General features: G+C 73.1%; 61 protein-coding genes (1 of these 61 running past the window's edge). 51 read left to right on the forward strand and 10 right to left on the reverse strand.

Annotation, left to right across the window (positions count from 1 at the left end; genetic code table 11):
- A partial coding sequence (locus tag ACK8OX_RS14550) for a ParB/RepB/Spo0J family partition protein (protein WP_430664880.1) occupies positions 1-1,181 on the reverse strand: 1,181 nt, incomplete at its 3' end.
- A 779-nt stretch (positions 1,182-1,960) separates the two neighbouring features.
- Here ACK8OX_RS14550 and ACK8OX_RS14555 point away from each other — a divergent pair.
- The 8 genes from ACK8OX_RS14555 to ACK8OX_RS14590 all read left to right on the forward strand — a co-directional run bounded on the left by ACK8OX_RS14555 (position 1,961) and on the right by ACK8OX_RS14590 (position 11,518).
- Entirely contained in the window at positions 1,961-2,368 is a 408-nt protein-coding gene (locus tag ACK8OX_RS14555; protein WP_430664881.1) for a hypothetical protein, read from the forward strand.
- Between the two features lie 119 nt (positions 2,369-2,487).
- Positions 2,488-3,678: a TolC family protein gene (locus ACK8OX_RS14560; RefSeq protein WP_430664882.1), complete on the forward strand. Its 1,191-nt coding sequence runs from the start codon at positions 2,488-2,490 to the stop codon at positions 3,676-3,678.
- A gap of 8 nt (positions 3,679-3,686) precedes the next feature.
- Positions 3,687-5,393 (forward strand): efflux RND transporter periplasmic adaptor subunit, encoded by a 1,707-nt coding sequence (locus ACK8OX_RS14565; RefSeq protein WP_430664883.1) that lies wholly within the window; start codon positions 3,687-3,689, stop codon positions 5,391-5,393.
- 4 nt (positions 5,394-5,397) lie between these two features.
- Positions 5,398-8,511 carry an efflux RND transporter permease subunit gene (locus ACK8OX_RS14570; protein WP_430664885.1) on the forward strand — a complete coding sequence of 1,038 codons (3,114 nt, stop codon included), beginning with the start codon at positions 5,398-5,400 and terminating at the stop codon, positions 8,509-8,511.
- 19 nt (positions 8,512-8,530) lie between these two features.
- Positions 8,531-8,923 carry a hypothetical protein gene (locus ACK8OX_RS14575; protein ID WP_430664886.1) on the forward strand — a complete coding sequence of 131 codons (393 nt, stop codon included), beginning with the start codon at positions 8,531-8,533 and terminating at the stop codon, positions 8,921-8,923.
- Positions 8,924-8,943: 20 nt separating this feature from the next.
- Complete coding sequence (locus ACK8OX_RS14580; protein ID WP_430664887.1) at positions 8,944-9,690, forward strand: response regulator transcription factor; 747 nt, start codon at positions 8,944-8,946, stop codon at positions 9,688-9,690.
- Between the two features lie 44 nt (positions 9,691-9,734).
- A complete protein-coding gene (locus ACK8OX_RS14585; RefSeq protein ID WP_430664888.1) occupies positions 9,735-11,048 on the forward strand; it encodes an ATP-binding protein in 1,314 nt (437 codons plus the stop codon).
- Positions 11,048-11,518 carry a DUF411 domain-containing protein gene (locus ACK8OX_RS14590; protein ID WP_430664889.1) on the forward strand — a complete coding sequence of 157 codons (471 nt, stop codon included), beginning with the start codon at positions 11,048-11,050 and terminating at the stop codon, positions 11,516-11,518. Before ACK8OX_RS14585 ends, ACK8OX_RS14590 begins: the two co-directional genes overlap by 1 nt.
- Here ACK8OX_RS14590 and ACK8OX_RS14595 read toward each other — a convergent pair.
- Together ACK8OX_RS14595 and ACK8OX_RS14600 are read right to left on the reverse strand one after the other, a co-directional pair.
- On the reverse strand, positions 11,515-12,555 hold the full coding sequence (locus ACK8OX_RS14595; protein ID WP_430664890.1) for a beta-propeller fold lactonase family protein: 1,041 nt from the start codon (positions 12,553-12,555) through the stop codon (positions 11,515-11,517). The two genes, ACK8OX_RS14590 and ACK8OX_RS14595, sit on opposite strands and share 4 nt — an antisense overlap.
- A 99-nt stretch (positions 12,556-12,654) precedes the next feature.
- Positions 12,655-12,861 carry a heavy-metal-associated domain-containing protein gene (locus tag ACK8OX_RS14600; RefSeq protein ID WP_430664891.1) on the reverse strand — a complete coding sequence of 69 codons (207 nt, stop codon included), beginning with the start codon at positions 12,859-12,861 and terminating at the stop codon, positions 12,655-12,657.
- A 208-nt stretch (positions 12,862-13,069) separates the two neighbouring features.
- Here ACK8OX_RS14600 and ACK8OX_RS14605 point away from each other — a divergent pair, with 208 nt between their 5' ends.
- Both ACK8OX_RS14605 and ACK8OX_RS14610 read left to right on the forward strand, forming a co-directional pair.
- Entirely contained in the window at positions 13,070-13,477 is a 408-nt protein-coding gene (locus ACK8OX_RS14605; RefSeq protein WP_430664893.1) for a four-helix bundle copper-binding protein, read from the forward strand.
- Positions 13,478-13,587: 110 nt separating this feature from the next.
- Positions 13,588-16,107: a heavy metal translocating P-type ATPase gene (locus ACK8OX_RS14610; protein WP_430664894.1), complete on the forward strand. Its 2,520-nt coding sequence runs from the start codon at positions 13,588-13,590 to the stop codon at positions 16,105-16,107.
- 15 nt (positions 16,108-16,122) lie between these two features.
- Here the strand turns inward: ACK8OX_RS14610 and ACK8OX_RS14615 are convergent, their stop codons facing one another.
- Both ACK8OX_RS14615 and ACK8OX_RS14620 read right to left on the reverse strand, forming a co-directional pair.
- Positions 16,123-17,028 carry a CopD family protein gene (locus ACK8OX_RS14615; protein ID WP_430664896.1) on the reverse strand — a complete coding sequence of 302 codons (906 nt, stop codon included), beginning with the start codon at positions 17,026-17,028 and terminating at the stop codon, positions 16,123-16,125.
- Positions 17,025-17,366 carry a copper resistance CopC family protein gene (locus tag ACK8OX_RS14620; RefSeq protein WP_430664897.1) on the reverse strand — a complete coding sequence of 114 codons (342 nt, stop codon included), beginning with the start codon at positions 17,364-17,366 and terminating at the stop codon, positions 17,025-17,027. The genes ACK8OX_RS14615 and ACK8OX_RS14620 overlap by 4 nt, the downstream gene beginning before the upstream one ends.
- 240 nt (positions 17,367-17,606) lie before the next feature.
- Between ACK8OX_RS14620 and copM the strand changes: the two genes are divergently transcribed.
- From copM to ACK8OX_RS14700, 16 genes are all read left to right on the forward strand, one after another.
- Positions 17,607-18,248, forward strand: coding sequence for a CopM family metallochaperone (gene copM, locus ACK8OX_RS14625; RefSeq protein ID WP_430664898.1), 642 nt, complete (start codon positions 17,607-17,609; stop codon positions 18,246-18,248).
- A gap of 24 nt (positions 18,249-18,272) precedes the next feature.
- Positions 18,273-18,866 (forward strand): RNA polymerase sigma factor, encoded by a 594-nt coding sequence (locus tag ACK8OX_RS14630; RefSeq protein WP_430664899.1) that lies wholly within the window; start codon positions 18,273-18,275, stop codon positions 18,864-18,866.
- A gap of 93 nt (positions 18,867-18,959) precedes the next feature.
- Positions 18,960-19,430: a hypothetical protein gene (locus ACK8OX_RS14635; protein ID WP_430664900.1), complete on the forward strand. Its 471-nt coding sequence runs from the start codon at positions 18,960-18,962 to the stop codon at positions 19,428-19,430.
- Positions 19,431-19,606: 176 nt separating this feature from the next.
- Positions 19,607-19,810 (forward strand): hypothetical protein, encoded by a 204-nt coding sequence (locus ACK8OX_RS14640; RefSeq protein WP_430664901.1) that lies wholly within the window; start codon positions 19,607-19,609, stop codon positions 19,808-19,810.
- Positions 19,811-19,982: 172 nt separating this feature from the next.
- The gene (locus ACK8OX_RS14645; protein ID WP_430664902.1) at positions 19,983-21,989 is read left to right on the forward strand and encodes a heavy metal translocating P-type ATPase; all 2,007 of its coding nucleotides are present in this window, start codon (positions 19,983-19,985) and stop codon (positions 21,987-21,989) included.
- 5 nt (positions 21,990-21,994) lie between these two features.
- The gene (locus ACK8OX_RS14650) at positions 21,995-22,276 is read left to right on the forward strand and encodes a DUF2933 domain-containing protein (protein WP_430664903.1); all 282 of its coding nucleotides are present in this window, start codon (positions 21,995-21,997) and stop codon (positions 22,274-22,276) included.
- Positions 22,276-22,941: a methyltransferase family protein gene (locus ACK8OX_RS14655; protein ID WP_430664904.1), complete on the forward strand. Its 666-nt coding sequence runs from the start codon at positions 22,276-22,278 to the stop codon at positions 22,939-22,941. Before ACK8OX_RS14650 ends, ACK8OX_RS14655 begins: the two co-directional genes overlap by 1 nt.
- Before the next feature lie 52 nt (positions 22,942-22,993).
- Positions 22,994-23,449: a hypothetical protein gene (locus ACK8OX_RS14660; protein WP_430664905.1), complete on the forward strand. Its 456-nt coding sequence runs from the start codon at positions 22,994-22,996 to the stop codon at positions 23,447-23,449.
- A complete protein-coding gene (locus ACK8OX_RS14665) occupies positions 23,446-24,819 on the forward strand; it encodes an MBL fold metallo-hydrolase RNA specificity domain-containing protein (RefSeq protein WP_430664906.1) in 1,374 nt (457 codons plus the stop codon). Before ACK8OX_RS14660 ends, ACK8OX_RS14665 begins: the two co-directional genes overlap by 4 nt.
- Positions 24,816-26,327 (forward strand): thymidine phosphorylase family protein, encoded by a 1,512-nt coding sequence (locus tag ACK8OX_RS14670; protein ID WP_430664907.1) that lies wholly within the window; start codon positions 24,816-24,818, stop codon positions 26,325-26,327. Before ACK8OX_RS14665 ends, ACK8OX_RS14670 begins: the two co-directional genes overlap by 4 nt.
- Positions 26,324-27,229 (forward strand): ribose-phosphate pyrophosphokinase, encoded by a 906-nt coding sequence (locus ACK8OX_RS14675; RefSeq protein WP_430664908.1) that lies wholly within the window; start codon positions 26,324-26,326, stop codon positions 27,227-27,229. Before ACK8OX_RS14670 ends, ACK8OX_RS14675 begins: the two co-directional genes overlap by 4 nt.
- A gap of 38 nt (positions 27,230-27,267) precedes the next feature.
- Positions 27,268-28,308, forward strand: a complete 1,041-nt coding sequence (locus tag ACK8OX_RS14680; RefSeq protein WP_430664909.1) for a type II glyceraldehyde-3-phosphate dehydrogenase — start codon at positions 27,268-27,270, stop codon at positions 28,306-28,308.
- Positions 28,309-28,318: 10 nt separating this feature from the next.
- Positions 28,319-29,251, forward strand: coding sequence for a 1-phosphofructokinase family hexose kinase (locus ACK8OX_RS14685; protein ID WP_430664910.1), 933 nt, complete (start codon positions 28,319-28,321; stop codon positions 29,249-29,251).
- Complete coding sequence (locus ACK8OX_RS14690; protein WP_430664911.1) at positions 29,248-30,264, forward strand: hydroxyacid dehydrogenase; 1,017 nt, start codon at positions 29,248-29,250, stop codon at positions 30,262-30,264. The genes ACK8OX_RS14685 and ACK8OX_RS14690 overlap by 4 nt, the downstream gene beginning before the upstream one ends.
- A gap of 102 nt (positions 30,265-30,366) precedes the next feature.
- Positions 30,367-31,623: an alpha-glucan family phosphorylase gene (glgP, locus tag ACK8OX_RS14695; RefSeq protein ID WP_430664912.1), complete on the forward strand. Its 1,257-nt coding sequence runs from the start codon at positions 30,367-30,369 to the stop codon at positions 31,621-31,623.
- Positions 31,539-32,072: a glycogen/starch/alpha-glucan phosphorylase gene (locus ACK8OX_RS14700; protein WP_430664913.1), complete on the forward strand. Its 534-nt coding sequence runs from the start codon at positions 31,539-31,541 to the stop codon at positions 32,070-32,072. The genes glgP and ACK8OX_RS14700 overlap by 85 nt, the downstream gene beginning before the upstream one ends.
- A gap of 49 nt (positions 32,073-32,121) precedes the next feature.
- Here the strand turns inward: ACK8OX_RS14700 and ACK8OX_RS14705 are convergent, their stop codons facing one another.
- Complete coding sequence (locus tag ACK8OX_RS14705; RefSeq protein ID WP_430664914.1) at positions 32,122-33,528, reverse strand: class I SAM-dependent methyltransferase; 1,407 nt, start codon at positions 33,526-33,528, stop codon at positions 32,122-32,124.
- Between the two features lie 177 nt (positions 33,529-33,705).
- Between ACK8OX_RS14705 and ACK8OX_RS14710 the strand changes: the two genes are divergently transcribed.
- Positions 33,706-35,124 (forward strand): multicopper oxidase family protein, encoded by a 1,419-nt coding sequence (locus tag ACK8OX_RS14710; RefSeq protein WP_430664915.1) that lies wholly within the window; start codon positions 33,706-33,708, stop codon positions 35,122-35,124.
- On the opposite strand, the gene ACK8OX_RS14715 is transcribed toward ACK8OX_RS14710, so the two are convergent.
- The 3 genes from ACK8OX_RS14715 to ACK8OX_RS14725 are packed head-to-tail and all read right to left on the reverse strand — an operon-like array spanning position 35,114 to position 36,264.
- Positions 35,114-35,299, reverse strand: a complete 186-nt coding sequence (locus tag ACK8OX_RS14715; RefSeq protein ID WP_430664916.1) for a hypothetical protein — start codon at positions 35,297-35,299, stop codon at positions 35,114-35,116. The two genes, ACK8OX_RS14710 and ACK8OX_RS14715, sit on opposite strands and share 11 nt — an antisense overlap.
- 1 nt (position 35,300) lies before the next feature.
- Entirely contained in the window at positions 35,301-35,750 is a 450-nt protein-coding gene (locus tag ACK8OX_RS14720) for a MerR family transcriptional regulator (protein ID WP_430664917.1), read from the reverse strand.
- 16 nt (positions 35,751-35,766) lie between these two features.
- Positions 35,767-36,264, reverse strand: a complete 498-nt coding sequence (locus tag ACK8OX_RS14725) for a DUF411 domain-containing protein (RefSeq protein WP_430664918.1) — start codon at positions 36,262-36,264, stop codon at positions 35,767-35,769.
- Between the two features lie 221 nt (positions 36,265-36,485).
- Between ACK8OX_RS14725 and ACK8OX_RS14730 the strand changes: the two genes are divergently transcribed.
- From ACK8OX_RS14730 to ACK8OX_RS14765, 8 genes are read left to right on the forward strand one after another with little or no spacing between them, the layout of a single operon-like run.
- The gene (locus tag ACK8OX_RS14730; RefSeq protein WP_430664919.1) at positions 36,486-37,130 is read left to right on the forward strand and encodes a cation transporter; all 645 of its coding nucleotides are present in this window, start codon (positions 36,486-36,488) and stop codon (positions 37,128-37,130) included.
- A 53-nt stretch (positions 37,131-37,183) separates the two neighbouring features.
- The gene (locus ACK8OX_RS14735) at positions 37,184-39,586 is read left to right on the forward strand and encodes a heavy metal translocating P-type ATPase (RefSeq protein ID WP_430664920.1); all 2,403 of its coding nucleotides are present in this window, start codon (positions 37,184-37,186) and stop codon (positions 39,584-39,586) included.
- Positions 39,583-39,891, forward strand: coding sequence for a hypothetical protein (locus ACK8OX_RS14740; protein ID WP_430664921.1), 309 nt, complete (start codon positions 39,583-39,585; stop codon positions 39,889-39,891). The genes ACK8OX_RS14735 and ACK8OX_RS14740 overlap by 4 nt, the downstream gene beginning before the upstream one ends.
- Before the next feature lie 60 nt (positions 39,892-39,951).
- Complete coding sequence (locus tag ACK8OX_RS14745) at positions 39,952-40,476, forward strand: Spy/CpxP family protein refolding chaperone (protein WP_430664922.1); 525 nt, start codon at positions 39,952-39,954, stop codon at positions 40,474-40,476.
- 40 nt (positions 40,477-40,516) lie between these two features.
- A complete protein-coding gene (locus ACK8OX_RS14750; RefSeq protein WP_430664923.1) occupies positions 40,517-41,239 on the forward strand; it encodes a cytochrome c biogenesis CcdA family protein in 723 nt (240 codons plus the stop codon).
- Entirely contained in the window at positions 41,236-41,778 is a 543-nt protein-coding gene (gene lspA / locus ACK8OX_RS14755) for a signal peptidase II (RefSeq protein WP_430664924.1), read from the forward strand. The genes ACK8OX_RS14750 and lspA overlap by 4 nt, the downstream gene beginning before the upstream one ends.
- Before the next feature lie 19 nt (positions 41,779-41,797).
- Entirely contained in the window at positions 41,798-42,271 is a 474-nt protein-coding gene (locus ACK8OX_RS14760) for a copper chaperone PCu(A)C (RefSeq protein WP_430664925.1), read from the forward strand.
- Between the two features lie 2 nt (positions 42,272-42,273).
- Positions 42,274-42,903: an SCO family protein gene (locus tag ACK8OX_RS14765; protein ID WP_430664926.1), complete on the forward strand. Its 630-nt coding sequence runs from the start codon at positions 42,274-42,276 to the stop codon at positions 42,901-42,903.
- 153 nt (positions 42,904-43,056) lie between these two features.
- Here the strand turns inward: ACK8OX_RS14765 and ACK8OX_RS14770 are convergent, their stop codons facing one another.
- Positions 43,057-43,227, reverse strand: coding sequence for a hypothetical protein (locus ACK8OX_RS14770; RefSeq protein WP_430664927.1), 171 nt, complete (start codon positions 43,225-43,227; stop codon positions 43,057-43,059).
- A 31-nt stretch (positions 43,228-43,258) separates the two neighbouring features.
- Here ACK8OX_RS14770 and ACK8OX_RS14775 point away from each other — a divergent pair, with 31 nt between their 5' ends.
- The 16 genes from ACK8OX_RS14775 to ACK8OX_RS14850 form a co-directional block, all read left to right on the forward strand.
- Positions 43,259-43,666, forward strand: coding sequence for a hypothetical protein (locus ACK8OX_RS14775; protein ID WP_430664928.1), 408 nt, complete (start codon positions 43,259-43,261; stop codon positions 43,664-43,666).
- Between the two features lie 46 nt (positions 43,667-43,712).
- Complete coding sequence (locus ACK8OX_RS14780; protein ID WP_430664929.1) at positions 43,713-44,333, forward strand: hypothetical protein; 621 nt, start codon at positions 43,713-43,715, stop codon at positions 44,331-44,333.
- Between the two features lie 284 nt (positions 44,334-44,617).
- Positions 44,618-45,004: a hypothetical protein gene (locus tag ACK8OX_RS14785; RefSeq protein ID WP_430664930.1), complete on the forward strand. Its 387-nt coding sequence runs from the start codon at positions 44,618-44,620 to the stop codon at positions 45,002-45,004.
- A 27-nt stretch (positions 45,005-45,031) separates the two neighbouring features.
- Entirely contained in the window at positions 45,032-45,607 is a 576-nt protein-coding gene (locus tag ACK8OX_RS14790; protein WP_430664931.1) for a transglycosylase SLT domain-containing protein, read from the forward strand.
- Between the two features lie 10 nt (positions 45,608-45,617).
- The gene (locus tag ACK8OX_RS14795) at positions 45,618-45,833 is read left to right on the forward strand and encodes a hypothetical protein (protein ID WP_132295443.1); all 216 of its coding nucleotides are present in this window, start codon (positions 45,618-45,620) and stop codon (positions 45,831-45,833) included.
- A 5-nt stretch (positions 45,834-45,838) separates the two neighbouring features.
- Positions 45,839-46,153, forward strand: coding sequence for a VirB3 family type IV secretion system protein (locus ACK8OX_RS14800; protein ID WP_430664932.1), 315 nt, complete (start codon positions 45,839-45,841; stop codon positions 46,151-46,153).
- Entirely contained in the window at positions 46,146-48,662 is a 2,517-nt protein-coding gene (locus ACK8OX_RS14805; RefSeq protein ID WP_430664933.1) for a hypothetical protein, read from the forward strand. Before ACK8OX_RS14800 ends, ACK8OX_RS14805 begins: the two co-directional genes overlap by 8 nt.
- A complete protein-coding gene (locus tag ACK8OX_RS14810; protein ID WP_430664934.1) occupies positions 48,659-49,405 on the forward strand; it encodes a type IV secretion system protein in 747 nt (248 codons plus the stop codon). Before ACK8OX_RS14805 ends, ACK8OX_RS14810 begins: the two co-directional genes overlap by 4 nt.
- On the forward strand, positions 49,402-49,962 hold the full coding sequence (locus ACK8OX_RS14815; protein ID WP_430664935.1) for an EexN family lipoprotein: 561 nt from the start codon (positions 49,402-49,404) through the stop codon (positions 49,960-49,962). The genes ACK8OX_RS14810 and ACK8OX_RS14815 overlap by 4 nt, the downstream gene beginning before the upstream one ends.
- The gene (locus ACK8OX_RS14820) at positions 49,959-50,999 is read left to right on the forward strand and encodes a type IV secretion system protein (protein ID WP_430664936.1); all 1,041 of its coding nucleotides are present in this window, start codon (positions 49,959-49,961) and stop codon (positions 50,997-50,999) included. The genes ACK8OX_RS14815 and ACK8OX_RS14820 overlap by 4 nt, the downstream gene beginning before the upstream one ends.
- A 13-nt stretch (positions 51,000-51,012) precedes the next feature.
- A complete protein-coding gene (locus tag ACK8OX_RS14825; protein ID WP_430664937.1) occupies positions 51,013-51,177 on the forward strand; it encodes a hypothetical protein in 165 nt (54 codons plus the stop codon).
- Positions 51,174-51,935: a type IV secretion system protein gene (locus ACK8OX_RS14830; protein ID WP_430664939.1), complete on the forward strand. Its 762-nt coding sequence runs from the start codon at positions 51,174-51,176 to the stop codon at positions 51,933-51,935. The genes ACK8OX_RS14825 and ACK8OX_RS14830 overlap by 4 nt, the downstream gene beginning before the upstream one ends.
- Positions 51,932-52,900, forward strand: coding sequence for a TrbG/VirB9 family P-type conjugative transfer protein (locus tag ACK8OX_RS14835; RefSeq protein WP_430664940.1), 969 nt, complete (start codon positions 51,932-51,934; stop codon positions 52,898-52,900). Before ACK8OX_RS14830 ends, ACK8OX_RS14835 begins: the two co-directional genes overlap by 4 nt.
- Positions 52,897-53,958, forward strand: coding sequence for a TrbI/VirB10 family protein (locus tag ACK8OX_RS14840; protein WP_430664941.1), 1,062 nt, complete (start codon positions 52,897-52,899; stop codon positions 53,956-53,958). The genes ACK8OX_RS14835 and ACK8OX_RS14840 overlap by 4 nt, the downstream gene beginning before the upstream one ends.
- Positions 53,958-54,869 (forward strand): ATPase, T2SS/T4P/T4SS family, encoded by a 912-nt coding sequence (locus tag ACK8OX_RS14845; protein ID WP_430664942.1) that lies wholly within the window; start codon positions 53,958-53,960, stop codon positions 54,867-54,869. Before ACK8OX_RS14840 ends, ACK8OX_RS14845 begins: the two co-directional genes overlap by 1 nt.
- Positions 54,866-54,998, forward strand: the start of a protein-coding gene (locus ACK8OX_RS14850) for a type IV secretory system conjugative DNA transfer family protein (RefSeq protein ID WP_430664944.1). Its footprint extends 1,664 nt past the window's final position; the window shows 133 of its 1,797 coding nt (coding positions 1-133); the start codon lies at positions 54,866-54,868; the stop codon falls past the right edge of the window. Before ACK8OX_RS14845 ends, ACK8OX_RS14850 begins: the two co-directional genes overlap by 4 nt.

Here is a 54,998-nt window from a genome sequence, read left to right on the forward strand (position 1 = left end):
GGCGCCTCGTCCTCCGGACGGACGTAGCCGCGCTCGACGCGCAGGGCGCCCGAGCCATCGATGCTGACGAAGGCGCCGGCGCGGGCGGTCTCCGCCGGATCATAGGCGACCGGCCGCTCGTCGAGGGCGGCAATCGCCTCCTCGATCTCGGCCAGCCGCGCGTCGGTTTCCTCCGGCACGTCGTCGGCCTCGGCACAGGCCCGCTCCAGCTCTTCGTACTCGGCCTGCAGTCTCGCACGCCGCGCCGCTTCCTCCTCGCTCAGCGGCTCGGCCGTGCCGGCCAGGCGGCGCAAGCCGTAGGTGTGGCCATACGGGAAGTCCGGCGCCGCCTCGACCCAACGCCAGCCCTCCGCCCGGATCGCCTCCGCCTCGCGCGTCAGTCGCTCATGCGCGAGCCGGTCGAGGGTCACGGGATCCTGCCACCAGCCGCCATCGTCGGCCGCGAAGAGGTCGCGCAGGATGATCCCGCCCGCTGCCTCGTAGGCTGCGGCGCCGACGAAGCGCGCCCGGCGGTCGGAGGCGCGGACGGCGCCCTCCGTCAGCAGGCGGCGGATTTGGTGGGGCTCGCGGATCGGCAAGCGCTGAAGTGCGTCCCACACCGCCTCCTGCCTGGCGTGGTCGGGGCTGACGGTGAAGGCCATCAGCTGATCGAGCGTCATGCCGTCCTCGGCGTAGACGTCGAGCAGCCGCGGCGAGACGGCGGCCAGCCGCAGCCGCTGCTTCACGACGGCGCCCGACACGAAGAAGGCCGCAGCGATCTCCTCCTCGCTCCTGCCCTTCTCGCGCAGGGCCTGGAAGGCGCGGAACTGGTCGAGCGGGTGCAGCGGCGCGCGCTGCACGTTCTCGGCCAGGCTGTCCTCCTCGGCGAGGCCCTCGGTGCGGATGACGCAAGGGATCGGCGCGGTGCGGGCGAGGCGCTTCTGCTTCACAAGGAGCTCCAGCGCGCGGTACCGCCGCCCGCCCGATGGGACGTCGAACATCCCGGTCTCCACCCCGTCTGCGTCGAGCACGGGGCGAACGGTGAGGCTCTGGAGCAGGGTGCGGCGGGCAATGTCCTCGGCCAGCTCCTCGATGGCGATGCCGGCCTTGATGCGGCGGACGTTGGCCTGGCTGAGCACGAGGCGGTTGAACGGGATGTCGCGCGAGGCGGACAGCGCGATCTTCGGCGTGGACTTCGACATGGGGCTCTCCATAACGGGCCGGCCGGGAGCCTCTCTCCCGACCCCGATCCCGTCACGAAATCCCTCTCGGTTCTCTGTCTCTGATCCCGACCGACGACGCGGCGCTTCCGCAGATAGGTCAGCAGCGCGACCGATCATGCCATCATCGAGATGGACTTCGCCGGCCGTGCCACGGGCTGGAGCCCGGGCGCCAAGCGGGTGCTCAGCTGGACGGCGGCGGCGATCGGCCCGGACAGGTCGGCCATCTGGACCGAGGAGGACCGTGCAGCTGGCGTGCCTAAGCGCGAGCGGCAGGTCGCGGACGAACCGGCAGCGCGGCCGACGGGCGGTGGCCCTGCCGCGCGACGGCACGCGCTTCGGCTTCCGCGACGTCCGCGCGTGTGACCCACAGGGCGGAGAGACCGCCGGCGGCTGCGGTAGTGGCCAGCGGCCGCGAGTAGGGCGCGGCCCCCGCCAGTGGCGGGGGAGACGCCAGTGCCAGGGTCAGCCCCGTCCTATGCCGATGCGCACCGGCTCAATCCGTTCTTCAGGATCCTTACTCTGGGCGGCACCGGCAGCGCGCGTCTCCAAGTGGCAGCCTGCGCGTTGGTTACGATCAACCGTGCTTGCGGATGCAAGCGGCTGCCCCACGGCCGATCCGTTGCAATGTGACGACTTCGTCCGATTGCGACAGGCGCAGCATCCTTTGTCGCGCCGACGGTGCCATGCCGCAACAACACGCCGCCATTCTCCGTCGTGCCGCACCGAAGGGGTGCCTGGCTGCTTCGGAGAGAGAACCCATGCCCACGCGTATCCGCGTCACCCTTGCCCTCGCGCTTGCTGCCGGCCTTGCCGCTGCACCGGGCCTCGCCCGTGCCGACGGGCAGCCGGTGATCTCGCTCGAGGTGACGCAACTCGGGCGGTTGCCCGTCCAGATCTACTCCGACCGTGCCTCGCCCGTCGTCACCCTGCCTGTCAAGCGCATGACGGGCAGCGGCGAGAACGTCGAAATCGAGTACGACACCACCGCCACGCCGCGCCCTGTCGTCTCGCTTCCGGTGAGGCGCATCACTGGCAGCGGAGAGAACGTTGATATCGAGTACGACGAGGAAGCCGGCGCGCGGCTGCCCCACACCATGCCGAATGTCGGCGGCGGGCATAACGCCGCGCTCTGGAACCTGCGGAGCCTGCCGCCCTCGATCCGGTGACGGCATCGCGGCCCGGCCCCGCCGGGTGCCGGGCTGCAATGATTCGTCATGATTGCGCAACCCAGGCGACGGGAAAGCCCGCCAGAGTGCGCCCGAACCAGGAACAAACAGGAGGCCGCGTGAACGCGCGCATTCTTCTCGCCGCGGCGCTGCTCGCCGCGACCTCCCCTGCCTTTGCCTCGCCGCTGCGGGAGGCCTTTGATACCGCCGCGGGGCTGAATGCCGAGCTCCGCACCCTGGAGAGCCGCCGGGCCGAGATCGAGGCCCGGCTCCGCGGCGCGAACGCCCTCACGCCGGGGGCGCCAAGCATCGCCTTCGGATACACCGACGACCGCTTCAGCCAGAACCGCGGATTTCGCGAAGCTGAAGTGGAGCTCGGCGTCCCGGTCTGGCTGCCCGGCCAGGCCCGAGCCCAGCGCGGGCTCGCCGAGGCCGAAGCACAGCGGTTGGCAGCCCAGATCGCCCTCCAGCGGCTGACCCTGGCGGGGGAGGTCCGGGATGCCTACTGGACCTGGGCCACGGCGGAGGCCTCCCTGGCTGCGGCCCGTGCCCGCGCGGCGAGCGCCACCGCCCTCGCGCGCGACGTGGCACGGCAGGCCCGGGGCGGGCAGGTCCCGCGCGCCGAGGAACTCCTCGCCTCGGCCGATGCGCGGGAGGCGGAGGCTGCTCTGCGCGAGGCGGAGGTGACCTTGCGCGAGGCCCGCCTCGCCTTCCGTGCCCTGACCGGACGCGACCCGGCTACCGGCTGGGAGGAGGCACCGCGCGAAGGCGCCGCCGCGGTGGACCACCCCCGTCTCCTCGCCGCACGCCTCGGCCAGGATGTCGGACGCGCCTCCCTGCGCGTCGCGGTTGTCGAGGACCGCGAGAGCCCGGAGCTGTCGATCTTCGGAAGGCAGGAGCGCGACGAGCGCGGTGCCGGCTGGGACAGCCGGCTCGGCGTGCGGATCCGCATCCCCTTCGCGCACGAGCCGCGCAACGCCGAGCGGCGGGCGGTGGCCCAGACGGAACTCACCACCGCGGCGGCTGAGACCGCGACGGCCGAGCGCCTCATCGCGGCCGAACGCGAACGGGCGAGGACGGCGCTGGCCGATGCGCGGGCCGCGGCACGCCTCGCCGAGGAGCGTCACCGGGCGCTTTCGGAGGCCGCCGCTCTCTCAGAAGCCGCCTTCCGCGCGGGGCAGACCGGCCTCGCCGAGACGCTGCGCATCCGGGCCTCCCTCGCGGCCGCGGACGCCGATCGCCGGCGGAGCGGCGTTGCGCTGCGACAGGCTGCCTCCCGCCTCAACCAGGCCCTTGGAGTGGAACCGTGAGCCCTGTGATGTTCCGGCCCCTGCGGGCCCTCCTCCTGGCTGTTGCCCTGGCTACCCTCGCTCCGGCGGCCCTCGCGCATCCGGGGCACGGAGACGAGGCGCCGCCCCCCTCCAATGCCGCTCCGCGTGGCGAGACGCACTCCGACCTCTTCGAGGTGGTGGCGGTGCTCGGCCCTGACGGGCGCCTCTGGATCTACCTCGAACGCCACGCGACGAACGAGCCGCTGGAGGGTGCGGCGCTCGAGCTGACCATCGACGGCCAGCCGGTGCAGGCGACCCGCGCCGGCGAGGCGATGTTCGTGGCGAGCAGCCCGACACTGGCGGCGCCTGGCACACGGAACCTGCTGTTCACCGTCTCGGCGGGCTCAGAGATGGACCTCCTGCCGGCGACGCTGGACGTCCCGACCGCCGTGGCAGCCGTGCATGCCGAAGGCGGGCTTGGCCAGACGCTCGCGAACCTCGTCCGCGAGCCCTTCGCCTGGGCGGGTGCCGTCCTGTTCCTCCTACTCGGGGTCTTGCTGGGGCGCGCTTCGGCGCCGCGCCGGCTTCCCCCCCTGGTGGAGGAGGAAAGGCGTCCGGAAGCGGTGCCCGAAACTGTCGCGCCGAAGTCCGGGGCGACCGTCTTGCCGAAGCGCGCAGCGGCGGCCGCGTCGGTGGTCCCGCTGGCCGCATTCCTCGTCGCCCTGTTCGCCGCGGGCCATGCCGTCGCGCAGCCGATGGATGCGCCGCGGCGCCAGCCAGACGGCAGCGTCTTCGTGCCGAAGCCGACGCAACGCCTGCTCGGCGTGCGCACCGCCATAACCGCGCGCGCCGACGCCCCCGTCTCGGTCCAGGTCGTCGGCCAGGTGATGGCTGACCCCAACGCGTCGGGGCGCGTGCAGGCGCCGCAGGGTGGCCGGATCGAGCCGCCCGAGGGCGGCTTCCCGACGCTCGGCAGCCGCGTCGCGCGCGGCCAGGTCCTGGCGTGGATCGTGCCGGTGCTTGCGGCGCAGGAGCGCAGCGGCGTCCAGGCCAGCATCGCGGAACTCGATGCCCAGATCGCCATCGCCCAGGGCCGCGTCCAGCGCCTGTCGGGCCTCGCCGGCAGTGTCTCCGCCCGGGAGATCGCCGAGGCCCGGGCCGAGCTGGAGGGGCTGCGGCAGCGCCGCGCCGCGATCGGCGCGGGCCTGAACGGCCGCGAGCCGGTGCACGCGCCGGCGGCCGGCGTGGTGAGCGTCGTCAACGCGATCGCGGGGCAGATCGTGGACGCGCGGGAGCCGCTCTTCGAGGTGGTTGACCCGCAGCGGCTCTGGGTGGAAGCGGTTGCCTTCGACCCGAGCCTCGTCGCCGAGGTGGCGGCGGCCGCCGCGGTCACCACGGCTGGGCAGCCGCTCCGCTTGTCCTTCATCGGGCGAGGTCTCGCCCTTCGCCAGCAGGCGATTCCGCTGCAATTCCGCATCGAGGACGTCCCGCCGGGCCTTTCCGTCGGCACCCCCGTCACGGTCACGATGCAGACGCCGCGCCGTGCGGGCGGCGTCGTGCTGCCCGCGGATGCGGTGGTCCGCAGTGCCGAAGGCAGCCAGATCGTCTTCGAGATGCCGGGGGCCGAACGCTTCGTGCCGCGCCCGGTGCGCGTGCAGCCGCTGGATGGCCGCAACGTCCTAGTCACCGCGGGCCTGGACCCTGGCATCCGTGTCGTGACGCAGGCGGCCAGCCTCGTCGCCCAGGTCCGGTGATCCGATGTTCAACATCCTCGTCTCGGCCAGCCTGCGGAACCGCCTGTTCGTCCTCGTCGCGGCGGCGATCCTCGTCGTCTACGGCGCGCTGACGCTCCAGCGGCTTCCCGTCGACGTCTTCCCCGACCTCAACAAGCCGGTCGTCACCCTCATGACGGAGGCCGAGGGCCTGGCGCCGGAAGAGGTGGAGCTGCTGGTCTCCTTCCCAATGGAGACGGCGATGAACGGCATGCCCGGCGTCACCCGGGTACGCTCCGTCTCGGGCGTGGGGCTCTCCATCGTCTTCGTCGAGTTCGACTGGGGCACGGACATCTGGGTCAACCGCCAGCAGGTCTCCGAACGCCTGTCGCTGGTGCGCGCCCAGCTGCCGCCGAACGTGGTCCCGCAGATGGCGCCCGTTTCCTCCATCATGGGCGAGATCATGCTGGTGGCGATGTCCACCGACGGTCGCGCGAGCCCGATGGAGCTGCGCGAGCTGGCGGATTGGGTGGTCCGTCCTCGCCTGCTCACCATCCCCGGCGTGAGCCAGGTGATCCCGATCGGCGGCGAGGTCCGGCAGTACCGCGTGGTGCCGGACGTGGCGCGGATGAACGCCCTCGACATCACCCATGAGCAGGTGGTGGCGGCGCTGCGGCAGTTCGGCGTCAACACCGGCGGAGGCTACGTCGACCAGGCGGGCCGCGAGTACCTCATCCGCAACATCGGCAGGACAACGCGCCTCGACGACCTCGCGGGCACGCCGGTCGGCTTCAGGGCGGGTCAGCCGATCCTCCTGCGCCAGGTCGCGACAGTGGAGTATGCGGCCCGGCTGAAGCGCGGCGAGGCGGGCAGCATGGGCCGGCCGGCCGTGATCCTCTCCATCCAGAAGCAGCCGGCAGCAGACACCGTGACCCTGACCGCCCAGGTGGAGGCCGCGCTGCGTGAGCTTCAGCGCTCGATGCCGCCCGGCGTGGTCGCCGACAAGGTGCAGTTCCGGCAGGCCGACTTCATCGAGGCCTCGATCGGCAACGTGAAGAAGGTGCTGCTGGAAGCGGTGGCGGTGGTGGCCGTCGTGCTGTTCCTGTTCCTGCTGAACGGGCGCACCACCTTCATCTCGCTGACCGCGATCCCTCTCTCGGTGCTGATCACGGTCGTCGTCTTCCACCTGCTGGGCCTCTCCATCAACACCATGACGCTCGGCGGGCTCGCCATCGCGATCGGCGAGCTGGTGGACGACGCCGTGGTGGACGTGGAGAACGTCTTCCGGCGGCTGCGGGAGAACCGCGAGAGAGCCAATCCGCTGCCCGCCATCACGGTGGTGGCCCAGGCAAGCCAGGAGGTGCGGTCCGGCATCGTCTACGCGACGATGATCGTGATCCTGGTCTTCGTGCCGCTGTTCGCACTGTCCGGCATCGAGGGGCGGCTCTTCGCGCCGCTCGGGGTCGCCTACATCGTCTCCATTCTTGCCTCGCTGGTGGTGTCGATCACCGTCACGCCGGTGCTCTGCTACTACCTGCTGCCGAACATGAAGCGGATGGAGCACGGCGACAGTGCGCTGGTGCGGGTACTGAAGCGCTGGAACGAGCGGGCGCTGCTCTGGGCCTTCGCGCGTGCCCGGCTCGTCTACCTCGCCGCGGGCACCGCGGTTGCCGTGGCGATCGCCACCGTGCCCTTCCTGCCGCGCTCCTTCCTCCCGCCTTTCAACGAGGGGACGCTGACCATCTCGCTCCAGTTCCAGCCCGGGATCAGCCTCGCCGAGGCGAACCGGCTGGGGCGCGAGGCCGAGCGGCTCATCATGGCCGTGCCCGAGGTGCGCACCATCGGGCGGCGGACCGGCCGCGCGGAGCTCGACGAGCACGCCGAGGGCGTCCACTCCTCCGAGATCGATGTCTCGCTGCACCCCTCGGCGCGCGGCAAGCAGGAGATCGCGGCGGACATCCGCGCGCGCCTCGCGGTGCTGCCGGGCAGCGCGAATGTCGGCCAGCCCATCGGGCACCGGCTCGACCACATGCTCTCCGGCGTGCGCGCCGAGATCGCGCTGAAGATCTACGGCGACGACCTCGACACGCTGCGGACGCTGGCGGACGGCATGCAGCAGCGGCTTGCCGCAATACCCGGGCTGACCGACCTGCAGATCGAGCGCCAGGTGCGGGTGCCGCAGCTCCAGGTGGCGGTCAACCACGAGCGTGCGGCGCTCTACGGCGTCTCCGCCACCGCGGTGGCGGAGGCGTTGCAGTCCCTCTCGGGCGGACAGGTGGTCAGCCAGGTCGTGGATGGGTCGCGCCGCTTCGACCTGGTGCTGCGCCTCTCGGACGAGGACCGGACCGGTGCCGGCCTCTCGGCCGTGATGATCGAGACGCCAGGCGGGCGGGTCCCGCTCTCCCTGCTGGCCGAGATCCGGGACACCGACGGCCCGAACCAGATCCTCCGCGAGAACGGGCGCCGCCGGATCGTGGTGCTCGCCAACACGGACGGCTCCGACATGGCCGCGATCGTCGCGCGGATCCGGGCGGAGATGGCCGCGGCGCAACTGCCGTCGGGCTACTTCCTGGCGCTCGAAGGCACCTTCCAGGCGCAGGAAGAGGCGTCCCAGCTCATCGCGGGCCTCTCGCTCGTCTCGCTCTCGCTGATCTTCCTGGTGCTCTACGGCCGCTACCGCTCGGCGGTGCTGGCGCTGATCATCATGGGCAACGTGCCGCTCGCGCTGGTCGGCGCGATCGCCGCCCTCTGGATCGCCGGGCAGCCGCTCTCCGTCGCGTCCATGATCGGGTTCATCACGCTCGCCGGCATCGCCACCCGAAACGGCATCCTGAAGGTCAGCCACTATCTCAACCTGGCGCTGCTGGAGGGCGAGCGCTGGGGACTGGCCCTGGTCATCCGCGGCAGCCTGGAGCGGCTGACACCGGTGCTGATGACGGCGCTCTCGGCTGGGTTCGCCCTCATCCCGCTCATGATCGGGGCGAGTGAGCCGGGGAAGGAGATCCTTCACCCCGTCGCCGTCACCATCTTCGGCGGGTTGATCACCGCCACGCTGCTGGACACCTTCCTCACCCCGCTCCTCTTCCACCGCTTCGGCCGGCCGGCGCTGGAGCGCCTGCGCGAGCGGCAACGGGAGCTCAAGACGGCGGAGGCCTACTGACATCATGACGGAGCACCCCATGACGACCCGACGACTGATGGCGGCCGGCCTCGCGGCCCTCGTCCTCGCCCCCGAGAGCCTGCGCGCCCACGAGCCGCGGCGAGGGCCGAATGGCGGCCAGAAGGTCGACATCGGCAGCAACCATGCCGAGCTGGTGGCCCAGGGGAACACGCTCCGGCTGTTCCTGTTCGACGCCGCGGACCGGCCAATGGCCGTGAGCGGCGCGACGGCCCAGGCAGTGGTGCTGGCAGGCGGCAGGCAGGCGACCGTTCCCCTGACCCCGGTGGGGGAGAATCTCCTCCAGGGCACGGGCGACTTCACGGCCGCGCGTGGTATGCGCGCGGTGGTGACCCTGACCCTGCCGGGCCAGCGCCCGGCCCAGGCGCGCTTCACGCCACTGGACCAGGACTGAACGGAGATCGACCACACGCAATGTCACCGGAGACGCTTCCGCCGGAGGCTCATATCCTCGTCGTCGAGGACGACGGGGAGATGCGGAACCTGATCGCCAAATTCCTCCGCCAGAACGGCTTCCGCGTGACCGGTGCGCGCGACGGCCGCGAGATGTGGGAGACGCTCGGGGCGGCGCCGGTCGACCTGGTGCTGCTCGACGTCATGCTGCCGGGGCAGTCCGGCCTCGACCTCTGCCGCGCCCTCCGTTCGCGCAGCGCGGTGCCGATCATCATGGTCACCGCGCGCGGCGAGGAGACGGACCGTGTCCTCGGCCTCGAGCTCGGCGCCGACGACTACATCCCGAAGCCCTTTGGCCGGGCGGAACTGCTCGCCCGGGTCCGCGCGCTTCTCCGCCGCGCGCGCACACCCGGCGGGCCGGAGCCGGTGGCGGGCGCCCCGGGCGACCGCATCCTGTTCGCCGACTGGTCGCTCGACACGAGGCGACGGGAGCTTATCTCACCCGAGGGCGTGGCGGTGGACCTCTCGGGCGGCGAGTACGACCTGCTGCTGGCCTTCTGCGAGCACCCACAGCGCGTGCTGAGCCGCGACCAGCTTCTCGACCTTGCGCGGAACCGCATGGCCTTCAACGGCACCGAGCGCTCGGTAGACGTGATGGTCAGCCGGCTCCGGCGGAAGCTCGAGCCGACGGACGACAGCCCGGCCATCATCAAGACCGTCCGGGGCGCGGGCTACATGCTCATCCCTGCCGTCAAGCGGAGCACATGAGGATCCTGCGCCACCTCGTCCCGGATACGCTCGGCGGCAGGGTCGTGCTGGTGCTGCTCGTCGGGCTGATGGCGTTCCACCTCGGCAGCCTCTGGCTGCACCAGGTCGGGACGGAGGCGGTCCTCGGAACCACGCGCGAGGCGCAGCTCGCCGAGCGGCTGGCAGCGGCCAAGCGGGCGGTGGCCGAGCTTCCCTCCGCGGAGCGCGACCGGACGGCACATGCCCTGTCCTCGGCGAGCCTCGACATGCACTGGACGCCGGCGCCGACGGTGCGCCTGCTGGATGAGTCGAGCGCCCGGATCGAGGCGCTGCGCGCCCGGCTGGGCGAGCTGGTTCCGGAACTCGACGTGTCCGGCCTGCGCCTGGGCTATGCCGAAGACGCGCCCCATGCGACGCCCCATCTGCTGCTCGGCGCGTTGCCGCTGCCGGACGGCACCTGGCTGAACTTCTCCGCGGCTCTCTTCCGCCCGACCGCGCCGGAACACGCGACCTTCGCGTCGACGACGGCGATGGCACTCGGCATCCTGCTGCTCGGCCTCCTGGTCGTCCGGCTCATCGCCCGGCCGCTGCGTGAGCTGTCCGACGCGGCCGACCGGGTCGGCGAGCGAGGACCGGCGGTGCCGATCCCGGAGGACGGGCCGCGCGAGGTGAGGCACGCCGCGCAGGCCTTCAACCGCATGCAGGCGCGCATCGACCGGCTGATCGCCGACAGGACGCAGGCCCTCGCAGCGGTCAGCCATGACCTGCGCACGCCGATTGCCCGGCTCCGGTTGCGCGCTGGGTTCCTGGATGACCTGGAGGCGGCGCGCGCGATCGACACGGATCTCGACGAGATGGAGGCGATGATCGCGGCCACGCTCGCCTATCTCCGCGGCGACAGCGAGACGGAGGAGCGCCGCGCCGCTGATCTCGTGGCGATGATCGAGACGCTCTGCGACGCCGCCGCGGATGCGGGCGCGCCGGTTACCTACGCCGGCCCCGCCCAGGCGCGGCTCCTCTGCCGGCCGGTGACGCTCAAGCGGGCTTTCGCCAACCTCATCGACAACGCCGTGAAATACGGCGGCGGCGCCCGTGTGGAGCTCCAGGATGCGGGCGACAGGCTGGTGCTGATGGTGTCGGATGAAGGTCCCGGCATTCCTGATGCCGAGCTGGAGGCGGTTTTCGAGCCCTTCCGACGCCTTGAGGCGTCGCGCAACCGCGGCACGGGCGGCAGCGGTCTCGGTCTGACCATCGCGCGGCAGGCGGTGGAGGGGCACGGCGGGACCCTGCGCCTCTCCAACCGGCAAGGAGGCGGGCTGGTGGCGCGGGTGGAACTTCCCAAATCGCCGGCAGCCGCAGTGAAGGAAACAGTGTCGTGATGGTGCCCAGACGTAGTGCCCTGCTCGCCGCCCTCGGCCTCCTGGCGGCACCGCCGACGCTTGCGGAAACCCCGCTCCCGCGCCTCCAGGTCTGGCGAGATGCGGGGTGCGGCTGCTGCGGTGCCTGGGTGGACCACATGCGCGCGGCGGGCTTCCCGGTGGAAGACAACATCGTGCGGTCCGTCGCATCCGCGCGCCGGATGCTTGGGACGCCGGCGGATCTCCTCTCCTGCCATGCCGGCCTGGTGGGCGGCTACGTGCTGGAGGGGCATGTCCCGGCGCTTGCCGTGAAACGCCTGCTCACGGCGCGGTCCACGACCATCCGCGGCCTCGCCGTGCCCGCCATGCCGACGGGATCGCCCGGCATGGAGGTGCCGGGCGCGGAGCCCGACACCTACGACGTGATCGCCTTCGACGCCGGCGGCGGCCGGATGAGCTTCATGCGCTTCCGGGGCGGCGACCCGGTCTAGCCGGGCCCCGTTCCCACCCAGGTCACCCCGTTCGGCGTACGGCCGGTGCGGAAGCGGCGCGTGACGCGGCCGGCTGCCACGTCGATCTCGGCCAGCGTGTCGTCATGCAGGTTCGTCACGAACGCACGGCTGCCATCGTCGCAGATGGCGATGCCATGCGCGCCGCGCCCGGTCTCGACCGTCGCCGCGACGCGGCCGGCCGCGACGTCCACCACCGAGACGTTGGTTCCCGGGGCGGCGCGCGTGCCCTCGTTGGCCACGTAGAGCAGCCGCCCATCCGGCGTCGCGAAGACCTGGACGGGGCCGCGGCCTACGGGGATGCGGCGCAGCACCCTGCGGCTCGCGACCTCGATCTCGGCCACGGCGTCTGCGCCGCGAAGCGACACATAGGCCCGCGACCCGTCCGGCAGGAAACCCACCTGCACGGGCGAGGGGCCGGCCTGCACCCGCGCTACCTCCTCGCCGCGCGCGACGTCCACGACAGAGATCGTTCCATCGCGGACATTGGCGACCCAGGCTTCGCGCCCGTCCGGGGAGAGGCGGAGGCCGTGCGGATAGTCGCCGACCCGGACCGTCGCGGCGACCGCGCGCCGTTCGAGATCCACCACCAGCAGCGCGTCAGCCTCCGAATCCGTCACGAAGGCCCGGGCGCCGTCCGCGTCAGCCACGACATGCGCGGGGTGGCGGCCAACTGGAAACTCCGCCACGAGGCGTGGCGCGGCGCCCGGCACGGGCTCGAGCACCGCCATGCGGGCCGATGCGGGGCCATGCCCTGGACCATGCGCGGTCTGGGCGTTCCCCACTGCCAGCAGCCACCGGCCACCGCCGACCGCCTGAACATTGTGCGGCGCGATCCCGATCCGGACGGTCGTAACCCGGCCACTGGCAAGGTTGATGGCGCTGATCGTGCCGCTTCCCTCGTCGGCGGTGAACGCCGTGCCGCCGCACGCGGCCGCGGCCCGCGCCGCCGGCAGGCCCGCGGCGAAGCCGACGCCGGCGAGCAGCATCAAGCCCTGCCGGCGCGAGATGATCGACATGGAACCCTCCTCATATCCGTGAAGGTGAGGCTTGCATGCCGGCATGACGGCAACGCGAACCGACTGCGACAAAGCATGTCGCAATCGGCCATCTTCGGGTCAGGTCGCCACCCGCTCTGCCTTCCAACCCGCCGCCGCCAGCACCTGCGCCAGCCGTTGTGCTTCCGCGTCTGCCGCGTCGACCTCCACGATCCGGCGTTCGAGGTCGAAGCGCAGCGGCGCCTCGGCGGCCGCCTCGCGCAGGGTGGCGGTCACGCCCTTCGCGCAGCCGCCGCAGGTCATGTTGGAGATGTGGAACCGGACCATCCTGTCCTCCTCTGGCCTCTGTTCATGTCGGAAGGTGGGGTTTGCCCCCGTGGCAAGGTCAAGGGCCGGGCGGGTGCGACATGTTTTGTCGCATTGTTGCGGCAAAACCGATGGAAGCGGGCCGAGTTGGCTCCACGGCAGCCAGCCGCGGGGCGGAGCGCGTCCGCGCGCCCGGGGGCGGCTGCTTCCCCGCAACAAGGAGGCCACCATGCACGCGCAACAGATGATCAGCACGCATCCCCACGTGAAGGGCAACACCAACGACGCCCTCATCCGCTGCATCGAGGAGTGCTTCGACTGCGCCCAGACCTGCACCTCCTGTGCCGATGCATGCCTCGGCGAGAGCACCGTGGCGCAGCTCAAGCAGTGCATCCGCCTGAACCTCGACTGCGCCGACGTTTGCGCGGCCGCCGGTGCGGTCGCCTCGCGCCGGACCGGCTCGAACGAGGAGGTGATCCGCCAGATGCTGATGGCCTGCGAGACTGCCTGCCGGATGTGCGGCGAGGAATGCGAGCGCCACGCCGGCCACCACGAGCACTGCCGCATCTGCGCGGAGGCCTGCCGCCGCTGCGAGAAGGCCTGCGCCGAGGCGATGCGGAGCATGGCCCGGCACTGACCCGCCGGCCGCATGGCTGCCCCGGGATCCTGCGGTCCCGGGGCGCTTGACCTTCCCACATTGGGAAACCCCATCTGTGCGGCCAAGCACACCTTCGAAGGAGGGCAGGCATGGCCCCGGACACCCATCTCCAGCACCGCACGGCGGGGTCCAGCACCACAACGGACGCGGTCACCCTTCCTGTAGAGGGCATGACTTGCGCCTCCTGCGTCGGGCGCGTCGAACGAGCGCTCAAGGCGCTGCCGAACGTCGAGAAGGCGTCCGTGAACCTAGCCACGGGCCGGGCCGAGATCCGCTTCGCCGGCACCCCGGACATACCCGCCGCGATCGCCGCCGTGGAACGCGCCGGCTACGAGGTGCCGGAGGAGACGACGGAGCTCTCCGTCGAGGGCATGACCTGCGCCTCCTGCGTCGGGCGCGTGGAGCGGGCGCTCCGCGGCGTGCCGGGGGTGCTGGAGGCCTCGGTGAACCTCGCGACGGAGCGCGCCGCGGTGCGCCATCTCGGCACGGTGCCGGAAGGCGCCCTGGAAGCTGCGATCCGCAGGGCGGGCTACGAGGCCCGCCGCACCGCGCTGGAGGCCGCCGGCGCGCGGGAGGACCGGGAGCGCGCGGCGCGGGAGCGGGAGCTCTCCTCGCTGCGGCGCGCCACCCTGGTGGCGGCGATGCTGACCCTGCCGCTTTTCGTGCTGGAGATGGGCGGGCACCTGATCCCCGCCCTGCATCACTGGATCGCGGGCAGCATCGGCACCCAGACCTCCTGGGTGGTCCAGTTCGCCCTGGCCACGCCGGTGATGTTCGGCCCCGGCCTGCGCTTCCACCGCAAGGGCTGGCCGAACCTGCTGCGCGGCGCGCCGGACATGAACTCGCTGGTCGCGATCGGCACCGGCGCCGCCTGGGCCTACTCCGTCGTCGCCACCTTTGCTCCGGGCCTGCTGCCGGCGCAGGCGCTGGCCGTCTACTACGAGGCCGCGGCGGTGATCGTCACGCTGATCCTGCTCGGCCGGTTCCTCGAGGCGCGCAGCAAGGGCCGGACCTCCGAAGCGATCAAGCGGCTCATGGGGTTGCAGGCGCGCAGCGCGCGTGTCGAGCGCGGCGGCGAGGCAATGGAGGTGCCGGTCGGCGAGGTGCGCGCCGGCGACATCGTCCTGGTCCGTCCGGGCGAACGCGTTCCGGTGGATGGCGAGGTGCTCGACGGCGCCTCCTACGTGGACGAGAGCATGGTGACCGGCGAGCCGGTTCCGGTGGCGAAGGAGGCCGGTGCCCGCGTTGTCGGCGGCACCGTCAACGGCAACGGGGCCTTCCGCTTCCGCGCCACCGCGGTCGGCGCCGACACCGTGCTGGCGCAGATCGTGCGCATGGTCGAGGCGGCGCAGGGCTCGAAGCTACCGATCCAGGCGCTGGTGGATCGGGTGACGATGTGGTTCGTCCCGGCGGTGATCGCGGTGGCGGCGCTCACCTTCCTCATCTGGCTGGTCTTCGGTCCAGACCCCGCGCTGACCTTCGCGCTGGTGAACGCGGTGGCGGTGCTGATCATCGCCTGTCCCTGCGCGATGGGGCTGGCCACGCCCACCTCGATCATGGTCGGCACCGGCCGCGCCGCCGAGATGGGCGTGCTGTTCCGCCGCGGCGAGGCACTGCAGTCGCTGCGCGAGGCATCGGTGGTGGCGGTGGACAAGACCGGCACGCTCACCAAGGGCCGGCCGGAGCTCACCGACCTCGTGACCGCCCCGGGCTTCGCGGCCGACGAGGTGCTGGCCCTGGTCGCCGCGGTGGAGGCGCGGTCCGAGCACCCCCTCGCCGAGGCGATCGCAGCCGCCGCCCGGGCGCGCGGCTTGGCACTGGCCGAGCCGGAGGGCTTCGAGGCGGTGCCGGGCCATGGCGTCGCCGCGACGGTGGGCGGGCGGCGCGTGGCGGTCGGGGCGGACCGCTACATGGCCCGCCTCGGCATCCCGGTCTCCCCCTTCGCGGAAGAGGCCGCACGGCTGGGGGACGAGGGCAAGACGCCGCTCTACGCGGCGGTGGACGGGCGGCTTGCCGCCGCCATCGCGGTCGCCGACCCGATCCGGGAGACGACGCCGGCCGCGATCGAGGCGCTGCACCGGCTTGGCCTGAAGGTCGCGATGGTCACCGGCGACAACCGCCGGACCGCGGCCGCCATTGCTCGGCAGCTCGGCATTGACGAGGTCGAGGCGGAGGTGCTGCCGGAGGGCAAGGTCGCGGTCGTGGAGCGGCTGAAGGCCGGCGGAACCCGCAAGGTGGCCTTCGTCGGCGACGGCATCAACGACGCGCCGGCGCTGGCCGCGGCCGATGTGGGGCTGGCCATCGGCACCGGCACGGACATCGCCATCGAGAGCGCAGACGTCGTGCTGATGGGCGGCGACCTGCGCGGCGTGCCGAACGCCATCGCGCTCAGCCAGGCGACGATCCGCAACATCCGCCAGAACCTGTTCTGGGCCTTCGCCTACAACGCGGCGCTGATCCCGGTGGCGGCGGGAGTGCTGTACCCCGCCGCCGGCATCCTGCTGTCGCCCATCCTGGCGGCGGCGGCGATGGGGCTGTCCAGCGTCTTCGTGCTGACCAACGCCCTCAGGCTCCGGGGCTTCCGGCCGCCGATGGGAGGCGCGGCCTGAAGCCGTGCCTCCCGCTCACGGCCGCACCCGGTGGCCGTAGTCGATCGGGTGCACCGAGACCATCTCGGCGGCAGCGTAGAAGACGAGCAGCGCGACGGCCGCCTCGGCCCAGACCGAGCGGCCGAGACGCTCGCCGGCTCCCCTCTCCCCGGCTGAGAGCGCCGGGGACAGGCGCAGGCGGTGCCATGCCGCGAAGCCGAGCATCAGCAGGACCAGCAGCACCTTCGCCACCAGCGCCCAGCCGTACCAGCTCGCCGCGAGCAGATCCCAGCGGCCGACAAGGAACCAGGCCGCGACCAGCCCCGCCGCCAGCACCGCGCCCACCGTGCCGATCGCAACGCGCGACCAGGCGGCGACGAGGTCCGCCGCCGCGGGCCCGCCGCGTCGTGCGGCCCAGGCGAGGGGCGGCAGGCTGCCGACCCAGAAGGCCACGGCGAGCAGGTGCAGGGTCACGAGGGCCGAGAGCTCCTGCCTCGGGCGGTAGAGCGTCGAATGCCCCATCGCGGCATAGCTGGCCGCGACCATGAGCGCCCCCATGGCGGCCAGCGCCGGCGCCACGCGCCAGGATGTCGCCAGCATCGCCACCAGACCCAGCCCGATCACCCGGATGTAGAAGGCATCGCCGATGCGCGAGGCCATCTTGGCGTCCCAGGTCTCACCGTCGAGGATCGACTCCCCCGCCGTCAGGACGCCCGAACGCACGAACAGCGCCGCGATCGAGAGCGCGATGCCGAGCATCGCCGCGCCGAGCGTCCAGCGCCGCAGACGGACGGAGAGCACGGGGTCGAGACGGTGCGCGAAGCCGATCGCGAAGAGCGCAAGGCCAGCGGCCCCGAGCGTCGCAGCGTAGTAGCCGGCGCGCAGGACCACAGTCGCCGCGTCCCAGGCGCTGGCACCGGGCTGGAGGTATTCGAGGGTCATGGCGTGTGGTCCCCTTGGACCTGGAACTGGATTGTGCCGCGGATAGGGTGGCCATCGGCGGAGATCGCCCGCCACTCGATGCGCCAGGGCCCGGACGGGATCGGTGCGACCGGGACGGCGCGTTCCTCCCGCGACGGCGATGCGTCGCCGTCGCGCCGCAACGGGACAGCCCGGCCGGCGGCGCCGAGCAGGCGGAAGGTCGTCACCTGGACGGGTTCGTTGAACGCCAGCCGCAGCTCCGTTGGCGGCTCCGCCAGCACGGCGCCCTGCGCCGGCTCCGCCCGTCGCAGTTCCGAGTGGGCCCGTACCGGCCCCGGCACCGAGGCAACAAGGAGCACCAGGAGACCAAGACGTCTCCTCCACCGGCACGGGTAGAGTGGGGACAAGGGCGGAAGCTCGGCATGGCCGAACATGAAGGATTGTTCATGTGGCCCCACAAGGTCGTCCGGCCGCTGCAATGAAACTTCACGAAAGGCGGCGGCCCCTGACCGCTGACATGTTTTGTCATGATCGGCTGACAGGCCGGACATGCCGCGGCCCCATCCTCCGTTTCGCCCATAGAACCGGAGAAGTCGTCGATGTCCCGCCTGCCTGCCTCCCTCGCCCTCGCCGCCGCGCTCGCCGTATCCGGCGGGGTGGGAGCCGCCCTTGCGCAGGGCAGCCCTCACCACGGTCCGCACCGTGCCACGCCGGTCCAGGCCGCGCCCGGCCAGGTGCCGCCGAGTGCCGAGCAGATGCAGCAGATGATGCAGATGATGGGGCGCATGACCCCCGATCAGATGCGTCAGATGCACGACCAGATGATGCAGCGCATGACCCCGGAGCAGCGTGCCCAGATGATGCAGGGCATGGGCGGCATGATGGGCGGGATGATGGGCGGTGCGCGCCCACCGGGCGCGGCCGTGCAGCCCCAGCAGGGGGCCGATCCGCACGCCCATGGCGCACCGGGCGCGCAGGGCGCCGCGACCTCGCCCTCGACGGCCGCCTTCCTTGCGGCAAACGAGAAGATGCACCGCGAGATGGCGCTGCAGTTCACCGGCGACGCCGACCGCGACTTCGCGGCCGCGATGATCCCGCACCACCAGGGCGCAATCGAGATGGCCCGCATTCAAATCCAGTTCGGCCGCGATCCCGACATGCGCCGCCTAGCCGAGGCGGTGATCCGCGAGCAGGAGCGGGAGATCGCGGAGCTGCGCGCCTTCCTCGCCCGGCAGCGCTGAGCCGGCGCGCGGCGGAGGCCGGCGATGGATCGGCGCGACGTGGGCTGCGGTGGCGGGCCCGACGAGGCGGTGCGTGCCGCTCTCGTCGAGGGGCAGGCTGCGATCCGCGTCTGGCTGTTCCGGCAGCTCGGGGGGGATGCGGAGGCGGCGGCGGAGGTGCTGGCAGCTTTCTGCCTCCGCGCGTTGGAAGCCGCTCCGCGCCTGCGTGATGGCGCCGCGCTCCGCCCGTGGCTCTCTCGCATCCTCAGAAGCGTGCTCGCGGACCATCACCGGCGGGAACGGCGTCGGCTCCGCCGGAGCGCACCCTTGGAGATGGCAGCCGAGCACCCTGCCGACCACGATCTTCCCTGCGCCGAGACTGCCGTCTGCGAGTGCCTGGAGAGCCTGCTCCCGACGCTTGCCCCGGCGGAGGCGGACCTCATCCGTCGCCTCGACCTTTGCGGCGAGGCACGGGCAGACGTCGCGGCCGCGCTCGGGATCAAGCAGAACGCGCTGAGGGTGCGGCTGCACCGGGCGCGGGCCGCGCTGCGCGAGCGGTTCCTGGAGATGTGCCGGCACTGCGTTGCGGCCGGTCTCGGGCCCTGCGCCTGCCCGCAACCTCTGGCGGAGGCCCTGTAACGCGGCCCCCCCCACGACGTCTCTTCCAGATGCGGCACTGCGCCGGCCGCATCGGACCGATCAGGCGCACAACCGGATTGAGGAAGGCCGGACATGACACAGGCACAGGAGACGGCGCCTCTCGCCGACACTCTCTGGCGCCTTGGCGCGCTGATGCCCTGGAGGGGCGCGCCATGGCTCGCCGAAGCCGAGGAGCGCGCGCAGCGGCGCCCCGCGGTCTTCGCTCTGCTCCACAGCCTGGGAGCCGAACAGGAGAGGGCTGTCGAAGGCGCGCTCGCTATGGCGGACATCGCCTTCCGCCGCGCCTGCGACGCGGGCCAGCGCCTCGCCGCAGCGCGGAATCCGCTGGAGCTGGCCACCGCACAGACCGGGCTCGCGCTCGCCCTGGCGGAATGGAGCGCGACGCCGACGCGGGCGTGGCTCGACAGCCTCCCGCGGCTCCATGCCTGCTGCATGGCCGCGGTGGAAGGTGCTGGGGAGGCCAACTCCCCGGATGGGGCTGCGGCTCCAGCGGCTGCGCCCGGGCGGGTCGGGCCGGCTCACGACCGCGCCGCCGCGGAGTAGCGGACCATGAACACGCACCCGACCGCACGTCCGCCGACAGGCGCCGCGCAGGTGGACACGAGGGCGTGCCGCGCCCCTCGCAAGGTGTTCGCCTGATGCCCGGGCAGCCGCAACCGGGCGTTGCCGCCACGCCGCGCGTCATCCCCGCAGGTTTCGCACTGAGCGGCCTGTTCGTCGTGAGCTACCTGCTCTGCATCGCGGCCGGCCTGGTGCTCCCCGCACCGGCGATGCACGCCTTCCTCACGACCGTCATCCCGTGGTTCCGCTGGCTGGACCTCGGAAGCTTCGTGCTCGGCCTCGTCTTCGTCGCTGCCCTCGGTTGGTACGCCGCGGCGGTGTTCGTCCCTCTCTACACATGGGCGCTCCGGCGCTTCGGCTGACGGAACAGCAGGTATGTCCCCCAACGACGCGCACGCCCATCACGGCCACCACAGGCACCGGCAGGCCGAAGCGGCGGGCCCGCACTCGCCTGGGGCGCCATCGCACGCGCATGGTGGACATGGTGCTGCGAAGGGCGCCGCCCATGGTCAGGAGGGTCACGATCACGGCGCGATGGTGGAGGACTTCAAGCGCCGCTTCTGGATCTGCCTGCCCTTGACGGTTGGGGTCGTGCTCCTCTCCGAGCACATCCAGATGCTCGTCGGCCTTCCTGGGCTGATCGACTTCCCCGGTGCGCGGCTCGTCGAGGCGGCGCTCGCCAGCATCGTCTTCTTCTACGGCGGCTGGCCGTTCCTCAGCGGCCTGCTCGGCGAGCTGCGCCGCGGCAAGCCGGGCATGATGACGCTGGTGAGCCTCGCCATCGTCTCCGCCTACCTCTACTCGCTCGCGGTTCTTCTCGGCCTCGAAGGCGCAGTCTTCTTCTGGGAAACCGCGACGCTCATCCTGGTGATGCTGCTCGGCCACTGGATCGAGGCGAAGTCGGTGCTTGGCGCCTCCGGCGCGCTCCAGGCGCTGGTGCGACTGATGCCCGCGACGGCCACGCGGCTGCGGCAAGGCGGCGCGACCGAAGAGGTGCCGCTCTCCGCGCTGGCCGCGGGCGACCAGGTGCTGGTCAGGCCCGGCGCGAAGGTGCCGGTGGACGGCACGGTGACGGAGGGGCGCTCCTCCGTCGACGAGTCCATGCTCACGGGGGAGTCGAAGCCGGTCGAGAAGGGCCCGGGAGCGCGCGTCGTCGGCGGATCGGTGAACGGCGAAGGTGCGCTCACCGTCACCATCGACCGTACGGGCGGCGAGACCTATCTCTCGCAGGTCATCACCCTCGTCGAGCGCGCGCAGGCCAGCCGGTCCCGCACCCAGGACCTGGCGAACCGTGCGGCGGCGATCCTCACCTGGGTCGCCATCATCGTCGGCGGCGGCACCTTCCTTGCCTGGCTGCTCCTCGGCGCGCCGCTCGCCTTCGCGCTGGAGCGGATGGTGACGGTGATGGTCATCTCCTGCCCGCACGCGCTGGGGCTCGCGGTGCCGCTCGTCGTCGCCGTCAGCACGGAGCTGACGGCCCGCAACGGCCTGCTGGTGCGCGATCGCGCCGCCTTCGAGCGGGCGCGCGGACTGCAGGCGGTGGTGTTCGACAAGACCGGCACCCTGACCGAGGGCGCCTTTTCCGTCGCGGCGGTGGTGCCGCTCAGCGCCGGGCTCCGCGAGGCGGAGGTGCTCCGGCTGGCGGCCGGCCTCGAATCCGCGTCCGAGCACCCGATCGCGAAGGGGGTCCTGCGCGGTGCGGCCGAGCGCGGGATCGAGGCACCGGCAGCCACTGACTTCCGCAACCTGCCCGGGGAGGGCGCGCGCGCCACGGTCGACGGCCGCCAGGTCGAGGTGGTCAGCCCCGGAACGCTGCGCCGGCGCGGCATCGAGGTGAAGGACCCGCGCGTAGCGGCCGAGCAGGAGGCGGGCCGCACGGTCGTCTTCGTGCTGGTGGACGGCGCCCTGGCCGGCGCGGTGGCGCTAGCCGACGTCGTGCGGCCGGAAAGCCGGGAAGCGATCCGCCAGCTGCACGCGCTCGGCCTGCGCTGCCTGATGCTGACGGGCGATGCGCGGCCCGTGGCCGAGCAGGTCGGCCGCGAACTCGGCCTTGACGAGGTGCGCGCCGAGGTCCTGCCGCACCAGAAGTCCGAGACGGTCCAGGCCATCCAGGCCACCGGCCTCTCCGTCGCGATGGTCGGCGACGGCGTGAACGATGCGCCGGCGCTGGCGCAGTCCGACCTCGGCATCGCGATCGGCTCGGGCACGGATGTGGCGGCCGAGGCGGCCGACATCGTGCTGGTCAGGAACGACCCGCGGGACGTCGTGGCGATCCTGGCCCTCGCCCGCGCCACCTACAACCGCATGGCCCAGAACCTCGCCTGGGCCACCGGCTACAACGTCATCGCCATACCCCTGGCCGCTGGCCTGGCCATGCCCTGGGGGATCCTTCTCTCACCCGCGCTCGGCGCCGCCCTGATGTCGCTCTCGACGGTCGTCGTGGCGGTGAACGCGCGGCTCCTCGGCCGGCAGGGGGCACGCCGCCTCGCCCTGCTCCGCCGCGACGTGGCGCTCACCGAGGCGGCGGGGGCAAGGAGGTAAAGACCATGTCGGCCCATCATCAGCACGGCCCTTCAGGGCCCGAGCCGGCCGCCGGAGACAGCTTCTGGCGCAGCCGCGCCGGCATCGCCTTCACCGTCTTCGCCGTCGCGGCCGCGGTCTATCTGCTCTTCGAGCATCGGGTGCACGTGCTGGGGGCGCTGCCCTGGCTCCTGCTCCTGCTCTGTCCGCTGATGCACCTCTTCATGCACGGCGGACATGGTGGCCATGGCGGCCATGGCGGCTCTCCGGGCGGCCGCGCGCAGGGCGGGCGTGGGGAGGTGTCGTGATGCCCGCCGACAACGGCTACGGCCTCTGGCTGCTCGCGGCCGCCAATGCGGCGCTGTTCATCGCCTTCGCCTTCAGCTTCGCGCGCCCCCTGACTCGTCGGGACTGGCGCGGCTTCGGCGCCTTCTCCGCCTTTATCGTCGCGCTGTTCGCGGAGATGTACGGCTTTCCGCTGACGATTTACCTGCTGTCCGGCTGGCTTCAGTCGCGCTGGCCCGGCATCGCGTGGTTCAGCCACGATGCCGGCCACATCCCGGAGATGCTGCTCGGCTTCGGGGTGAACCCGCATTTCGGGCCGTTCCATGTGGCAAGCACGGTGCTCATCCTGCTCGGCTTCTGGCTCGTCTCGGCGGCCTGGCCGGTGCTCTGGCGCGCTGTGCGCGCGGGCCGGCTCGCGACGGCGGGTGTCTATGCGCGGTTGCGGCACCCGCAATATGTCGGGTTCATCATCATCCTGACCGGCTTCCTCCTGCAGTGGCCGACGCTGGTGACGCTGGCGATGTATCCGGTGCTCGTGGTCATGTACGTCCGCCTGGCGCGCCGGGAGGAGCGGGAGGCATTGGCGCGGTTCGGCGATGCCTATGCCGACTACATGCGGCGCGTGCCGGGGTGGATCCCCCGCTTTGGCGGCCCGGCGGCGAGCGACGGCCGTGCGGCGACCGGCTGAGATCGCCATGTCCCTGGCAGGTGGCGGTGCAGGTGCGCCGTGGCTCCGCACGATGCGCGGCTATCTCGTGTGGCTCGTGCCTCTCATGCTGGCCTGGGAGACGGTGCAGCTGCCCCTCTACACGCTCTGGCGGGAGGGCACGCCGGCGGCGATCGCGTTCGCGGTCATCCACTGCACCGGCGGCGACGCCCTGATCGGGATGGGTGCGCTCGGGACGGCGCTCCTGCTCGTGGGACATGGGAACTGGCCGCACATCGGCTTCGCCCGTGTGCTGGCGGTCGCCACCGTGATCGGGGTCGCGGTCACGGTCTACCTCGAGTGGCTGAATGTCGAGGTGAAGGGAGCCTGGGCCTATGCAGCGGCCATGCCTCGCCTGCCTCCGCTCGGCACCGGCCTGTCGCCAGTGATGCAATGGGTCGTCATCCCGCCCCTCGCGCTGCTGGCCGCGCGACGTTGGGCCAGGGCGACCGAAACCGGATCTCCATCGGGAAGGATCGCACCCGGATGACCGACAAGACCCCGCGCCTCACCTTCCTGGGCGGCGCCGGCACGGTGACGGGCTCGAAGTACCTCGTCGAGTTCCCGCGTGCGCGCCTCCTGGTCGACTGCGGGCTGTTCCAGGGCTTCAAGCAGCTTCGCCTCCGCAACTGGGAGCCCTTTCCGGTCGAGCCGCGCACGATCGACGCCGTGGTGCTCACGCATGCCCACCTGGACCACACCGGCTACCTGCCGCTGCTGGCACGGAACGGGTTCCGCGGGCCGGTCTACTGCACCCCGCCGACGGAGGATCTCTCGGGACTGATCCTGCCGGACAGCGGACACATCCAGGAGAAGGATGCCGACTACGCCAACCGGCGCGGCTTCTCCAAGCACAAGCCGGCGCTGCCGCTCTACACCCAGGAGGATGCGGAGCGGTCCCTGCGGCAGTTCCGGCCGCTCGATTTCGGGCGCGAGCACGAGATCCTGCCGGGCGTCGCGGTGCGCTTCCGCGTCGCCGGGCACATCCTCGGCGCGGCGAGCATCGAGCTGGTCCATGATGGCGTGCGCACCGTCTTCTCCGGCGACATCGGTCGGTTCAACAGCCCGACGATGCCCGATCCCGAGACCGTGCCTGCCGCCGATCACCTGCTGGTGGAATCCACCTACGGGAACCGCCGTCACGAGGATCGCTCGCCGGAGGACGCGATCGCCGAGGTCGTCAGCCGCACCTCCGCGCGCGGCGGCACCGTGCTCGTGCCCGCTTTCGCTGTGGGCCGCGCCCAGGCGCTGCTCTGGCACCTGCATCGGCTGAAGCAGTCCGGGCGCATCCCCGACATCCCGGTCTTCGTCGACAGCCCGATGGCGCGCGATGCCACCGAGATCTTCTGCGCATACCCTGCCCTCACCCGCCTCCCCGCGGGCGAGTTCCACGCCGCCTGCAAGGCCACGCGCTACGTCCGCGACGTCGAGGAGTCCAAGTCCCTCGACGCCATGCCGATGCCGAAGGTCATCATCTCGGCCAGCGGCATGGCGACGGGCGGGCGGGTGCTGCACCACCTGAAGGTCTTCGCGCCGGACCGGCGCAACACGATCCTCTTCAGCGGCTTCCAGGCCGGCGGCACACGCGGTGCGACGATGGTCGCGGGGGCGGATAGCGTGAAGATCCACGGTGGTCAGGTGCCCATCCGTGCCGAGGTCGCCAACCTGCCCATGCTCTCGGCGCATGCGGATGTCGACGAACTGCTGCGGTGGCTGCGCGGCTTCGAGCGTCCGCCAAAGGCCACCTGGATCGTCCATGGCGAGCCGGAGGCGTCCGACGCGCTGCGCCTGCGGATCCAGGAGGAGCTGGGCTGGGCCTGCGGGGTGGCCGAGCACGGCGCGCGGGTGGCGCTCGGATGACCGCGGCCAGCACCCTGAAGGTCAGGCGCACCGGCATCGACACGCGCCATGAGACGATCGCCTACATGAGCGCCGACTGCCCGCTCTGCCGGTCGGAGGGGTTCGCCGGCCATTCGCGGATCGCGCTGCGGAACGCCCGTGGCGAGGTGATCCTCGCCACCCTGCACCATGTGACGAACGGCCTGGTCGCGCCGGACGAGATCGGCCTGTCGGAATCTGCCTGGGGCCGCCTGGCCGTCTCGCCGGGGGAAGCCGTGGAGGTCAGCCATCCGCCGCCGCTCCGCTCGCTTGGTCTCGTCCGAGGCAAGATGTTCGGCCAACGCCTCGGCGTGGAAGCGATGGCCGCGATCATCGGCGACGTCGTCGCAGGACACTACGACGACATCGCCCTCTCGGCCTTCCTCACGGCCTGCGCCGCGCGTCCGCTCGACGGCGACGAGGTGGTCGGCCTCACCCGAGCGATGGTGGAGGCCGGCGACCGCCTGCGCTGGCCGGGCGGGGTGGTGGCGGACAAGCACAGCGTCGGCGGCCTTCCGGGCAACCGCACCACGCCGATCGTCGTGGCCATCGCGGCGGCCTCCGGCCTGGTCATGCCGAAGACCTCCTCGCGCGCCATCACCTCGCCGGCCGGCACCGCCGACACGATGGAGACGCTGGCCCCGGTGGACCTCGACCTCGCCGCCATGCGCCGGGTGGTCGAGCGCGAGGGCGGCTGCGTGGTCTGGGGCGGCGCCGTCAGCCTCAGCCCGGCGGACGACGCGCTCATCCGCGTCGAGCGCGCCCTGGACCTCGACAGCGAGGGGCAGCTCGTCGCCTCGGTCCTCTCGAAGAAGATCGCCGCCGGCTCGACCCATGTCGTGCTGGACCTGCCGGTCGGCCCCACGGCGAAGGTGCGGAGCCACGCCGCGGCGGCAGCCCTGTCCGTCAGCCTGAGGGACGCGGCCGCCGCCTTCGGCCTCGTCACCCGCGTGCTGATGACGGACGGGACCCAGCCGGTTGGCCGCGGCATCGGTCCGGCGCTGGAGGCGCACGACGTGCTGGCGGTGCTGCAGGGGCGTGAGGACGCGCCGGCCGATCTCCGCCGGCGCGCCGTGGCGCTGGCCGGGGCACTGCTGGAGCTGGCCGGCGCAGCCAAGGACGGCGACGGGGAGGCGCTGGCCGCTCGGGTGCTGGCCGACGGCTCCGCCTGGGCCAAGTTCCAGCGCATCTGCGAGGCGCAGGGCGGCATGCGCGAACCGCCGCGGGCCTCCTTCATCCGCCCGGTCCTGGCGCCCGCCGGTGGGCGCGTGCGGCTGATCGACAATCGCCGCCTTGCCCGCGTGGCGAAGCTCGCCGGCGCGCCGGCGGACAAGGCCGCAGGGGTCGAGCTGCATGCCCGACCCGGCGAGTTGGTCGCCCGTGGCGCGCCGCTCTTCACCGTCCATGCCGAGAACGCGGGAGAGCTCGATTACGCCCTCGCCTATGTCGGGGCGAACCCGGACATCATCGGCCTGGAGACCTCGCCATGACGCGGCCGGTCGTCATCCCGCTCGACGCCGGCGACGCGCTGGCCCGGCCGCTCGCGGAAGGCATCGGCGCCGAACTCGGCGGCATCGAGACGCGCCGCTTCCCCGATGGCGAGACCTACCTGCGGCATGTGACGGCCCTGACCGGCCGTCGCGTGGTCCTGCTCGCCACGCTCGACCGGCCCGACCCGAAGGCCCTGCCGCTCCTCTTCGCCGCGCAGTCGGCGCGCGAACTCGGCGCCCGCGAGGTCGGCTTGGTGGCGCCCTATCTCGCCTACATGCGCCAGGATCGCCGCTTCCGGGAGGGTGAGGCGGTCACCTCCGTTCACTTCGCAACCTTCCTGTCCCGCTGCGTCGACTGGCTCGTCACGGTGGACCCCCATCTTCACCGGCACGCTGCCCTCTCCGAGATCTACTCGATCCCCGCCGTGGCAGTCCGCGCCGCCCCGGTTCTCGCGGATTGGATCGCCCGCGAGGTCGCCTCCCCCATCCTGCTCGGCCCCGACGAGGAGAGCGAGCAGTGGGTCTCGGAGGTGGCGCGCCGGGCGGGGGCGCCGCATCTCGTGCTGCGGAAGGTACGGCGCGGCGACCGCGACGTCACGGTCACGCCGCCCGACCCGGCGGCACTGGGTGGCCGCACCCCGGTGCTCGTCGACGACATCGTCTCCACTGCCCGCACGATGATCGAGACGGTCGGGCATCTGCGCGGGAGCGGCACGGCCGCACCGGTCTGCGTGGCCGTGCATGGTGTCTTCGCTCCTGGAGCGCGGGACGCTCTGCTGGCCGCGGGCGCCGCGCGCGTCGTGACCACCAACACCATCCCGGACCAGACCAACGCGATCGACGTCGCGGGCCCGCTGGGGGAGGCGGTCCGGTCGCTGATGGCCGAGGGTGGGCCTGCGTGACCGCCTCACGCTCCGGTCGCCTGTAAATGGAGGTAAGTATGCCCAACGGGTCGAGGATACGGGTCGGGATCGTCGGCTACGGCGTGATCGGCAAGCGGGTGGCCGGCGCGGTGGCGCGCCAGGCGGATATGGTGGTCGCCGGCGTCGCCGACGTGCTGACGGACTGGCGCATGCGGGCCGCCGCGCGGGCGGGCCATACCCTGTTCGGCGCGGCGCAGGAGCATGCGGTCGCGATGCGGGAGGCCGGCCTTCCGGTGGCGGGTGACCTCGAGGCGCTGCTCGGCGAGACCGACGTCGTCGTCGATTGCACCCCGAAGCGCGTCGCGGCGCGCAATGTCGAGATCTACCGCCGCCGGGGCACCAGGTTCATCCTCCAAGGCGGGGAGAAGCATGCCGCCACGGGCCACTCCTTCGTCGCCGAGGCGAATTACGCCAGCGCGGTCGGCCGCGAGGCGACGCGCGTCGTCTCGTGCAACACCACCTCCGTGGTGCGGACGCTCGGCGCCCTGAAGCGCGTAGGGCTGCTGCGCAGCGCGCGCGGCACGCTGCTGCGCCGAGCCACGGACCCCTGGGAGAGCCACCTCGGCGGCATCATGAATACCCTCGTGCCCGAGGAGGACATCCCGAGCCACCAGGGCCCGGATGCGCAGACGGTGGATCCTGACCTCGACGTGGTCACGGTCGCGATCAAGGTCCCCGAGACGATCGGCCATCTGCACAGCTGGGTCGTGCGTCTGGCGCGCCCCGCCTCGCGCGAGGAGGTGCTCGCCGCCTTCCGGACCTCGTCGCGGATCGCCTTCGTCGAGGCCCGCGACGGCCTGCCGGCGCCGAACGCCATCAAGGAGATGACCGGCGACTTGGGCCGCCCGCACGGCGACCTCTACGAGGTGGCGCTCTGGTCCGACACGCTGAAGGTCGAGGGGGAGGAACTCTTCTACAACTACATGGTGGACAACCAGGCGATCGTGATCCCCGAGACGGTGGACGCGATCCGCGCCCTCTCGGGCCGCGAGCGCGACGCGGCCGCCTCCATCGCGCGCACCGACGCCGCCCTCGGCATCACCGGCGATCTGGTCTGAGGTGCGAGGCGTGGCCGAGGTCGCGACCCTGACGATGAATCCGGCGCTCGACGTGGCGACCTCCACCGCCACCGTCTTGCCGACGGACAAGCTGCGCTGTGCAGCACCCCGCTTCGATCCGGGTGGGGGCGGCGTGAACGCGGCGCGCGTGGTGCGCCTCCTCGGCGGAGAGGCGGTCGCGGTCTTCCCGGCCGGCGGCCCGGCGGGGGAGATGCTGGTGCGCCTCCTCGGCGGCCTCGGCCTCGGCTGCCACGCCGTTCCGGTCGCGGGCGCCACGCGCGAGAGCTTCACGGTGGACGAGGCGTCCTCGGGGCGGCAGTTCCGCTTCGTCCTGCCGGGGCCCGAGCTCTCCACGGCCGAGCAGGAGGCGTGCCTCGCCTCCCTCGCTGTCCTGTCCCCCGCGCCCGGCGTGCTGGTCGTCAGCGGCAGCCTGCCGCCCGGGGTCGAGCCGGGCTTCGTCGGGCAAGTCGCGAAGGTCGCCCGCCGCCTCGGGGCGCGGCTCGTCCTCGACACCTCGGGCGCCGCGCTGCGCGTCGCGCAGGGCGCATTCCTGGTGACGCCGAACCTCCGTGAACTCGCCGAGGCACTCGGGCGGGAGATCCGCGACGAGGCGGAGGAACTCGCCGGCGCGCGCGAGCTGGTCGCGCGGGGAACGGCCGAGGTGGTGCTGCTGTCCCTCGGCGCCCGCGGCGCGCTGCTGGTCGCGTCCGATGTCGAGCAGCGCTTCGCCCCCATCCCGGTGACGCCACGCAGCGCGGTCGGCGCCGGCGACAGCATGGTCGGCGCCGCTGCCCTTGCGCTTGCCCGTGGTTGGCCGCTGCGCGAGGCAGCCCGCTACGGCATGGCCGCGGGCGCCGCGACCTTGATGACGCCGGGTACGGAGCTGTGCCGCCGCGAGGACGTCGAGCGCCTCTTCGCCGAGACCGGAGGAACCCAGCCATGAGGGTCGCCGTCTTTGAGACCGAGCAGTGGGAACACGCGGCCTGCATGCGCCTCGCCCCTGCCCATGAGGTGGTCTGCCGGCGCGACCGCCTCGCCAGCGACACCGCGGGTCTGGCGGAGGATGCGGAGGCGGTGAGCGTCTTTGTCCATTCGGACCTCTCCGCGGCGGTGCTGGACCGCTTGCCGCGGCTGCGCCTCATCGCCACCCGGTCCACGGGCTACGACCACATCGACCTCTATCGCTGCGCGCAGCGCGGCATCGCCGTCGCGAACGTGCCGGACTACGGCGACCGGGCGGTCGCGGAACATGCCTTCGCGCTGCTGCTAGCCGTCGGACGGCAGGTCGTGGCGGCGGCGGAGCGCACGCGCCGTGGCGACTTCTCCCAGGACGGCCTGCGCGGCTTCGAGCTGGCCGGCCGCACCCTCGGCGTGATCGGCACCGGCCGGATCGGGCAGCGCGCCATCTCCATCGGGCGCGGCTTCGGCATGCGCGTGCTCGCCCACGATGCCCGGCCCGACCAGGCTGCGGCCATCGAGCACGGCTTCCGCTACGTCGCGTTGGACGAGCTTCTCGCGGAGGCGGACGTGATCACCCTGCATGTCCCGGGCGGGCCCGGCACGCGCCACCTGATCTCGGATGCCGAGATCGCACGCATGAAGCCCGGCGCGGTCCTGGTGAACACGGCTCGCGGCAGCGTCGTGGATGTCGCCGCGCTGCTGCGGGCGGTGCAGTCGGGCCGGCTCGGGGGAGCTGGCCTCGACGTGCTGCCGGAGGAGCCGCTGCTACGGGACGAGGCGCAGGTCTTCCGGATGGAGCCGGCCTTGGATGCGACGCGCCTGCAGGCGCTGCTGGCGGGGCACTCCCTGCTGCGCCACCCCAACGTGGTCGTGACCCCGCACATCGCCTACGCAACCGGCGAGGCACTCGGCCGGATCCTCGACACGACCCTCGCGAACATCGAGGCCTTCGCGCGCGGGGAGCCCCGGAATCTCGTCGCCCTGCCGTCGCGGTGAGCGGAGCCGCCACGACCCCGGGCGTTCCCACCGACGCGGGAGCCATGCCGCAGGTCGGCAGCCTTAACTCGCCTCATCCCTGCCCCGCGCTAAGGAGCCGCCATGGCACCGTCTCTCGATCCCTTCCTCGCACGGACGCGGATCGCCTACCTCACCATGGAAATCGCCCTCCGGCCCGAGATGCACACCTATGCCGGGGGCCTCGGCGTTCTGGCCGGCGACACCGCGCGCTCGGCCGCCGACCTCGCGCTGCCGATGGTGTTCGTGAGCCTGGCCAGCCGCGAGGGATACCTGCGCCAGGAGATCGGGCCCGCCGGCGAACAGATTGAGCACCCGGACCCCTGGGATCCGGCGGCGCACGCCACGCTGCTGGATGCGGCGGTGGCGCTGCCGATCGAGGGGCGACGGGTCTGGGTGGCGGCATGGCTTCATCTGCTCACCTGTCCGCTCGGGCACCACGTGCCGGTGCTGCTGCTCGACACGCAGCTTGATGCGAACGCCCCCGAGGACCGCGGCATCACCGACCGGCTCTATGGCGGCGACCAGGCCACCCGCCTGAAGCAGGAGGCTGTGCTCGGGATCGGCGGCGAGAGGATGCTGCGCGCCCTCGGCTTCGAGGTTGACACCTACCACCTGAACGAGGGCCACGCCGCGCTCCTGCCCCTGGCGCTGCTGCGGCGGCACCGCCTGGGCTCTGACCATCCGCCCGGCGGGCCGCTGCTCTACGACCCCGACCCGGTCCGGGAGCGCTGCGTGTTCACCACGCACACGCCCGTCGAGGCCGGGCACGACCGCTTCCCCTACGACCTCGTCGAGGGCGTGCTCGGCAACTTCTTCGAGCTCGACCAGCTTCGCCTCCTGGCCGGCGATGAGGCACTGAACATGACGCGCCTCGCGCTGTCCCTCAGCGGATGGGTGAACGGGGTCGCCGCCCGGCACGCCGAGACGGCGCGGCGGATGTTCCCCGGCTACCGGATCAACGCGATCACCAACGGCGTGCACGTCGCGACCTGGGCGCATCCCGCCTTCGCCCGCCTGTTCGAGGACATTGCCCCCGGCTGGGCGCACGAGGCGGAGCTGCTGGCCCGCGCCGACCGGCTCCCCGACGAAGCCGTGCTCGCGGCGAAGGCGGAAGCGAAGGCCGATCTCCTGGACGTGGCGCGCCAGGTCGCCCCCGAGGCGGCAGGCGCGCTGCGGCCGGACCTGCCCCTGCTCGTCTTCGCCCGGCGACCGGCTACAAGCGGCCGGACCTGCTGTTCTCCGACCCCGGGCGCTTGCAGGACATCGCGGCGCGCCTGCCGTTCCAGGTTGTGCTCGCGGGCAAGGCGCACCCACGGGATGAGGAAGGCAAGGCCCTGATCCGAGCGGTCCATGTCCAGGCGGAGGCGCTGCGCGGCGCGGTCCCGCTGGTCTTTCTTCCCGGTTACGACATGGGCCTCGCCAAGCATCTCGTGGCGGGTGCCGATGTGTGGCTGAACACGCCGCTCCCGCCGCTCGAGGCGTCTGGCACGAGCGGCATGAAGGCGGCGCTGAATGGCGCGCTGAACCTGAGCGTGCTCGACGGCTGGTGGGTCGAAGCCTGGGAGGAGGGGGTCACCGGCTGGGCCATCGGCACCAGCAGTACCCGCTCTCCGGAAGAGCATGCCAGGGACCTGTACGACACACTTGAGCGCCTGGTCCTCCCGCTGCTTCACGGGGACCCGTCCCGGCGCGCCTGGATGATGCGCGAGGCCATCGGCCGCATCGGCGCCCGCTTCAGCAGCCAGCGCATGATGCGCCGCTACGCCGCCGAGGCCTATCTGCGCTGAGGATCTGTGGCGCGGGGCTGGCCTCAGCGCGTTGAGGGATGCCCTGCATCTATCCGGTTCTGCCTGCGTCGCCGCACATCGCCGGAGGTGTTGACCCGGCATACATGTAGCCGCGCGACAGCGGCACCGCGTCGCGCGCTCGGGCGAGCTGGATCTGGAACACTATCATCCGTCCCTCGCGGAACGCAGCTTCGCAGGCGGCCAGGTAGAATTCCCACATGCGGCAGAAGCGCTCGCCGTAGAGCGCCCGTGCCGTCTCGCGGTTCGCCTCGAAGCGGTCGAACCAGTGCCGCAGCGTCTCGGCGTAATGCAGCCGGAGGATTTCGACATCGGTCACCCAGAGGTCGGTTCTCTCCACCCCCGCGAGCACCTCGGACAGCGCCGGGCAATAGCCGCCGGGGAAGATGTGCTTCCGGAGCCAGGGGTTAGGGCCGCCAGGCGGCTCCATGCGGCCGATCGCGTGGATCAGCGCGACGCCGTCCGGCCGCAGCAGCCGCCGCACGGCACCGAAGAAGGCGTCGTAATGGGCAGCCCCGACATGCTCCAGCATGCCGACCGACACCACGCGGTCATAGGTGCCACGCTCCTCGCGATAGTCCCGCAGGTGGAAGGCGACGCGGTCCGCCAGCCCTGCGTCCGCCGCTCGTGCCCGCGAGGCGCTGAGTTGCTCCTGCGACAGCGTGAGACCGGTGACCGTGCCGGCGCCTTGCCGGGCCAGATCAAGAGCGAGGCCGCCCCATCCCGAGCCGATGTCGAGAACGCGCATGCCCGGCTTGATGAGCAGCTTCGTCGCGAGATGAAGCTTTTTCTTCGCCTGCGCCTCCTCGAGTGTCTCCCCGCCGGTTGGGAAGTAGGCACAGGAGTACTGGCGATCGGTGTCCAGGAAGAGGTCGTAAAGCGCGCCGGGCAGATCGTAGTGGTGCGCCGCGTTCGCGCGCGCCTTCTCTAGGGGGTTGCGGTTGCGGAGGCGCCGTGCCGAGCCCACAAGCCGCCGCAAGACCGACTGCTCACCGTATCCGTCCAGGGCTTGGTAGACCTGGACGCAAACGTTGAGGAAGTCGCGGAGTGTTCCGTCCTCAATGATGAGGCGCCCGTCGGTGTAGGCTTCGCCGACAGAGAGGCCCGGGCTGAGCCACAACCGCGCGACCGTTCCCCAGTCCGCTATGCGGATGCGCACGCTCGGCCTCGGTGCGTGGCCGAAGAGGTGGGCGCGCCCAGCAGGGTCTACCAGCGTGAGCGAGCCGTGAACGGTACCGCGTCTCAGCAGCCGCGCGAGTGGAGCGAGCACGAAGGATAAGCCGCAGCCCTCCGCGCCGCGCGCGGGGCATCTGGCGCCCTGGTCCACACGAGCACCGATCGGCCGCCTGTCCGCCGGTTCGGTGATAGCAGAGCGAGTGCCGTGCATCACGCCTGTCATGTTGGCGGGTATTCCATGGACGTCCACGTCGGGCTGCATGTCACAATGGGACGCGGTTGCCCCTGAGGCATTACGCGCAGCCTCAAGGAAGTGCGTCGGCCCGAGACCCGCTCCCGCCATCCATGCGCAGCGGATCAGCAATGATTCGTCATGGGCAGGACACCACCGGTTCGCAAAGCGCGCGCAGCATGGCGCCAGCTGCAGGAGCCGAGACCGATGATCCGCATCGCGCGCCGACCGTTTCTCATGATGGGGGCCGCCCTCGCGACCGGAGCCCTTCCCCGATCGGAGGTGGCCGCCGAGGCGATCCCCGCCTTGCGGGCAACCACTCGGACGCTCGATATCCACGGGCGCCCTGCGCGCGTGCTCGGGCTGCTGCGCGAGGACGGGGGACAGGGTTTGGTCATCCAACCTGGCGCTCGCTTCCGCGCGCGTCTCCACAACCAGCTGGGAGAGCCGACGATCATCCATTGGCACGGCCAGATCCCCCCGGTCGCCCAGGATGGCGTGCCGGATGCGCCGCTGCCGATGTTGCAGCCTGGCGACAGCCGCGGCTTCGACTTCGCCGCAACTCCGGGCACCCATTGGATGCACGCCCACGTCCCGGATCAGGAAATGCGCCTCCTCGCGGCCCCGCTGATCGTCCGTACGGCCGAGGATGCTCGCGCCGACCGGCAGGAATTCGTGATGATGCTGCACGATTACAGCTTCACACCCCTTCCCGAGATCCTTGCCCGACTGCACACCGCCCCGGGCCACGCCCCGGGAGCGATGCCGCCGCCGAACCCGCACGCTGGCGGTGGGCCCCATGGGGGTGCGGCCGCGATGGACCTGAACGATATCGACTTCGATGCCTATCTGGCGAATGACCGCACGCTCGACGATCCGCAGCTGGTACGCATCGAGCGGGGCGGCCGTGTGCTGCTCCGGATCATCAACGGCGCAGGCGCAACCGTGTTCCGTATCGACACCGGCGCTCTGGAGGCGAGCCTCGTCGCGGTGGACGGACAACCGGTCACGCCTGTCGTCGTGCGCAACTTCGCACTCGCAATGGGGCAGCGCGCGGACCTGCTCGTTCAGGTGCCGGCTGAGGGCGGAGCTTTTCCGGTGCTGGCGCTGCGGGAAGGCGCGCGCGAGCGGACCGGGATCGTCCTGGCGACTGCGAGGGCTCCTGTCCGCCGCCTGGAAGTCCTCGGTGACCGCGCAGCGGCGGCCTGGGACCCGGCGCAGGAAGGACGGCTTCGGGCGGCGACGCCGTTGCCTGCGCGCCGCGTGAACCGGCGCATTGAGGTGGCCCTCACCGGCTCGATGCAGCCGTATCTCTGGTCGCTGGATGATCGGCCGTGGGGGCGGCACCGGGTCCTGGCCGCCCGGCCTGGCGAGCGCGTGGAGTTCGCCATGACGAACCGGACGATGATGGGGCATCCGATGCATCTGCATGGCCACCATTTCCAGGTCGTCGAAGCGGACGGACGTCGCTTCTCGGGACCGGTTCGCGACACGGTGCAGGTGCCGCCCATGGCGCGTGTGGCAGTGGCGTTCGACGCCGGGGAGGCGGCACGCTGGATGTTCCACTGCCATCACATGCCCCACCTTGCGACAGGGATGATGACGGAGCTTGTCGTCAGCAGCTGAAGTCGATCATTTGCGGTAGCAGATTGAGCAGAGAGTGGAGCGCAGCTGTAGATGCTTCGACCGCATTGGTGCGCTTCGCAGCACGCAAGCGTCCCATCACCGTTGGAAGCTGAACCTTGCGAAAGACGCTCGCCATAGCTTTAACGCCGCTGCCGCCGAAACCTGCAGACTTCATCTCAACGTTCTGCGCCGGGAGATCCGTGCGTGGGATCGACGCAGTGCCCGTGCGTCGCGTCGGCCAGCACCTCGATCACGCGGCACTCGGCGACGCGACCGTTGTGGCAGTCGGTCATCCGCTCCAGCTCCGCCTCTAGCGACCGGAGCCGGGCGAGGCGGTCCCGGACGGCGGCGAGGTGCCGCCGCGCGATCACGTCCGCCCCCTCGCACGGGGCGTCGGGCGCGGCGTCGGCCAGGCGCAGCAGCTCGCGGATGTCCTCCATCGCGAAGCCGAGCTCCCGGGCGTGGCGGATGAAGCCCAGCCGGTCGAGGTGGGAGCGGCCGTAGACGCGGTGGCCGCCCTCGGTGCGGCCGGGGGGCGGCAGCAGCCCCTCCGCCTCGTAGAAGCGGATCGTAGTGGCCTTCACCCCGGTCGCCCGGGACAGGTCGCCGATCGAGAGGGTCTCCACGGCCGCGTGCCGCCGCTCAGGCCGGCCGGTCGCCGCGGGCCCGCACGAAGGGCTCCCGCCGCCCGTCCGCCGCGAAGGCGAACACGGTGTAGGGCCTGGGCGCAACGCCCGGCATCTCCATGCCCGGCGAGCCGACGGGCATCTCCGGAACCGCGATGCCGCGCCAAGCGCCCGGCGCATCGAGGAAGCGCCGCAGCGCGAAGGCCGGCACGTGCCCCTCCACGACGAAGCGGCCGTCCGCTGTCAGGCCGGTGTGGCAGCCCGCCAAGTCCTCGGGGACGCCGGCGGCGCGCCGGGCCGCGTCGAGGTCCGGCGTGTCCGACATCTCGACTGCAAAGCCGGCCGCCCGCACGTGGTTCGCCCAGCCCTCGCAGCAGCCGCAGCCGGGGCTGCGCATCACGCGGAGCGGGGAGGCCGCCGGCGCGGCCTGGGCTCGCCCCCGGCCAGGCGAGGCGGCAAGCGCCAGGGCGGCGGGCAGAAGAAGGGTGGCGCGGCGTCGGAGCAACTCGGACATCTTGAGCCTTCTTCCCCTGGGCAGGACGACGGAGCCCAGGCGTTGAACAGGGTGGGCAGACGCGGGGTCTCTGCCAAGTCCGGCAGGATGGGTCCCGCGCCGATCCCGTCGAATGGCGCGTGCCCCCTCACGACGGCGGCACCGCCGGAAACCTTCAGCCGCTGGAAGATCGCTTCCTCGCAGGGGCGCCGGCCCTCGTGCCGGGGTGGTGGAGGCCATGCATGGCCGACGACGATGACGACGTGGACTTCCAGGGGGCGAGCCCGGCCTATCGGCGCGCCCTTGGCTGGGTGGTGGCGCTCAATCTCGGCTACGGGGCCGCGGAGGCGATCGGCGGCCTGCTCGCCGGTTCCCAGGCGCTGAAGGCCGACGCGCTCGACTTCCTCGGCGACGGCGCGATCACCCTGCTCGGCCTGCTCGCCATCGGCTGGCCGCTGGCGCGGAGGGCGCGCGTGGCCATGCTCCAGGGGCTCTTCCTCGGCGCGCTCGGGCTCGGCGTCCTCGGGACCACGGCCTACCGCGTGCTGGTCCAGCGGGTGCCCGAGGCGGAGATGATGGGCCTGTTCGGGGCCGCGGCGCTGGCCGTGAACGTGGCGGCCGCCCTCATCCTCGCCCCACACCGGAGGGGGGCGGGCGACGCCAACGCGCGCGCCGTCTGGCTGTTCAGCCGCAACGACGCGCTCGGCAACCTCGCGGTGTTGGCCGCTGCCGGCCTGGTCGCCTGGACCGGGACGGCTTGGCCCGACCTCGCCGTGGCCGCCGTGGTCGCGGGCCTCTTCCTGCACTCGGCCTGGGAGATCCTGCGCGACGCCCGCCGCGACCTGCGGCGGGCCGGCGCGGGCAACGGACGCACGCAAGGGACTTGAACCTCTAGTCACTGGAGGTCCCATATCCGGCCGAACGGACGAGGAGCAGGGCAGTGGACGGCGGAAGCGGGGCGGGAGCCAAGCTGGAATGGCGGGTGGAGGGCATGGACTGCCCGACCTGCGTCGGAAAGATCGAGCGCGCCGTAGGCCGGCTCCCCGGCGTCTCCGAACTGTCCGTGAGCATAGCCAGCGAGCGGCTCAGCCTCCGGCTCGACCCTGGAAGCACCACGCCGGAGGAGGTCGAGCGGGCCGCAGCCGCGGTGGGCCACCCCGCGCGCCGCCTGGCTCCGCCACCGCCATCAGCGGAGCTCCTGGAGTGGCGCGTGGAGGGCATGGATTGCCCGACCTGCGTTGCCAAGATCGAGACCGCAGTGGCCCGCCTACCCGGCGTGTCGGACGTCTCCGTGAACATGGCCGCCGAGCGCCTGCGGCTGCGCCTTGCGCCTGATGGCGCCACGCCCGAGGAGGTCGAGCGCGCAGCCGCCGCCGTCGGTCATGCAGCACGCAGGATCGAGCCGGCTGCCCATGCGGCTTCCGGAGGGCAGGAGCACGGGCACGACGGCGACGACCCTTCCGACGCCGGCCGGTCCTGGTGGGCGACAGGCAAGGCGCGTCTTGTCTGGCTCCTCAGCGGGCTTGTCGGCGGGGCTTGGGCGGCGGCGCATCTGGTCCCGGCTGCCTCATACTGGCTCTATCTGGCGGCAACGCTCGCCGCGCTGGTGCCCTTCGGCCGGCGTGCCCTCGCCCTGGCCCGGGCGGGCAGCCCCTTCTCGATCGAGACGCTGATGGTTACTGCCGCGCTCGGCGCCGCCGTCATCGGCGCGGCGGAGGAGGCGGCGCTCGTCGTGCTGCTTTTCGCGGTCGGCGAGCTGCTGGAAGGCATCGCCGCGGGGCGGGCTCGCGCCGGCATCCGGGCGCTCGTCGCGCTGATGCCGCGCACGGCGCTGCGCCGCCACGTCGACGGCACGACGGAGGAGGTGCCGGCGGAGCGGCTGGCGGTGGGCGACCTCGTCCTGGTCCGCCCCGGCGACCGCGTGCCGGCCGATGGCGTGGTGATGGAGGGACAATCCGCCCTCGACGAGAGTCCGGTGACCGGCGAGAGCGTGCCCGTCACCCGCGGCCCCGGCGACCCGGTCGTGGCGGGCAGCGTGAACGCCGAGGGCGCGCTGGTGCTGCGCGTCACCGCCGCCGGCGAGGGCAGCACGCTCGCCCGCATCGCCCGCCTGGTGGAGGAGGCGACGGCGACCCGCGGGCGCACCCAGCGCTTCATCGAGCGCTTCTCCGCCTGGTGGACGCCGGGCGCGATGGCCGTCTCGGCGCTTGTCGTCCTCGTGCCGCCCCTGCTGTTCGGCGGCGACTGGTGGACCTGGATCTACCGCGGCCTCGCGCTGCTGCTGGTGGCCTGCCCCTGCGCGCTGGTGATTTCGGTGCCCGCCGCGATGGCGTCCGGCCTCTCGGCCGGCGCCCGGCGCGGGCTGCTGGTGAAGGGCGGCGCGGCGCTGGAGGCGATCGGGCACGCGCGCACGGTCGCCTTCGACAAGACCGGCACGCTCACGGCGGGCAGGCCGCGCGTCACGGATGTGCTGACCGCCGAGGGCGTGGCGGAGGCGGAGCTGCTGCGTCTCGCGGCGGCGGTGGAGGCGGGATCCTCGCATCCCCTCGCGCGCGCGGTCCTCGCCGAAGCCGCGGCCCGCGGCATCGCGCTGCCGCCCGCCCGCGCGGCCGCCGCGATCCCCGGCAAGGCGGTGGCGGCGAGCGTCAAGGGGCGTCGGATCGGCGTCGGCAGCCCCGCCTGGGCGGCGGAGGGCGGCGCGGCCCTGCCGCCGGCGCTGGATGCCGCGCGGGCCCGGCTCGAGGCGGAGGGCAAGACGGTCGCCGTCGTCACCGCCGACCGCGCTGCGCTCGGCCTGCTCGCCCTGCGCGACGAGCCCCGGACGGACGCGGCGGAGGCCGTGGCCGCGCTGCAGCGCCTTGGCGTCGGCGCGGTGATGCTGACGGGCGACAACCCGCGCACCGGCGCCGCCATCGGCGGGGCGCTCGGCCTGGAGGTGAAGGCGGGCCTGCTGCCCGCCGACAAGCTGCGCGAGATCGCTGCCCTCAAGGAGCGCGGCCCGGTGGTGATGGTGGGCGACGGAATCAACGACGCGCCGGCGCTGGCCGCCGCGACCGCAGGCGTGGCTATGGGCGGCGGTACCGAGGTGGCGTTAGAGGCGGCAGACGCCGCGCTGCTGCGCGAGCGCGTCTCGGGCGTGGCCGAGCTCGTGCAGCTCTCCCGCGCCACGCTGACGAACGTGAAGCAGAACGTGGCCGTTGCGGTCGGACTGAAGCTGGTGTTCCTCGTCACCACCGTCACCGGCGTGACGGGGCTCTGGCCCGCGATCCTCGCCGACACGGGCGCCACGGTGCTCGTCACGCTGAACGCGCTGCGGCTGCTCGCCTGGAGGCCCGGACGATGACGCCGAGGACCACCGCCCTTGCCGCGCCCCTGTTCGCCCTCGCCCCCGCCATGGCGTTGGCGCAGCCGATGGGACCCGGCGGCTGGGGCGACCGCCCCTGGATGATGATGCATGGCGGCTGGGGGTGGGGCTGCGGCCTCGCCTGGCTGGTCGCGCTGGGCGCGCTGGCCGCGCTCGCGGTGGTGCTGCTGCGCCGCGGTGTGGCCGGCGGCGTCGCCGAGGCGCTCGACCTGCGCTACGCGCGCGGCGAGATCGAGCGCGACGAGTACCTCCGCCGCAGGGCCGACATCCTCGGCCGCGGCTGAGGCACGCCGCCGGTTGCCTCGCGGCCGGCCAACCCCGGAGAAGAGGACAGCACAATGGGCTTGAGGAACGCATCTCTCGCCGCCCTCGCGGCGGCCGCCATCGGCATCGGCGCCGCATGGGCGCAGACCGGCCAGCCCGGCGGTCAGGGTGGCCAGATGGGCGCTGGCATGATGGGGCAGGGAATGGGACCCGGCATGATGGGCGGGGACCGCATGATGCCGATGATGCGCGGCGGCATGATGGGGCCCGGGATGATGATGGGCCAGCACGTCGAGGGCCGCGTCGCCTTCCTCCGCGCCGAGCTCGGCATCACCCCGGCGCAGGAGACCCTCTGGAACGCCTTCGCCGAGGCGATGCGGGCGAGCGCGCAGGCGATGGCCGACATGCACGGGCAGATGATGCCGATGATGCAGGGGGGACCGCAGGCGGTGCCGCTGCCCCAGCGCCTCGAGCTGCACGAGCGGATGATGGCCTCGCACCTCGAGGCGCTGCGCCGCGTCAGGGCCGCCGCCGGGCCGCTCTACGCGGCGCTCGACGACCGGCAGAAGCGGACCGCCGACACCCTGATGCTGGGGATGATGTAGCGGCCATGGACGACCGCGGCGGCGCGTGGCGGGGGCGCGGGTGACCCTCGAGCTCTCCTTCCTCGGCCTGTTCCTCGCCTTCGGCGGGGGCATGGTTTCCTTCCTCTCGCCCTGCGTGCTGCCGCTGGTGCCGGGCTACGTCGCCTGGGTGGCGGGGACGGACCTCGCCACCGCGCGGGCGGAGCGCTGGCGGGCGCTCCGGCTCTCGCTCTTCTTCGTGCTCGGCTTCGGCCTCGTCTTCGTGGGCCTCGGGCTCGGCGCGACCGCCGTCGGCGGGCTGCTGCGGCGGTGGTCCTACGAGCTGACGATCGCGGCCGGGCTGCTGATCGCGGCGATGGGCCTCGTGCAGGTGGGGCTGCTGCGGCTCGCGCCCCTGATGCGCGACCTGCGTTTCCGCCCGCCGGCGGAGGGCGGCGGCCCCGCCTCGGCGGCGCTGATCGGGGTCGCTTTCGGCTTCGGCTGGACGCCCTGCATCGGGCCGGTGCTCGCCGGCGTGCTCGCCGCCGCGGCGCTCACCCCCGGCGCCGGGGCCGGGCTGCTCGCGGCCTACGCGCTCGGCCTCGGCGTGCCCTTCCTGCTCGCCGCCTTCTACCTGCCGGCGGCGATGGCGCGGGCGCGCCGCCTCGGGCGGCTCGGCCGGGCGCTCCAGCTCGGCAGCGGGGCCGTGATGGTGGCCTTCGGCCTCGCGATCGCCACCGGGGAGCTGGGCCGCCTCGCGGTCTGGTTCCTGGAGACCTTCCCGTGGCTGGCGCGGCTCGGATGACCGCGCCCCGCCCCCGCGGCCTCCGGCGCCTCGGCCTCCTCGCGGCGCTGGCCGCCGCCGTCACGGACCAGGCGACGAAGGCCTGGGCGCTCGCGGCGCTGTGGCCGCCCTACAGCGACGGCATCGCCCTCCTGCCGGTGCTGAACCTCCGCCTCGGCTTCAACACCGGCGTGACCTTCGGGATGTTCCGCGAGAGCGCCGCCGACGCGGTCTGGGTGCTCGTCGCGGTCAAGCTGGCGATCGTGGCGTTCCTCGCCCGCTGGCTCTGGCGGACCGCCTCGCGCACCGAGGCGCTGGGGCTCGGCCTCGTCATCGGCGGCGCGGCCGGCAACATCCTCGACCGCCTGGCGCGGGGGGCGGTGACGGACTTCATCGACGCGCACTACGGCGGCTGGCACTGGCCGACCTTCAACATGGCGGACGTGGCGATCGTCTGCGGCGTCGCGGCCCTCGTGCTCGGCGGCCTGCGCCGGACCGAGGGGGGCGCCAGCCCGCCCGCCCGCCGGGACGCGGACAAGCCCGCCGCGGGACCGCCCTGAAAGGACCGAGACCCCTACCATGCGGACCCTCCTGCGCGGCCTCGCGGCCTCGGCCCTGGCGCTCGCGCTCGCCATCCCCGCGGCGGGCGCCCAGCCGGGCGACGTCGCCGTCTCCGCGGCCTGGACCCGCGCGGTCGGCGCCACCGCGCCCACGGCCGCCGGCTACATGACGCTGCGAAACCGCGGCGCCGCCCCCGACCGCCTCGTCGCGGCGGAAACGCCGGCGGCACGCTCGGTCGAGATCCACGAGCAGCGGATGGAGGAAGGCGTGATGCGGATGCGCCCGCTCCCCGACGGTGTCCCCCTGCCGCCGGGGGAGACCGTGACCCTGGGCCCGGGCGGGACGCACCTGATGCTGGTGGGTCCGACGCGGGCCCTGGCGCGCGGCGAGCGCGTGCCGCTGACGCTGCGCTTCGAGCGCGCGGGCGAGGTCCGGGTGGAGCTCTCGGTCGAGGCGGCCGGCGCCCGGCGGCCGGCCCACGCGGGGCACTGACCTTGCTGCGCTGGGTCCGCCGCGCCGCCTGGGGCGCGGTCGGCGTGCTCGGCTTCCTTGTGCTGGCGACCTCGGCCGGGTGGCTGGTCACCGACGGCCCGCTCGGCGACCGCCGCGTGGCGAGCGGGCCGGCGAGCCTGCCGATCGGCGGGCCCTTCAGCCTGACCGACCACCGCGGCCGCGCGGTCACCGAGGCCGACTTCCGCGGCCGGCCGATGGCCGTGTTCTTCGGCTTCACCCACTGCCCGGACGTCTGCCCGACGACGCTCGGCGAGATGACTGCCCTCATCGAGGCGCTCGGCCCCGACGCCGTCCGGCTGCACTGGCTGTTCGTCAGCGTGGATTGGGAGCGCGACACGCCGGAGGCGCTGGCCGGCTACCTGGAGGCCTTCGACCGGCGGATCCTCGGCCTCTCGGGCAGCGAGGCGCAGGTGGCCGAGGCCGCGCGCGCCTTCCGGGTCTACTACCGCCGCGTGCCGGTCGAGGGCGGCGGCTACACGATGGACCACTCGGCGAGCGTCTTCATGCTCGACGGGGCGGGCCGCTTCGCTGGGACGATCGACAACAAGGAGGGCGAGGGGGTGGCGCTGCAGAAGCTGCGGCTGCTCCTCGGCGGGCGGGCAGGCGGCTGAGGCGTCGAGGCTTGCCCTGTCGGGCGCTGCCACGGGGCCGTCCCTTGCGGTCCGGCCCGCCTGGAGGGCGGGCCGGCTTTTCCTGCCAGATCGCTCGCGCTGCCGGGGTTCCTGGCGGAGAGGGGGCGGAGCCTGGGCCCCGTCCCGCCGGTTTCAGCCCGCGCGCTTGAGTTCCGCCATGCGCTCTGTCAGCGTCCACAACGCACGGTTCCGCCGCACGTCGCCGCCGATGCCCGTCACCTCGCGCGACGTCACCCGGCGCGCCCGGTTCTGGGCGTCGCGGCCCCAGGCTGTCAGCCCGCCGCGGATGGCGTTCTCCTGCACCCGATTGAAGGTGCGCCAGAGATCGTGGCGCGTGACGCGCGAGCGCCTGGCCCGGACGCGCGACCTGATGGACCGCGTCCTGCCCGATGCCAGCGTCCCGGGCTGGGAGGCGCGGATGGAGGGGCTGACCCTGCCTGACCCGGACGACCGGCACGTGCTGGCCGCCGCGGTCGCGGCGGGCGCGGCGACGATCCTCACGATGAACCTCCGCGACTTCCAAGCGGCGGCGCTGGCGCCCCACGGCGTGGCGGCGGCGCATCCGGATTCCTTCCTCTGCACGACCCGCGACGCGGACCCGGCGGTGATGCGCGCCTCGGCTGAAGCCGCGCACGCCCACCTCAGCCGGAGTGCGCCCACCTTCGACGCCTTCCTCGATGCGCTGGATCGGCAGGGCTTGCCGGGCCTCGTCGCGCGGCTACGTGCGGGCGGTGCGTTGTGACCGCATCGCTCTTGGCCCACCCACGTCCCGGGCGGATACTGCGGGGGTGGACGAGACGGGGAACGACGCGGGGCGCGATGCGGCTCGAGCAAAGCTGCCTTGGGAGCTGCACCCGGCGCTGACGGAGGAGCGCCTGGCCGCCTGCGCGCGGCTGCTCGCGCGCGGGCGCGCCGACGCGGTGGCGCACGCGGATCCCTGGATGGGCGACGATGCGTGGAGCATCGGCTGCCGCGCCTACTCCTTCTCGCGCAACCGGCTCCGGCAGGCGGCGGAGGGCGGGCGTTACCGCTGGCTCGGCGTGCTCGACGCCACCCATCATTTCGTATTCCTTATCGAGGGCGTGCCCGTGCGCTTCTTCCGCGGCGACGCGGAGGAGCCCTCGAAGCGCACGCTCCGCCAGCAGGAGAGCGAGGCGCAGCAACTCGCCCTCGCGCTCGGCGACGCCGACCGGGCGGAGGGCCTGATGTTCTGCCTCGCCGTCGAGACGGGCGAGGGCGGCGAGGTGACGCGCGTGGTGTTCCTCGCGCTGCGCGGCGAGGACGGCGCGGCCGAGTGCTTCTGGCCGGTCCCGCTCGATCACGCGGACGTGTCGGCGCCGCCAGGGCGGAACGCCGGGGCGGCCCTGACGCCGCCCCTGGCGGCTGGCACGATGCGGCGCAGGGGATGATTCCGGTCTCGCTTTTCTGACCATTCTTACGAGTCCGGTTTTGTTCCTCACGACAGAGTGACGCTAGAGGCTGGGTTTTACGTGCCCACACGCCAGGATTGCAGATTGTATTTGGGCCGCCGCCGTCGGTAGCATCCGCCCTCGCCACTCCAGAGGGGCCCGACCGCAGTGCAGTTTTCGGTAGTCTGCTACCGCGGCGCTCACGGCCTCGACGCCCCGGGGCGCCTCGCGCGAATCACAGAAATCGCTAGCTTGCCCGCGCAAACGGGAGGGGCGGTCGGGGCGTGGGCGACACACTCGGCGAGGCGGATCTACGCGAGGGTCTGCTCAGGGGCGGCCGCATCGAGGCTGTCGTGGTGGTCGCGCGCCGCGACCCCGACGGCGGCGTCGATCACGTGCCCTACCTCCTGCCCTCCTGGCGCCGCGGCTACGTCGCCATCGAGCTCTTCCGCGGCCCCGGCGTGCGCGGCTGGCGCGACCTTGACCGGCTGCTCCGGTTCCTGCGCGACGACATGTCCTTCAAGCTGCCCGTCTCGCTCTACGAGGAGGACTGCCCCCGCCTCGCGCGGCTGCGCTCCGTCCTCCCCCGCAGCGCCATCACGAAGCACGTCAAGGCGGACGCGAGCCAGCCGCCCGAGGGCATGGACGTGCCCGAGGCGCCGCCCGAGTAGCTCCGCGCGCCGCGCTGGCGGTGCGCGGTGACCGGCTGCGAGGCGCTCGCCGGGCTGGCCCTGTTCGCTTGCGTGGCGCGCGACCCGCGCTGCCTGCCCGACGAGCACCGGCGCTTGCTCCCCGAGCTCGCGGCCGTCGCCGAGCGGGAGTCCGGCTTCCGCCCCTTCGCCATCCGCGACGAGGTCACGGGCGAGAGCTTGTTCCCGATGACGCGCGCCGAGGCCGTGGCGGTCGCCGCCGCGCGCGACGCGGCGGGCCGCACGCTTGGGCTCGGCTGGTTCCAGATCACGCACCGCGCCAACTGGCGCCGCCACGGCCTGACCGTTGAGACGGCGTTGGACCCCTGCGAGAACATGCGCGCGGGCGCGGCGCACCTGGCCGGCAACCTGCGGGACGCGGCCTTCCAACTCTACAACAGCGGCCGGCCCGGCGGCGCGCCGGGCTACGCCGCCGCGGTCGCGCGCCGCATCGGGCAGCACGCGGCGGCACTCGCCGCCGGCCCCGACGGGCCCGCCGGCGCCGCCACGGCGCCGGTCCCCCCTTTCCTCCTCCCCGACCTGGGTCGCGGCCGCCCGGGCAGGGACCTCGTGACCGGCCGGTAGGAGATCGCCCATGGGTGGCGGAGACGTCCTCACACGCGCGCTGACGGCCCTCGCGCAGTTCCTCGTCGGTCCCTTCGGGATCGCCTTCATCATCGCCTGCGTCGTCATCGCCTTCCTCGCAGCGGCGGCGCGCATGGCGCCGCCCTCGGCCGGCTTCGTGGCGATGTTCTTCGGCGCCGCCGCGTTCACCGGCGCGTACTTCGTCAACACCTTCATCGGGGGCTGAGCGCGGTGCACGCCGCCGGACGCGACACGCTGTTCCTGGCCGCCACGCGCCCGGCGATGCGGTGGGGCGTGCCGATGGAGGGCTACTACCTGAACCTCTTCGGCACCTGGCTCCTCGGCATGGTGCTCGGCAGCCCGCTGTGGTGGGCGACCTTCCTCGTCTGGCACCTGCCCATGGTCGCGCTGACGAACCGCAACCCGCACTTCTTCCACGAGCTGCGCATATGGTACGCCACGCGCGGGCAGACGATCGGCGGCGTGCTGCGCGCCATGCCGGACCGCGCGCCACGGCGCGCGAAGGACCTATTGTCCGGTGTCTAGCCGCTTCGCCCCGCGCGCGCCGACGCTCGGCGAGCACGTCCCTGTCGAGGGCCACCTCACCGAGCGCGTGCTGCGGCTCTCCGACGACGGCGCCTACGCGATGCTCGCGCTCGACGGCCTGCCGGCCGAGACCGCGAGCGACGCCGACCTCGTGGAGCGGGTCGCCCGCCTGAACGGGACGTGGCTCAACGTCTCCGCGGCCGACCGGCTGGTGGTGTCGATCTACGTCTGCCGGAGCCTCGCGGACCCGGCGGCGGTGCTGGAGCCCGACGAGCGGCTCGCCCCCTTCGCGCGCTCCTTCCAGGCAGCCTACCGGGAGCGGCTGCTCGACGGCCTGCTCTACGAGAACCGGCTCTTCCTCGGGCTGCACCTGCGGCCCGCCGCCGGCGGCGGGCCGGAGTGGTGGGCGCGGCGCAGGGCGCGTAAGCACGGCGCCGACGCTGCTGGCGAGCGCGCGATCGACAGGGCGCGCCACCTCGAACGGATCGCCGACTGGCTGGCGTCGGAGCTGGCCGACTACGGCCCCCGCCCGCTCGGCCTGGCGGAGCGCGGCAAGGTGGTCTTCAGCGAGATCGGCGAGGCCCTCGCCTTCGCGGCGACGGGCGTATGGCGCCCCGTCCCGCTCACAACGGGCCGGCTCGCCGAGGCGATGTTCGCCGAGGAGGTGGCGTTCCACTACGAGACAGTGGAGCTGCGCGGCCCCGGCTACACGCAGTACGCCGCGGTCCTGACCTTCAAGGGCTACCCGGCGGTGACCTGGCCGGGGATGCTCGCCGCCGTCGAGCGGGCGCCGTTCCGCGGCACCCTGCTCCACCACTTCGAGCGCCTGCCGACCTCGGGCGGCATCGGCCTGCTCACGCGCCAACAGAACAAGATGGTCTGGGCCGGCGACAAGGCGCGCAGCCAGATCGCGGAGCTCGACGAGGCCGCGGACCGCGTCGCCTCCGGCCGGATGGCAATGGGCCTGCACAGCGTCTCGCTCACGCTGTTCTCGGACCGCGCCGGCGGCGCGCTGCCCTGGTACCGGCGCTTCGCCGCGGCGCTGCGGGGCGCGGGCCTCGGCTCCGTGGCCGCGGCGAGCGTCGAGGCGGCGCTCGACGACGCGACCGGCGGCCCCGGCCGGAACCCGCTCGACGACGTGGTGAACGCGGCCTGGAAGACGCTGGCCGACTGCGGCGCGGCGGTGGCGCGGGAGAACAAGGCCCTCATGGCGGCGTGGCTCGCGCAGCTCGCGGGCAACCACCGCCTGCGTGCCCGGCCCGGGGCGCTCTCCACCCGCAACCTCGCGGCGATGGCCCCGCTGCACGGTCCGGCGCGGGGCGTGCCCGTCTCGCGCTGGGGTGCGCCGATCGTCACGCTCCGCACGACGGCCGGCACCGCCTACCCCTTCCACTGGCACGACGGCGAGGGCGACGACGCGGTCGGCAACACCCTCATCACCGGCGAGACCGGCTCGGGCAAGACGACCCTCGTCGGCGCGCTGATCGCCTGCACGGCGGGGCGGGCCGACGTCGTCGGCCTCGACCACAAGCAGGGCTGGCGGGTGCTCTTCGGGCACCTGGGCGCGCCCTACGCGGTCATGGGCGGCGGCAACCCGATGTTCGCGCCGCTCAAAGGCCTGGAGCCCACGCCTGGCAACCTCGACTTCCTCCTCGACCTCCTGCGCGGCTGCATCCTCCAGGGCGGCTGGCGCGACCTGACGCCGGAGGAGGAGCGGCTGCTGTCGCTCGGCATCCGCACCGTCATGGACAACCCGCCGGAGCACCGCCGGCTCGCCGAGGTTGCGGCCTTCCTGGCGCCCGACGTGGACGTGGACGGCGCCGGGGCGCGGCTCCTGAAGTGGTGCTGGGGCGGCGAGCTAGGCTGGGTGCTCGACGCCCCGCGCGACGCCCTCAACCTCTCGGGCGGCACGGTCGGCCTCGACGCCACCGACGTCCTGAAGAACGGCCGCGCCGCCGCGCCGACGCTCCTCTACCTCTTCCATCGCATCGGCCTGCACCTCGACGGGCGGCGCCGCCTGCTTCTGCCCGTGGACGAGGGCTGGCGCGTGCTGGAGGACCCGGCCTTCTACCGGCCGATCGCGGCCCAGCTGCGCACCATCCGCTCGAAGAACGGCGTCGTCGTGTTCATCACGCAGTCGCCCTCGGACGCGGCGAACAGCCCGATCGCGGCCGAGCTGCTGGAGCAGTGCCCGAACCAGATCCACCTGCCGAACCCGCGCGCCTCCGAGGAAGACTACGTCGGCCGGCTGAAGCGCACGCCGGGCGAGTTCGCCGCGCTGCGGGCGCTCGGGAAGGGGTCCGGGCAGTTCCTCGTTTGCAAGGGGCGCGAGAGCCTGATCGCGGAGCTGCGCCTGCGCGGCCTGCCGCAGCTCGCCGCGCTGTCGGCCGGCGAGGCCGCGCTGCGCGCCTACGAGGCGCTTCCCGAGGAGGTGCGGGCCGACCCGCGCCGGCTCGAGCACGAGTTCCGGCGGCGCCGCGCCGCCGCGGAGCAGGAGGTTCCCGCATGACGCGCGTCCCCAGTTTGGCGGCGGCCGCCGCGCTCGCCGTCCTCGCCGCCGCCCCGTCCGCGCGGGCGCAGCTGACGGTCGTCTGCCCGACCTGCCGGCAGGAGCTGACCGACAACCTGGCCTGGGCGCAGCAGGCCGCGGACATGATCCGGCAGCTCCAGCAGATGCAGCAGCAGTACCAGCAGCTCGTGATGACCTACCAGGCCATCACGCGGGTCACCGACCTCGGCAGCGCCGTCTCCGCACTGAGCATGATGGGCATCCGCAACCCGCTGCCGATCAACCCCTACGCGGCGCAGAGCCTGCTGAACGGCACGGGCGGCGCGAGCGGCATGCTGAACTCGCTGTCGGGCCTCTACACGGGCACGGTGCGCGGCAACACGGTCTACGTGCCGCGCGACGACACCTGGACCACGCGCCAGATCGTCGCCAACGGCGGCGGCTTGGCCGGCGCGCAGGCCCTCGCCCTCCAGCTCTACCAGTCGGCGGGAGAGCGGGTCGCCGGCCTCGCCGAGCTCCAGGGCCGCATCGACGGCGCGCCGGACCCCTCGGAGCGCGAGGCACTGATCGCCCGCCTCGGCGTCGAGCAGGCCTACATCCAGAACCAGCAAGTCCAGGCGCAGAACATTCAAACCTACCTCATCGCGCAGACGCAGGTCCGCGAGCAGCAGCGCGAGGAGCGCCTCCAGCAGAGCATCGACGAGATCCTCGAAGAGGCGCGCGGCCGGGGGTGGTGGCGATGACCGGCCGTCGGTGTGCCGTGCCGCGGTGCCGGGCACCGCGGCTGCTCGATCCGGACTTGCTCGGGGGGCTGGGGCTACTGCTCTGGACGCTCGCCTTCCTGGCGCTGAGCGCGGCCCTCGGGGTGGCGCAGCCGCTCCCGCCGCAGGAGCGCCGGACCGTCTCCTGGTACGCCGCCAACCCCTGGGCGCTGGAGGCCGTCACGCGCGCCTGCCGCGACGACCCGGGACGGCTGCGTGGCACCCCGGACTGCGTGAACGCCGACCAGGCCCGCATCGTTGTCGCCGAGCGCGAGGCCCGGGCCCGCGCCGGCATGCGACCGGAGCCGCCGGCCGGGGCGACGCCCGATGCGGAGCGCGCGCGTCAGGCGGAGGCCGAGGCGCGCCGCAACCAGGGCGACCTCACCTCGCCGACGAGCCCGCGCTACTGGGCAGCCAGGCCGATGGAGCGCGCGCAGCAACTCGCCCACTGCGGTCGGCTGACGGCCGAGCAGCAGGCTCGCTTTTACTGCGACGCCGCGCGCGCGGCCGAGGCGGCCGCGCGGAGGCCCCGGTCGTGAACGGCTGGGACATCTTCAGCCGCCTCTACGACCTCGTGGCGATCCCGCTCACCGCGGGCGTGGACGCGATGATCGCGGCCATGACGGGCTGGGTCGCGGGCTGGCTGAAGGTGGCCCTCGTCGTCTACGTGACCGGCCGCCTGATGTGGCAGGCGCTCGTGCAGAACGGCGAGCCGCTGAGCGAGGTCGAGCGGCTGGTCGTCATGGGCGCCGCCGCGGTCGCGCTCGTCACGACGGTCGGCGGCTACGGCCCCTGGGCGCGCGACGTGCTGCTGAACGGGCTCGGGCCGGAGGTCGGCCGCGCGCTCGCCGGCTCGCTCGGAAACCGTCCGGTGACCGGCCCATTGTTCGACGAGATCTGGGGCAAGGCCTGGGTGTCGGGCCTCGCCATCTACCGCAGCCTGCCCTGGTCCATCGCCGGCCTGGGGCTCTGCATCATCGTCGTGTTCTACTGGATCATCGCGGTCTTCGCGATCGCGATCGCTTTCCTCGTCTGGATGAAGGCCTTCATCATCCTCGCGCTGCTGATCGGCGTCGGGCCGATCTTCGCGGGCCTGTTCGTGTTCCCGCTGTTCCGCCACATGGCGATCGGCTGGCTGAACACCGTCTTCGCCAACATCGTGCTGCAGGTCCTCTCGACCGCCCTGCTGGCGCTGCTGCTGAGCGCGGAGACGCAGCTCCTCTCGCAGGTCGCCACCCTCGCCGCGGCCGGCGGCATGGCGAACGAGATCCGCGGCGTGCAGATGCTGCTGGCCGGGATGGTGCTCTTCGTCGCCTGCGGCTGGATCACCTACCAGCTTCCCGGCATCGCCTCCGCCATCACCGGCGGCTTCGCCGGCTACGCCCTCCCCTACGTCCGCTCCTACGGCCGCGGCTCTTCGGGCGGAGGCGGGGGCGGCGGACCGCCGCAGCGTGACCCTTCGCCTCCTCAGGCGGCAGCCCCCGTGTCGCCCGCGCCCGTCGCCCCCGCGCCGATCCCGCTCGCCCTGCCCCGCCCCGCCCCCGGCCCGACCGGGCCGTCCATGTCCAACCGATAGGAGCCCCGCCGCCGTGCCGCGCCGTATCCTGCTCCTCGCCATGGCCCTCGCCGCGCTCGGCGCCGGCTGCTCCGACGGGGCGCGGCGCCTCGCCGAGCCTTCCGGGCCGGTCTTCCGGCTGAACCCGGACCGCTGGCCCGACGCGGCACCGCCGACGGGGAGGGCCGCCCTGCGATGAACGCCCCCCTGCGCCTCAAGCCCGGCGTGTGGCCCGCCGAGCCGCTCAGCCCCGAGGCCGCCCAGGCCTTCCTCGCCGACGCCGCGGCGCGCGCCGACGAGGTGCGCCGCACCGGCCTCGCCTTCCGCCGCGCCGGCTGGATCGCCGGCGCCTTCGGCGCGCTCCTCGGCCTCGCCGGGGTCGGCGTCGCGGCCGCCGTGGTGCTGCGCGCCGAGCCCGCCCGGCTCGACTTCGCCCTGCTGGACCGCGACACCGGCGAGGTGAGCCCTACGCTCGCCGCCCGCGACGCGCCACGCGCCTTCACCGACCACACCGCGCGCCAGTACCTCCGGCGCTTCGTCGAGGCCTGCGATGGCTACGCGCCGACGCCGAACCCGACGACGCTCCAGCGCGACCTGCACCGCTGCGCTATCCTGCTCACCGAGCCGATGCAGGAGCGCTTCCGCGCGAGCGTGGCACGCTCCAACCCGGAGAGCCCGCTCGCCACCCTCGGCCGCAGCGGCGTCCGCACGACGGAGGGGTTCCGCTACTTCAAGTACCCCTCCGAGGGCCGCACCCAGACCTGGCGCGTGCAGTACACCCGCGTCGAGACGCGCGTCGGCGCCGGCGGCCCTGGCGTGACCACGCGCACGCCGATGACGGCGATGGTGAACTTCCAGTGGCGCCCCGAGCTGCCCCAGCTCGCGGAGGACCGCGACTGGAACACGGCCGGCATGCAGGTCGTGACCTACTCCATCGAGCCGGACACCGGGCGATGACGCGGCGCGCTCCCTTCACGGCGGCGGCGCTCGCCGCCGCTCTCGCCCTCCCCTTCCCCGCCGCCGCGCTCGACGAGCCCCGGCCCGTGGACCCGGCCGAGCCGCACATGCGGACGCTGGCCTACAACCCCGCCGGCCGCACCCTCCTCGTCGGCACGGTCGGGCGGGCCACGGTGATCACCTTCGGCCCCGACGAGCAGGTGAAGCGCGTCGTCCTCGGTGTCGAGAGCTTCTGGGAGCCGCCGAACGCGCAGGCCCTCGCGCAGTCGCCCCTGAACAACGTCCTGCCGCTCTGGGCTGTGGCGCCGGGGCGGACGACGCTCCAGGTCGTCACCGCGCGGCACGGGGCCGCGGACCGGGTGTACCAGTTCGCGGCCGAGGTGCGCCCCCTGCCCCGCACCTGCGGCCCCGACGGCCGGGCCGAGTGCGCCGACGACCCGGCGGCCACCTACGGCCTCGCCTTCACCTACCCGGCGGACGAGCGGGCGCGGCGCGAGGCGGAGGCGGCCGAGGCCCGCCGCCAATCGGCGGAGCGGGCCGCCGCCGCGCGGGCGACGCGCGAGGCCCAGGTCGCGCGCGACCGCCTCGCCGTGGACTTCGCCTGCCGCAACTGGACCTTCGAGGGCCGCGGCTCGGCCGACCTGGTGCCGGACGAGACCTGCGACGACGGGCAGCGCACCGCCTTCCGCTACCTCGGCAACCGCCAGGTGCCGAGCGTCTTCACGGTGGACGCCTCCGGCGCCGAGCAGTCGGTGCAGGCCGTCGCCCGGCCGGCCAACGAGCCGGGCCTGCGGGGCATCTGGTGGATCGTGCCGGGCGTCCACCGCGAGATCCGCCTGCGGCTGCCCGGCGGCGCGGTGCTGGCGGTCTACAACCGCGCCTACGACCCGGTCGGCCGCGACCCCGGGACCGGCACGACGCACCCCGACGTGGTGCGCGAGCTGGCGAGGCAGGCGCGCCGATGACCGAGGACCGCGGCGCCCCCGACACCACCGGCCGGCGGCTGCTGACGCAGAAGCAGACCTACGCGGCGTCGATCCTGGGCGCCGCGGCGCTGATCGCCTTCGTCTTCTGGCGGCACCCAGGGAACGAGCCGCCCGAGCCGCCGCAGCCGGCCGGCGGCATCGGGCGCCGGGTCACCTTCGACGCGCCGCAGCCGCCGCCGGCGACGCCGCCGGCCGAGCCGGTCGCCTTCGCGCTCCCGCCCCCTCCCCCGCCGCCGCAGCTTGCCGTGGCCCCGGCGCAGGCGGCCGCCGGCCCGCGGGCGCCGCGCATGATGTCCTACGCCGTCACGCCCCCTCCCCGGGCGGACGACCGCTCCGGGGCGGAGGGCGGTGGCCGTGGCGCCGTCCCGGGCGGGCCGGAGGCCGACCCGGCGCGCCGCGGGACGACGGTCGCCTTCCGGGGGACGGCGGTCGCTGGTGCCCGCGCGGGCGCCCCGCTCGACACCACGCTTGTGCTCATGCCCGGCGTCTACCGCTGCAGCCTCGACACCGCGGTCAGCAGCGAGCGGCCGGGACCGTTCTTCTGCCACGTCACGCAGGACTGGCTCTCGCCGGCCGGGGTGCGGCTGATGGAGGCGGGCACGCGCATCCAGGGCAGCTACGAGAGCCACGTCGCCGTCGGCCAGAGCCGAATCCTCTCCCTCGCGGCGACGGGCTGGACGCCGCAGGGGGTGCCGGTGCCGCTCGGCGCGCCGGTCGGCGACGCGCTCGGGCGCGTCGGCATGGACGGCGCCGTGGACCGCCACTTCTGGGAGCGCTTCGGCGGCGCGGTCTTCCTCATGCTGTCGGGCAGCGCCATCAGCGCCGCGCAGGGCGCCGTGCAGGCCGCGCTCGCCCGCGGCGACAACAACACCTACCTGAACCTCCAGACCGGCGGCGTGCAGGGTGCGGTCGCCTCCGTGCTGCGCGACAGCCTCAACATCCCGAACACGGTGACGAAGAACCAGGGGGAGGAGATCGCGATCCTCGTCACGCAGCCCGTGGACTTCTCCGACGCCTACCGGCTGAGGCTCCGCTGATGCTGGCCGGCGAGGCGACGCTGCTGCGGCTGCTGGAGCCCTTCGCCGCGGCCCTGGCGCGCCCCGGCACGCGGGAGATCGTGGTGAACCGCCCCGGCCGCTTCGGGGTCGAGGGCGAGGACGGCTGGACCTGGTACGACGCGCCGGAGCTGACCTTCGCGCGCCTCGACGCCATCCTCACCCTCGCCGCCTCGCGCACGTCGCGGCGCGTCGGCCCGGACCGCCCCTCAGCGTCCTCCGTGCTGCCGGGCGGGGAGCGCATCATGGGTGCACGACCGCCGGCCGCGCCGCCCGGCACGATCACGCTCGCGATCCGGCGCCGCGCGAAGGACTTCACGCCGACCCTCGAATGGCTCGAGGAGCACGGCTACTTCGCCGCCGTACCGGGGCGCGGCGCGGCGTGGTGGCGGGCAGCGGTCGAGGCGGGGAGGACGATCCTCGTCGCCGGCGCCATCGGCTCCTCGAAGACCACCTTCGCCGAGGCGCTCATCCGCGCCGTGCCCGCCGACCGGCGCCTGGTCACGATCGAGGACACGCCGGAGTGGATGGACCTGCCGCACGAGAACTGGTCGCCGCTCTACTTCGACGGGGAGCGTCGCACCGCCACCGACTGCCTCCAGGACGCGATGCGGCTGCGGCCGGACTGGCTGCCCTTCCAGGAGCTGCGCGGCGCCGAGGCCTGGGCCTTCCTCCGCGCGCGTGTCGTCGGCCACCCCTCCGTCACCACGATCCACGGCGCCGACCCCGAGGCCGCGATCGAGGCGGCGGCGCTGATGGTGCGGCAGAGCCCGGAGGGCCGCGCGCTGGAGGCGGCGACGGTGCACGGCCTGCTCCGCCAGCACGTGGACCTCGTCGCGCACTGCGCGCGCGATCCCTACCGCCTGACGGCGGTGCTGGAGGTGCGTCCGTGACGCGGCGGGGCGCCCTCCTGGCCGGTGCCCTCGGCGCGGCGGCGCTCGCCGCGGTGCCGGTCGCCTCGGCCACCTATCTCGCGATCACCGGGCTCGGCGCGCACCCCTACTTCGCCGCCGCCGGCCTCT

Origin of the sequence: Falsiroseomonas sp. CW058 (assembly GCF_050563535.1) — a bacterium.
Taxonomy (GTDB): domain Bacteria; phylum Pseudomonadota; class Alphaproteobacteria; order Acetobacterales; family Acetobacteraceae; genus Falsiroseomonas.

Bases quoted from the DNA above. Each gene is read 5' to 3' on its own strand.
- ACK8OX_RS14555 (WP_430664881.1), top strand. From the start codon at position 1,961: ATGCCCACGCGTATCCGCGTCACCCTTGCCCTCGCGCTTGCTGCCGGC.
- ACK8OX_RS14565 (WP_430664883.1), top strand. From the start codon at position 3,687: ATGTTCCGGCCCCTGCGGGCCCTCCTCCTGGCTGTTGCCCTGGCTACC.
- ACK8OX_RS14570 (WP_430664885.1), top strand. From the start codon at position 5,398: ATGTTCAACATCCTCGTCTCGGCCAGCCTGCGGAACCGCCTGTTCGTC.
- ACK8OX_RS14575 (WP_430664886.1), top strand. From the start codon at position 8,531: ATGACGACCCGACGACTGATGGCGGCCGGCCTCGCGGCCCTCGTCCTC.
- ACK8OX_RS14580 (WP_430664887.1), top strand. From the start codon at position 8,944: ATGTCACCGGAGACGCTTCCGCCGGAGGCTCATATCCTCGTCGTCGAG.
- ACK8OX_RS14590 (WP_430664889.1), top strand. From the start codon at position 11,048: ATGGTGCCCAGACGTAGTGCCCTGCTCGCCGCCCTCGGCCTCCTGGCG.
- ACK8OX_RS14595 (WP_430664890.1), bottom strand. From the start codon at position 12,555: ATGTCGATCATCTCGCGCCGGCAGGGCTTGATGCTGCTCGCCGGCGTC.
- ACK8OX_RS14600 (WP_430664891.1), bottom strand. From the start codon at position 12,861: ATGGTCCGGTTCCACATCTCCAACATGACCTGCGGCGGCTGCGCGAAG.
- ACK8OX_RS14605 (WP_430664893.1), top strand. From the start codon at position 13,070: ATGCACGCGCAACAGATGATCAGCACGCATCCCCACGTGAAGGGCAAC.
- ACK8OX_RS14610 (WP_430664894.1), top strand. From the start codon at position 13,588: ATGGCCCCGGACACCCATCTCCAGCACCGCACGGCGGGGTCCAGCACC.
- ACK8OX_RS14615 (WP_430664896.1), bottom strand. From the start codon at position 17,028: ATGACCCTCGAATACCTCCAGCCCGGTGCCAGCGCCTGGGACGCGGCG.
- copM (WP_430664898.1), top strand. From the start codon at position 17,607: ATGTCCCGCCTGCCTGCCTCCCTCGCCCTCGCCGCCGCGCTCGCCGTA.
- ACK8OX_RS14630 (WP_430664899.1), top strand. From the start codon at position 18,273: ATGGATCGGCGCGACGTGGGCTGCGGTGGCGGGCCCGACGAGGCGGTG.
- ACK8OX_RS14635 (WP_430664900.1), top strand. From the start codon at position 18,960: ATGACACAGGCACAGGAGACGGCGCCTCTCGCCGACACTCTCTGGCGC.
- ACK8OX_RS14645 (WP_430664902.1), top strand. From the start codon at position 19,983: ATGGTGGAGGACTTCAAGCGCCGCTTCTGGATCTGCCTGCCCTTGACG.
- ACK8OX_RS14650 (WP_430664903.1), top strand. From the start codon at position 21,995: ATGTCGGCCCATCATCAGCACGGCCCTTCAGGGCCCGAGCCGGCCGCC.
- ACK8OX_RS14655 (WP_430664904.1), top strand. From the start codon at position 22,276: ATGCCCGCCGACAACGGCTACGGCCTCTGGCTGCTCGCGGCCGCCAAT.
- ACK8OX_RS14660 (WP_430664905.1), top strand. From the start codon at position 22,994: ATGCGCGGCTATCTCGTGTGGCTCGTGCCTCTCATGCTGGCCTGGGAG.
- ACK8OX_RS14665 (WP_430664906.1), top strand. From the start codon at position 23,446: ATGACCGACAAGACCCCGCGCCTCACCTTCCTGGGCGGCGCCGGCACG.
- ACK8OX_RS14670 (WP_430664907.1), top strand. From the start codon at position 24,816: ATGACCGCGGCCAGCACCCTGAAGGTCAGGCGCACCGGCATCGACACG.
- ACK8OX_RS14675 (WP_430664908.1), top strand. From the start codon at position 26,324: ATGACGCGGCCGGTCGTCATCCCGCTCGACGCCGGCGACGCGCTGGCC.
- ACK8OX_RS14680 (WP_430664909.1), top strand. From the start codon at position 27,268: ATGCCCAACGGGTCGAGGATACGGGTCGGGATCGTCGGCTACGGCGTG.
- ACK8OX_RS14690 (WP_430664911.1), top strand. From the start codon at position 29,248: ATGAGGGTCGCCGTCTTTGAGACCGAGCAGTGGGAACACGCGGCCTGC.
- glgP (WP_430664912.1), top strand. From the start codon at position 30,367: ATGGCACCGTCTCTCGATCCCTTCCTCGCACGGACGCGGATCGCCTAC.
- ACK8OX_RS14705 (WP_430664914.1), bottom strand. From the start codon at position 33,528: ATGCAGCCCGACGTGGACGTCCATGGAATACCCGCCAACATGACAGGC.
- ACK8OX_RS14710 (WP_430664915.1), top strand. From the start codon at position 33,706: ATGATCCGCATCGCGCGCCGACCGTTTCTCATGATGGGGGCCGCCCTC.
- ACK8OX_RS14715 (WP_430664916.1), bottom strand. From the start codon at position 35,299: ATGAAGTCTGCAGGTTTCGGCGGCAGCGGCGTTAAAGCTATGGCGAGC.
- ACK8OX_RS14725 (WP_430664918.1), bottom strand. From the start codon at position 36,264: ATGTCCGAGTTGCTCCGACGCCGCGCCACCCTTCTTCTGCCCGCCGCC.
- ACK8OX_RS14730 (WP_430664919.1), top strand. From the start codon at position 36,486: ATGGCCGACGACGATGACGACGTGGACTTCCAGGGGGCGAGCCCGGCC.
- ACK8OX_RS14740 (WP_430664921.1), top strand. From the start codon at position 39,583: ATGACGCCGAGGACCACCGCCCTTGCCGCGCCCCTGTTCGCCCTCGCC.
- lspA (WP_430664924.1), top strand. From the start codon at position 41,236: ATGACCGCGCCCCGCCCCCGCGGCCTCCGGCGCCTCGGCCTCCTCGCG.
- ACK8OX_RS14760 (WP_430664925.1), top strand. From the start codon at position 41,798: ATGCGGACCCTCCTGCGCGGCCTCGCGGCCTCGGCCCTGGCGCTCGCG.
- ACK8OX_RS14795 (WP_132295443.1), top strand. From the start codon at position 45,618: ATGGGTGGCGGAGACGTCCTCACACGCGCGCTGACGGCCCTCGCGCAG.
- ACK8OX_RS14810 (WP_430664934.1), top strand. From the start codon at position 48,659: ATGACGCGCGTCCCCAGTTTGGCGGCGGCCGCCGCGCTCGCCGTCCTC.
- ACK8OX_RS14815 (WP_430664935.1), top strand. From the start codon at position 49,402: ATGACCGGCCGTCGGTGTGCCGTGCCGCGGTGCCGGGCACCGCGGCTG.
- ACK8OX_RS14830 (WP_430664939.1), top strand. From the start codon at position 51,174: ATGAACGCCCCCCTGCGCCTCAAGCCCGGCGTGTGGCCCGCCGAGCCG.
- ACK8OX_RS14835 (WP_430664940.1), top strand. From the start codon at position 51,932: ATGACGCGGCGCGCTCCCTTCACGGCGGCGGCGCTCGCCGCCGCTCTC.
- ACK8OX_RS14840 (WP_430664941.1), top strand. From the start codon at position 52,897: ATGACCGAGGACCGCGGCGCCCCCGACACCACCGGCCGGCGGCTGCTG.
- ACK8OX_RS14845 (WP_430664942.1), top strand. From the start codon at position 53,958: ATGCTGGCCGGCGAGGCGACGCTGCTGCGGCTGCTGGAGCCCTTCGCC.